Genomic DNA, 57,671 nt, shown 5'->3' on the forward strand with positions numbered 1-57,671 from the left:
TATTTTATTAGGCGGTCAATCCTCAGCTACAACCTACTTGAAAGAGAAAACATCCAAACAATTAGCGGGTAAATTTGCTCCTATTATTGAAGAATCTTTGTCTCAAGTTGGAGCGACTAAAGTTTGGGAAGGCATTTTTACGAAATACAACAGTTTACCTTTAGTTTCTCCTGTGGATCCTAACTTAACGAACTATGTTACGGAAAAAACGATGGATGGTGTATTTACTATGATTGCCGTAGAAGAGAATAACATCCGTGGAAACAAAGACGATTCCCGTTCTACAACTTTACTCAAAGATGTATTCGGAAAACAAGACAATACAGCCACTACTTCTTCAAGTAAAAAATCAACAAAAGAGACAACAAAAGCAACAGAGAAGAAAACCGAAACAACTACAGAAAAAAAGAAAAGCATCTTGGACTTTTTCGGTAAGTAATCCACGTTTTTCTATAACCAAACCATAACCTTAGCTTAATATGCAATAGAAATGATTATTAGATATTTGCTTCATAAATATTTGATTTCATAAAAGAAATAGTTAAGGTTAGTTGATAAAAAAAGCCAGGAGAGTACTCTTCTGGCTTTTTTTATTATTTTCAATCTAGATTAGTTAGTGGCTATGACCACCCCCACCTTCATTTTTAATTAAATGACTTTGCAAATAATAGGCCCCTTGCACGACAATACTATATTGGGGTGGAACTTCTTCCAGAATATCCACTTGAGTATAGCCTAACTCTTGTACGCCTGTTTTCACTTCTACTCGTTGGTAATGAAAATGTTCGTCATGGGCTTCTGCAGCATCTGAAACAAAGATGAATGTTCGCCCATCTGCCTTAATAATAGCCTCATTAGGCAAGGCTTTAACCGTTTTAGCTCCTACATCAATTAAAGCATTTACATATAACCCAGGGATTAAATTATCGGGTACTTGATCAATATTGGCATGAGCAATCACCGTTTTGGTTCCTGGTTCAAACGCTTTACCAATGCTGAAAATAGTGGCTGTTACTTCTTCCTTATTGATATTAGTCAAATTAAAAAACACCCTTTGCCCTTGGTGTACATAGGGTAAATCCTTCTCATAAATCTTTAAATCCAAGTGAATTTTTGAATTATCAACCAAAGAAAATAGCGTTTGTCCATTGACCATATTGGTTCCTATGCGAATGGGTATAGCAGATACGTTGCCACTAATCGGTGCAACGATTTTCAAGGTTCTTGCCATTGTATTGGGATTCGTCGACAACAAAGACAACTGATTGGTCAACGATTGATAACGAGATTTCTCAATATTCAATTCTGAATAAGTCTTTTGATAGGTCTTTTCCGAATTCACCTGTTCTGCACGAAGGGTTTGTTGGCGCTTATATTCTAACTCCAGGTACTCCAAGTTGTTTTTGGAGATCTGATACTCCTCTTGCAACCTAATAAACTCTGGACTATCCGCCACGGCCAATACCTGACCTTTTGTTACGCGATCGCCAATATTAACGAGAATTTGCGTGATTGTTCCACTGAGTAAAGTGGTCACATCAGCTTGATTTTGGGGTGGCAATTCTGTTTGTCCATTAACCTTAATGACATCGGATAAATTCTTATCCGCTAAGTGCCCCATTACAATTCCTGCAGCTTTGTGTTGTGCGCTGTTTAACTCTACTTCTTTCCCTGTATTTTCCTCCTGTTCTTCGTCTGGGGTAACCGTCATTTCTTGTGGAGCTGTTTTATTCTGACAACTGGTGAAGAAAATCGCACCAAAGACAAACAAAGCGATGTATATTCTTTTCATTTTACTTCAAATTATTGGTTCACTAAATAATGAAGGGCGTTATGACCCAAATTGTATTGCAATACGGCATCCAAATAATTAATTTGGATATTGAGTGCCGTTTCCATCGATTGAATGTATTCTACATAGGAAATATCCCCATTGTTGTAAGATTTATTCGCATGATCCTGAATAATGGAGGCATTCAACAAGGCACTTTCTTGGTAATAATCAATCACCGATTGTTGGGCGCGAATAATTTCCAACTGCTGTTGAACGGATTCACTCAACTGTTTGTGTAAGTAACTTTTTTCCAATTCAGCTTGTTCTATGCTGTACTTCATTGCTTTTATCTTCTTGGATTGACTACCAAAGAACAGTGGAATACTCACCCCAACCGAATAACTAGGCATACGCAATTCTTTGCCGTACTTTGTTCCATTAGCGCGTAATCCCATTTCCGATTCGGTTGTAAATCCTACGGTTACATCAGGTAAGAGTAGTGATTTCTCCATTTTTCGGGTTGCTGTCACCTTTTCTATTTCCTTGGCTGCTAATTGCAAGCTATTATTTTCATCTAAGTTTAAATCCGCCCATGGATCATGTTCATCATAAACCAGTTCACGTTCACTCAGCTCAAAGTCCGTGTCTAAATTGAGGTAGGTTTTTACTTTCGACTTTTCATTTTGTAAAAATGTCGTATTCTGGGTCAATACTACACTTATTTCCTGTTCTTTGGCCTTTGCTACATTACTTTCCATCAGGGTTGTCTCTCCCGTTTCATAGCGCAATTTTGCCGATTTTGAAAAGGCTTTCAACAAGGTTAACTGTTGTTCTAACAGCTTTTTCTTTGATTGTGCATATAGGATATTCTCCCATGTTTGCTTAATCTCAAATTCAATGGCAATTGTTTTCCCTTGAAGCTGAATTTCAGCACTTTCATATTCTCGTTGTAAGATTGCCTTCTTTTTCCCATAGGTAAAAGGGCTAAATGACTGGCTAACATTGAGATTCACGTCTTTCTGTTCTCTCCCATTGAGGTAACCAACCCCCATTGAAACTTCCGTTTTAGGAATATCATAAGCCGTTTTTACGAGCTGTTCCTGACTCAAGACATTGGCTCGAGAGGCTTGTAAGCTTTGATTATTTTCACGGGCTAAGACTAGCGCCTCCTCTAGTGAGAGCCGTTTCACTTCTTGTGCCTGTAAGTTACCTACAGTTAGCAAAGTGAGTAACGTTAAACTAAGCGCTTGACCTCCAACTTTTTTTCGGAATCCTCGTTCTTCATAGTAGTAGATAATCGGCAAGACGATTAGGGTCAATAAAGTGGCACTAATCAATCCTCCAATTACTACCGTTGCCAACGGTTTTTGGACTTCAGCTCCCGCACTTGTACTCAAGGCCATCGGTAGAAACCCTAAAGAAGCCACAGCTGCTGTTAACAATACGGGGCGTAAGCGTATTTTGGTTCCTTCTATAATGCGTTCATATAACTCCATTCCTTGTTCTTTTAGTTGATTAAATTGACCTATCAGTACAATACCATTCAATACAGCCACTCCAAATAAAGCAATGAACCCTACTCCAGCTGAAATGCTAAACGGCATATCTCGAATCCATAAGGCCGCTACACCTCCAATAGCTGAAAGCGGAATAGCTGTAAAAATCATCAGGGATTGCTTGACTGATTTGAAAGTAAAATACAGCAAGACAAAAATTAACGCTAAGGCAATGGGAACTGCAACCATTAAGCGATTGGTTGCTTCTACTAGGTTTTCAAACTGTCCACCATAGGTGAGGTAATACCCATCAGGTAATTTCAATTGAGCTTCTAATTTTTCTTGTATATCGTGTACAACACTCTTTACATCGCGTCCTTTTACATTGAATCCTAAAACAATGCGTCTTCTTCCGTCCTCACGACTAATTTGCTGTGGACCATCTTCATAATCTACATCGGCCAATTGGCTCAACGGAATTTGTTGTCCATCGGCTAAAGGAACGAAAAAGTTCTTTAAATTATCAATATCCGATCGAGAAGCCTGATCCAAACGCACGACCAAATCAAATCGCTTCTCTCCTTCATATACAACACCAGTAGTTTCTCCGGCAAATCCAGCGCGAATAATTTGACTGATATCGGCAATTTTTAATCCATATAGGGCTAATTTATCTTTGTCATATTTAATGGAGATTTGCGGTAACCCAGTTACGCGTTCTAGTTTTGGGCTTGATACCCCAGGAACATTGGCAATCATACTGTTAATCTCATCTCCAATACTTGCCAAACGATCCAAATCCTCTCCAAATACTTTGATTGCCACATCACTTCGCACCCCCGTCATTAGCTCGTTAAAACGCATTTGAATGGGTTGAGAAAATTCAGTGGTCACCCCAGGAATTTCCTCTAAAGCAACTTCCATCAAATCAATCAATTCTTCTTTGGTACGAGCTGACGTCCATTCCTTTTTATCTTTGAGGACAATAATCATATCTGCGGCTTCCATGGGCATGGGATCCGTTGGAATTTCCGCACTCCCAATTTTAGAGATGACCATTTTCACCTCGGGAAACTGATCCATCAAAATCTTTTCGGCTTTGGTGGTGGTTTCAATTTCTTGCGACAGCGAACTACCAGAAGAGATAATAATATGCGTCGCTAAATCCCCTTCATCCAAGGTTGGGATAAACTCCCCTCCCATCTTGCTAAACACCACTAAGGCTAAAGCAAAAAGACCAAACGCAAGTACCAAGACGAATTGTTTAATTTTAAAGGCTTTTTCCAACAAGGGTTTATACCCACTATATAGTTTATCAATTAATTTATCACTAAAATTAGGTTTGGTTTTACCCGCCTCTTTCTTCAAAAACAAAGAAGACGCCATTGGTACATACGTCAGGGAAAGAACAAAAGCCCCTAGAATAGCAAAGGACACCGTCATAGCCATTGGGCCAAACATTTTACCTTCAATTCCCGTTAAAGCGAGGATCGGCAAGTACACAATCAAGATAATGATTTCACCAAATGATGCACTGGTTCTAATTTTGGAGGCCGCGTGATACACTTCCTCATTCATCTCCTGTTGAGTGAGCTTTCGATTCTTTCCGATATGCAGGCGATGGACAATAGCCTCTACAATAATAACCGCGCCATCAACAATTAATCCAAAATCGATAGCTCCTAAACTCATGAGGTTTCCACTGACACCAAAGAGTTTCATCATACTAATGGCAAAAAGCAAAGACAAGGGAATAACGGAGGCAACAATCAGTCCTGCACGCCAATTTCCCAAGAGTAAAACCAAAACAAATACCACGATTAAAGCCCCTTCAATGAGATTGGTTTGTATGGTACTTACAGTTTTATCAATGAGTTTGGTTCGATCAATAAAGGACTCCATCGCCACACCTTCGGGTAGTATTTTTTCAATTTGGGCGATTTTCTCTTTGACCAATTTTACCACTTCTTGGGTATTGGCATCCTTCAACATCATCACCATCCCACTTACATCTTCTCCTTTTCCGTCCTTGGTTACTGCTCCATAGCGAATACTACTACCTATTCTTACTTCCGCTACATCGCGGATCAAGATAGGGGTTCCATTAACCGTTTTGACGACTATTTTCTCAATATCTTCCATGGATTGTACCATTCCGATACTGCGAATAAAATAGGCATAGGGTTTTTTGTCGATATACGCTCCTCCCGTATTTTCATTATTTTGTTCCAAAGCATCGAAAATCTCAATGATAGACGTATTCATACTCTTTAGGCGATCGGGTTGAACAGATACTTCATATTGTTTCAAATGTCCGCCCAAGGTATTAACTTCAGCAACCCCCTTTACACCAATCAATTGAGGTTTAATTATCCAATCTTGAATCGTACGTAAATCCATACTGTTGTACTGATCCTCATACCCTTCTTTGGCGTACACGACATATTGATAAATCTCCCCCAACCCTGTACTAACAGGTGCTAATTCTGGAGTACCCACATTTTTAGGGATAACTTCTTCTGCGGCTTTTAGATTTTCATTAATCTGATTTCTAGCCCAATAGATATCGGTATCTTCGGTAAACACCACGGTAACCACGCTTAAGCCAAAACGGCTAATCGAGCGCAATTCGGTAATATTGGGAATAGGCTTTACCGCCTGTTCAATGGGATAGGTTATAAATTGCTCTACTTCTTGGGTTGCTAAGGTTGGAGAACTTGTAATAATTTGTACCTGATTATTGGTAATATCAGGTTGGGTATCCATCGGCAAATTTACGAGCGAATAACTTCCTACTGAGATGAGTCCGAGTACGAAAAGTCCAACAATAAATTTGTTTCGGATACTAAACTGAATGATTTTATCTAGCATCTTTGTATAATTATAAACGTGAAAAAAGCGTGTGTTTAAGAATACACACGACAAGAAAACGAAAAAATTACACGAGCTTTGGTGGCTGCCAGATACTGTAAACTACAGGTTCCACAAAGGGATAAGGAAGGATTGTTTTTTCTTTAATTTGTAGTTGCACTACTTGAGGTACTGCATAATTCGGTAGGTTTAGACTCACAGAAACCGCACAACATACGCACGCACAAAAAGGCGAACAAGCGTCAGTCTTGTGATCGGCGTGTTGCGTTTCCACTAAAACAGTTGTCACTGTATCTGCGGCTGCTACAGGAGCTACATAGCGATCCGCACAAGGATAGAACGAAATAACCGCAATGGTTATCGCTAACAAGAAGGATAGTATGTAGTTGTAGCTTTTCATCTAGACAAAAATAGTAAGACTTTTTGAATTTCCATACGTTGGAATTGTATTTGCAACGGGATTGCATGCTTTTTTAGGGGCATTTTTTTTGTTCTTTGGCTTTTGTTCTTTGTTCTTTGCTTTTTTGCGAGTTGCTTTTTTGTGGATTCAATCTAAATAGAAAAACTCACCCCAACCCCTCAACAAATCCTCACCCAAAAACAAAAAACATCCACCAAAAACTGGCACGAATTTTGAATTAAACAAAATACGATAGTCGCAAACAATAAACAATTACCCAAAAGTAGCCCGCATGTCGCATGCAAAAACAACAAACCTCAAGTAACCTTTTCTTGGGAAAGAAAAGGTTACTTTTTAATTTCCCGCACAAACTGTATCCTAGATTTATCTTCTGATCTACCTACTCTCTTAATTTCTACGCATCCCCCTCATTCTATCAATCAAAAAACGTATCTTTGATAGATCATACTACCTCTTTGGGAGATTTCTACACGGTGTGTCTTACACTATTTTTTTATTTTCGCTCCCTCTTTTCCCCATGCTCAACACAACACAAGGTTTTTACCTGAAATCGAAACATTATTCATTAATTCTGTACCTATGTATCCATACTATATTTTGACAGGTGGGCCTGGTAGTGGAAAATCTACCGTTTTAGAAGCCCTAGCCCAGCTTGGTTATGCCGTAGTCCCTGAAGTGGGACGCGCTATTATTCAACAGCAAATGAAAATCCAAGGAGCAGCATTGCCTTGGGAAGATAAGCAACAGTTCTTTGAGCATATGTTTGATGCTTCACTGATCGATTATCGACAACAGTCCAAACAACTTACCTTTTTTGATCGAGGATTACTCGACAGCGTTGGTTATGCTACTTTAGAGCATTTACGTATCAGTGCAAAGCAATATGAAATTGCCCAGCACACACCTTATGCCAAAACAGTATTAATTTTTCCGCCTTGGCAAACCATCTATCAAAAGGATACAGAAAGAAAACAAGATTTTGCACTTGCAGTACGAACCTATGAAACCATGCGAACCACTTATGAGTCCTTCGGCTATCAGCTTGTGGTAGTCCCTTGCACCACGGTTGAAAAACGTGTAGAATTTATACTAAATTATCTCCGTTTACTTCCCTAGATGATTTACCTTTGCACCTGTATTCCCAAGGGGTATTTTTTAACTATTTTATGGAACTAGATCTAATTTTTTACCTGTGCATTATCGCTTTTTGTGCGGGTTTTATTGATGCTATTGCCGGAGGTGGTGGACTAATTCAAACACCATTAGGATTGGCCTTACTGCCAAATATTCCTGTTTCATCCGTGATTGGAACACTCAAAATTCCAGCATTTTCAGGAACAGCCATTGCCGTCATTCAATACCTGAAACAAACGCGTATCCAATGGACGTATTTCCTATTTTTAGCCTGTATTTCTTTTGGTAGCGCCTTTCTCGGCTCTTATACCTTAACCATCGTCAACAACGATTTCATGAAACCGCTACTTCTGGTGATCCTCATTGCGCTATGGATATTTACCTACTTTAAGAAAGACTTTACCAAAAAACACCTCACGGAAATCACCACGCAAAAACGCTATATTTATGGGATATTAATTGCACTAATCGTTGGTTTTTACGATGGTTTTATTGGCCCTGCCACAGGAACCTTCTTTATTATGGGGTTTATCTTCCTGATTGGATTCGATTTCTATAAGGCCTCTGCCTATGCTAAATTAATTAATCTGTTTACTAATTTGGGAAGTATTGGCCTCTTCTTGCTCAAAGGACAGATTATCTGGTCCGTTGCGCTTCCTATGGCCGTATGCAATGGCCTTGGAGGCTATTGCGGCGCAAAAATGGCCATCCTCAAAGGACAACAATGGGTGCGCTATGTCTTCTTGTTTATTATGCTAATTGCTATTTTTAGGTTTGGCTATGAGGTAATTGGTTAATTTTTTTTGAGGGGGTTGGGGTTTGGCTTTTGGGGTTTGGTGTTTGATTTTTGATTAGATTAATTTTTTACAAAACAAGATATTCATAAAGTTGAAAAAATAAAATTTCTACTAAGCTTTTATATTTTCACCTAATTTTTTAAGTTGATTGGTAATAAGCTCTAATTTGTTTCGTAGATCAAGGTACTCTTCGTTTGATATGAAGTCTAAATCCAAACTAAGTATTAAAAAATTAATTACTTCAATAGCAGACGAAAATGCAATGTTTAACATATGTTTTCTATCCTTACTTGTTCTTCTTGACATTCCTTCCGCAATATTTACTGTAACACTCGATATAGCTCTTCTTAATTGAGAAACTAAACCAAATTTTTCTTCCGTAGGAAATCTTTTTGTGAGCCAATAAATATCTTTTGTTACATTTCTAGCATTTTGCCAAACATCTAATTTTTCAAAGTAGTAGATATACATATAAGTTGGATATTAAGATTATTACCTTATCCTAAAGCAAAACGTATTCCATTCGATTACTTTAACTGTTAAATAGTAAAAAAAAGTAAAATATAATTCTTTCCCTTATGCGTACATCAAGGAAAGAAGCAAAACATAAGTTTGAGTTATTCAATTTTCAACTTGCGAAAAAATGTTTCATCGTTTCTCATCAAAGGATGTTTTTCCATTACAAATGAGGAGTTAACCAACCTCCAAACAACAAAAGCCGAACAACAAATAACAAAAGCCAAATAACAAAAGCCGAATAACCAAACTATCTCCCCAGTTCTTCGTCAATTTTTTCTTTGTCTTTGTTACTGATCCAAAGCTGTCCAATTTTAGATAATCGAATACGCGTCAATACATCTTTCGTTCGACCATAATGGTGAAATAAAGCATAGAGTAATACTCCGATGCCAAGGATATTCAAAAACCCAAAGATAATTTTGTTTGCGGCTAAGATAGCGTTGAGTTGTACACTACTAAAATTAACGGCTCCATTAGCTTGAATCAACCACACATCGTCTAAATAGACCGCCAAATTACTCAAACTTTGCAGCTGTAATTTGTACTGTAACCAGGTAAATAGAGCACTAAAAATCCCTAGAGAAATAAAGGTTCTCCACAGCAAAACAAAGCCAATGAGACTTAATAAGCTCGGAATATCCAACTTATCCAAGGTATAGTACCAAATTACAATAAACAAGATACTCATTCCCATCCCTTTAAAGAATTGAGGCAATAACCACAAGGAGTAATTTAGTTCAGGTACCATAAAAAAGTACATCATCACCGTGTAGAGCATAAAAGAAGCAAATCCTAAAAAGGTCAACATGCGAATCGGAACCAAACGGTTGAACCATCGGTAGGAAATAACGGCTCCAACAACTAAACCTGGAATCATCATAATATTCAGAGAAGCGTTAGTTAAAGCATTATATCCCAATACTCCCATGGCAAAGGTATTTTGCAGATTAGTGGTTGCGAGATACATACCCAACAACAAGAGCATCACAATTCCGTGGCGTACATTGTTTTTATTAAATGCTTTTAGCGACAAAAAAGGACGAGTGAGCAGTTGTTGTCGTAAGAAAAAGGCGAAGGTCAACCCGAGAAACGTCAACGAGGCATACTTAATTTGATTGGATTCAAACCAGTTTTGTTGTTTTCCAAAGGCTAAAATATAGCCTAAAATCATAAAGGAGCTAATGTAGAAAAGCACACTCAACCAATCAATATAGTAGAGCGGCACTTTGCGCATAAAACGTTGATTGTGTTGAAAGACAATACAAATCATTGCAGCCACTAGGCAAATAGAAGCATAGACTAAATAGCCAAATTGCCAATTAGCATAGTACGATATTTTGGTGATGTAATAAGCAGACACTTGTGTTACGATGAGTACTGCCGTATAGAAAACACTGTAGAAACGCCCGCGGTTTCCGTCTTTAGAGAGAATAAACATGAGGGGTAAAACGACCTCCATCATTCCTAGCATCTTAAAGACACCAATTAAAAAAGAGGCGCCAATAATGACTTGAGGCTGGTGGGTGGTTCCCATGACCACAAACAACAAAGCCACTCCTATCAAACTTCCTACCAGAATTTCTTTAGTCCTGAAACGCGCTTTAATACGAACAATCAAAGGCATAACCGTTCCCATGCCCACCACGCTTGCATAGTTGGCCCATAAAAAGTATTCACTCATGGCACCTGTACTCCCTACCAAATAGGTAATATTGGGTGTATAGATGGCACTTACTCCAAAAAAAATCAGTGCCACTATCACGATGAGCAAGAGCATGACGGACTTGGGAACCCAAGAGTGAAATAAACCTTGATTATACATAATTTGTTATGCTACCCTTATTTTTTCAGTTGTACATTCATATTCATTCCTGCTTTTAGGCGATGAATAGCTTCTTGTGGGTTATCGGCTGTAAATTCAATGCGTACGGGAATACGCTGTTGCACTTTGACAAAGTTCCCTGTTGAATTATCCGTAGGCATACTCGAATAGCGATTTCCCGTTGCAGCCGAAATAGCTGTTACCACACCTTCAAACTGCTGTCCTTTTACAGCATCTGCCGTCATGGTTAGTACCGTTCCTACCTGTACATCCGGCATTTGAGACTCCAAAAAGTTTGCCGTTACCCATTTTTCATTATCGCGAACAATGGTTGTAATTTGTTGACTAGGATTGAGCAATTGCCCAGGGTTAATGAGTCTTCTACCCATCGTACCATCATAAGGCGCTCGAATAATCGTGTAAGAACCATTGAGTTCTGCCATGTCCAACATGGCTTTGGTGCGTTTAATATCTGCTTCGTTTAACGCCAAACGCGTCTGAATTTCCGAAACGGATAAACGCGTTGTTGTCTGTTGTTTTTTTAATGCATCATAGGCCGATTTAGCGGCTTGGTATTCGGTATTGACCTGATCAAACTGTTGCTGGGTTACGGCTTCCACTTGTAATAAATTCTGAAAGCGCTTTTGATTCTGTTCGGCATTCCACAAACGCGCTTGAGCACCTTGTATATTCGAATCAAAAACTCCAATATTATTACTTGCCGTTTGCATACTAGACAAGGTCACCTCTTTGGCCGCCAATGCACTTAAGTAGGCCGCCTCGGCTTGTTCAATTTGGGTGCGAATCTCCCGATCGTCCAATACCACTAACGTATCTCCAGCTTTCACCTGCTGATGTTCTATAAACTTAATTTCCTTGATATAGGCCGAAACACGCGTATTGATTGGATTAATGTATTCTTCTACTTGAGCGGATTCAGTATAATCTTTATCTCCAATGTGAAAATATTTCGTCAACAACCAATAAAAGGCAAAAGCTACTACCACAAAGGTCAAGGTATTGAGGAAAATAATTTTTCTCTTTTTCTTCACTTCTTGCTTGTGGTTAATTGTTATAGGAGCTGCCTTTTTTTCTTGTGTTTGTTCTGTTGGAGTTGTATTGTCTTTTTGTTCCATGTTTATACGAGCCATTTTACAACGTTCCCGTTGCTTTTAATAAACTATAATATTGATAAAGTACATTGATTTGCGCATTAGCATACTGTAATTCTGCTTCCAATTTGGCATTAGTTGCATCAGTCATCTCGGCCTGGATAGCCAATTGATTTAAGTACTTCGCTTCTATAATGCGGTAATTTTCCTGGGCCAGTTGTTGGCTTTTTTCTAAGAGATGTGCTTGTTGAATGGATTCGTCATATTTCGCATAAGCGGCGTGGACACTCATTTCTACTTGTTGCCTAGCTAAGACTTGTGTATCCATAGCTTTAGTTTTCTCTAGCTGTTCTAACTTAATTTTCTTGGGTGTCTTGTAGAGATTGTCTAAGCTATAACTCAAGGATACCCCTACTTGCCACGCATTGGAATACATATCTAATACGGGGGTAGTTGTGGTAATCGGACGACTCATAGTATATCCCCCCATCGCTACCAAAGCGGGGTATTGATCTGATTTTGCTAAGTCAATTTTCTTCTCTGCAGCCTCTATGGCTTTTTGCGTTTTTTGCAAGGCAGGATGATGCTCATAGGCTAAGGCTAGGTAACTATCATATAAACCAAGTAACTCTTTTTGAGCAATAGCTTCTGAAGGAATAATCTGAAGATTGCTGGGTAAACCCAATGCAATCGTTAAGTTATAATTGACAATGGTACTATTGTTTTTGACCACCAACAAAGCTTGATCAATATTCTGAAGCGCTAATTCTCCTCGAATGACCTCATTACGCGTTAACATACCTTGGCTGTAGAATTGTTTCACATTGTCCAAGCGCAACTGACCCAATTCTTTATTGTTTTGATACACTTCTTGTTGATTCAACAATTTATATAAATCTAAATAGTTAGAAATTACTAAAAATTTAATACTTTGTTGATCATTTACCCAATCTAATTCGGCCAATTGTTGACCAATTTCTGCTAATTCAATCGACTTTCGAATGGCGCCTCCTTTGTAGAGTAATTCGGACGCTTGAATGGCATAGGAATTACCAAAATGGGGCATATCCTTTGTCATCACTTTGGAGAAATCACGATCGTAGATATCTACATCTCCTAGGTAAGCAGCGGTTGCGGATACTCCTATAGACGGTAATTGTTGCTGTTTTAGAATTTGAGTTTGTTGGGTTGCAATTTCTTTTTGTTGGGCACTTATTTTGAGTTGTTGGTGATTGGCTAACGCTAATTCAATGAGTTCTTCTACGGATAGCTGTTGCGTTTTTTCTTGCGCATAACCTCCTATAGATGAAAACAATAAAGCACCTAAACCACCAAGGATTGTGCGCAATTTTCTTTTCATTCTTTCTTTGTTTGTGGCAACAAAGTTAAGGTTGACCGCAAAAACTCACAATGCTCGAAATGACCAATAAGATGTTCAAAAGTACTATTTTTTCCTATTCATTGACGCTCTATATTGCGTTGGACTCACTCCTAGATGTTTTTTAAAGAAGTGCGTAAAAGCATATTGATCGCTAAAATGAAGTTTCATTGCAATTTCTTTAAGGGATAAAGAGGGATTACTTAGCTGTGTTTTGGCCTCATTGACAATAAACTCATTGATAATTTGATTGGGTGTGCGTTGCGCTACTTTCTTAACGACAGCACTTAAATAACGAATAGAAATGGACAATGCATCGGCGTAAAACTGTACATTCTTAGCTTCTAAATAATGGTCAGATACTAAATTAACGAAGTTATAGGTTAGTTTTTGTGATCGATTCAATTGAGACAATTGCTCTTCATGCAAAGGAGCCACAATGCCGACCAAATGATACAGTAAAATATTGAAATAGCTCTGAATAATTTGCTCTGCATAGGTGGTAGATTGAACCTGTTGGGTATAATAGTCCAACAGTTTGATATTCTCCCAACAGATGGCAAATTCTGAAGGTGAAATAGTAAAGATACGCTTCAACTGATTCTTTAAGTCCTTATACACTTTTACTTTGTTTAGCTGAAAGGTACTATTTTCTACGAAAGCTCGATCGTATCCCAACAAACGCAATACGGTATGAGGTTCAATTTCCAAGATTTCATAAACAAACTTGGTATTAATCAACAGAAAAGAACAACCGACTATTTCAATTTCATTAATTTGCTCCTTCATGCGAATACGGCCCTGTAACACAAACAAAATAGAGGAACGCTTCGGTCGATAGGGTCTGCCCGAAGTTGCTGTTTCAAAAATGGTATCTTCGTTGTAAATGCGAAGTGCTTCGTAATTTTGAGGGTCTTGAGTAGAAGGTTCAAAAGGTTCTGCCATATATTCAATCTTATGTGGGGACAAAGTACGAAATGCTGTGCGATGTTTAGTCCAGTTGCTATAAATTTTAGCTGTTTATACAAAAAAATGAGCGTGTTCCATTGCTATTTTATCTTATTCTAAATTAGTAGGCTACCTTGTCTTCTATAGAAAAACAGAAGGAATAATGACCTATCTTTGCCTGCCTTTGTTTGGAACTTTTCGTTCAAAAGTAAAAGTACAAAACAAACTCAACCTTTAGCTCCAGTTATTATGCAAGCAACTGCCACAGTGCCTTTTTCAAGGTATGAGAAATTTGTCATCTTTATACTCGCGATTACTCAGTTTACGGTTATTTTAGACTTTATGGTTATGGCTCCTTTGGGGGATTTGCTACTCAAAAGTTTAGCCATGGATACGCAAGACTTCGGTATTGCGGTATCGGCTTATGCGTTTAGTGCGGGGGCTTCTGGCTTGCTAACAGCGGGATTTGCTGATAAGTTTGACCGCAAGCGATTGCTGCTCTTTTTCTACATTGGTTTTATTATTGGAACGTTGTTCTGTGGCTTGGCGTATTCGTATGAAACGCTGGTAGCTGCTCGAATTTTTACGGGTTTATTTGGTGGAGTTATTGGTTCCATCTCCATGGCGATTATTACGGATATTTTCAGCCTCCAACAACGCGGACGCGTGATGGGGTTTATCCAAATGGGCTTTGGTGCGAGTCAGGTATTGGGGATTCCCATCGGACTATACATCGCCAATAAATGGGCTTGGGAAGCGCCTTTCTTCTTGATTGTTATACTCTCCATGGTTATTGCAGTTCTAATTCGTCTATACTTACACCCAGTCAACAAACACTTGGCCTTGCAACAAGACCACAAAGCAATAACCCACCTGTGGAATACGCTAAAAAACAAGGATTATCGCGTTGGTTTTATCGCTACCACCTTCTTATCGGTTGGGGGCTTTATGATGATGCCTTTCGGAACGATATTCGCCGTAAATAATTTAGGGGTTCATCCAGATCAACTACCCCTCCTATTCATGGTATCTGGCGTAACTTCGCTTATTTTTATGCCGTTTATTGGAAAACTGAGCGACCGCATGAATAAATACCTTTTATTTAGCCTAGCCTCTTTCTGGTTGATGCTCGTTTGTGTGGTATACACCAATATGGCACAAATTCCACTATGGTTGGTTATGGTGATTAATATTTTGATGATGTTTGGTATCATGAGTCGTATGGTGCCCTCATCTGCTCTGACAAGTGCGGTTCCAGAAGGAAAAGATCGCGGAGCCTTCATGAGTATCAATGCGTCTATTCAACAAATTGCGGGGGGAATCGCCGCCGCTATTGCTGGACTCATCGTTTACCAAGAGCATAAAAACAGCCCTTTAATGAATTATGATATCGTTGGATACGTGGTTGTAGGGGTTTCTTGTTTGAGTATCTTGTTAATGTACAAAGTCGATCGATTGATTAAAACGAAACGGTAGGCTGTTTGGCTTTTGGGGGTTGGTGTTTGGTTTTTGGCATGATAAGTTTTAAAAATCAAAAAAAGAACTGCTGACAACTACTGTAAAACGATAACTGTCAAAAGCTAAACACCAAATGAACATTATTCCTCAATCCTTTCTTTTTTCTAATTATCCATTTCACTATAATCGTGATAGCCAAATGTATTTACTTCAGGATGTGCTTTGACAAACGCCATTAATCGAGTTAGTGTTTGGATACGTTGTTCATTATCCGCAGCTCTAGCCTTTGTTAGCTCGTGAATTGGATGTGTGGAATCAGTTAATTCTACCCGAAGATAATAAGCATCCCCAATGTAGAAATAGGCCTTATCATTGACTTCGAAAGCTATCCCACAATGACCAAGAGTATGACCGAATAATGGAATCAAAGCGATTTTTAGTGCGGGATGTAAAGATAACCTACGGGCTTCAAGACCCCACCAAGTAGTTTGAGACGTTGTATACTGTCTAACCTTTGGTTGATGTTGTAAAACGAAAGGTAAATAACGAGGTTCTTCTTGCGTAAAGCTCGTCCACTCTTCCATTCCTACGTGAACCGTAGCTTGTGGGAAATCAAGTAAACCACTGCTGTGATCACAATCGAGATGAGTCAATACAATATCTGTTACCCGTGTGGGATCTAGCCCCAGATTGTTTATTTGCTCTTTAGCAGAGCGAGTTATTTCAAAATTAAAGCCCACTTCTTTCAACAGTGTTTCACTAAAATGCAGGGTCGGTTGAGCTAAATCAATACTGCTAATTCCTGCATCCAACAAGATTAACTTTTCAGGTGTCTCGAGTAAGACACAATGTCCAATGGCTCGATCACCTGTTGGCGATTGAATTTCTACACAATTGAGATGATGTACTTTCATAGGCCTACTATTTTAAGATTAAAAAGCAAACTACGCTCATCTCCACATAAAAAAATAGAACAAAAACGACAAGAATTACTCTGCAACAATACGCAAACGCTGGGTACGCATAATATCTACCTCATTATAACACCATTGTTTTTGTACAAATGCTTTTGGGGTATATCCCGAATACAATTTAAATAATCGCCCAAAGTGTGCCTGATCTGCATAAGCTAAGTCATAAGCTAATTCAACCAACTTACCGTCTCCCATTTGCTGTAGTTTCTGCATGGCCAGATGAAACTTGGTCAATTGCTTATAGGCTTCAAAACTCACTCCAATATACGCCTTAAACTCTCGTTGAAAAGTTCGAGTAGAAACCCGACATGCTACGGCTAGTTGGGTACTCGTACAGCTTAAATAAGATTCAAATTCGCCAGCTAGTGGAACAATATAAGAAAGCGAAGTTGTAGCGGAAGACATTAATCGTCCCAAATACGCATTAAAATAGGAAATAAACTGTTCCACTTTTGTAAAGGTCAATAATTGATCAACTTGTATGTTTAATAACTCGCGCGCATCCACACAAAGATCCGTTAATTGAGCCGCATCAATTCCCCAAAAATGTTTCAACGTATAAGGTTGAAGTTGAATACCAAAAAACATCGTGCCTTTCCGACACGTATTTAAACAAAACCCTTTAGTCTTTTGACCGTAGAGAAAACACAAAGGCAATGCCTCATTGCCTCTAAACAAACCCGACTGCCCTTGTTCATGCTGTAAAATTACTCCAGGATATCCATCTGAGAATATACGATAAGATTCATGTTTGAAACAAGTTGCCTCAACATACCAATATCCTTTGATTATCAAGCGTAAAGCCTCTGGTGGTTCAAAAAATTGAATATTCATTTGGTTGACAATTTAGTTTACAAAAGAGATGATTCACGATGGATTTGTTTAATTAATTGCACAAAAGTTAACCATTAAAAAACACGAAACAAGTCCCCTATCCTATTTTTACCGTTCGAGGGAGTATAAAGTCCTAGAATAGATTTATTTCCCCATCAACACAACACTAAACCACACACTTACAACCTATTAGCTGTATCTTGTTTTAGTTTTGTTTGGTAGTTGTTCGGTAAACCCTCAATAAAACCTAGGTTTTACTAGGATAAAAGCCACTTTTATCGAAGGAAACTAAAACAAAACCCAAACAAAACCCAAAGGAAACTGGTTGACAGTTCAAAAATCATCACCTACACAACAAACATTCGTTATGTCACCCTGAGGAACGAAGGTTCGCCTCCTATTTTTCTACTCTAAAGTATAATGTTTATGAAACTTATACTTTCCATCTGATTCTTTTCTATATACTTTAAACTGATTCGTCTGTAATCCCTTTACTATAGAATCACCAACTTTTAAATCAATACGATCTAAAACTGTAATATTTATTGATAAACCATTTTCCAAATAATATTCGATGGTTCGTGTTTGCCAACTACTACTATCTATTACTTTTTCATTTATACTACGTTCATAAAACTTTGTTCTATTGTATGTACCTGTAAAATGAAAGTAGAAAAAAAGACCTAGAAGTAGCCATAAAGGATATAATCGCCAACTATTTCGAATTTTCATTGTATGTATTCCAAAGGTTGAATAAGATGATACCTTGTTTATCATCTATCAATACAACAGTCGAAAAACAAAAAACAAATACCGAAAGCCAAATACCCAAAAAACCTATTTCTCTTTCATCGTTACTTCCATCACCACCTCTTTATTTCCTTGTGGATCTACTCGGTAAACCACTATTTCTTTCGAGTTGGCCTTTCTGGCAATGATATCTCCTGGTTTAATTTCTTTGGCTAATGAGAAGGTATAGTCCGTAAAGGGTTTTCCTTCTACATCGTGAAAAGAATACGTTGCCTCTGGGGTGATTTCCACTTGATCAATGACAAAATGAATTTCTTCGCTCGAATCTCCTGTGGCATACTGCGTATTCATCATATAGCTAATTTGAATAATAGCTACAAGCACCACCACTAAAAAAATAATCATTCCTTTTTTCACAACATCTATATTTAGTTGGATAAAACTACAATTTAAATTCCTGATTTAGAAGATTGGATTGGTTTTTGTTTCTCTGGGGTGGTGGTGAATGGTATGTAGTACGTGGAACCTTTTGATTGTCTTTGTATGGAAGAATACCTCCTAAACTGTTAACGGTACACTGTCATGTGCGTCTGTATATGTGATAACTTTTTGGTGTTTTGCTGTTTATTCAACAACTACTTCACTTCCTTTTTTGTTTAGTATATTAAGTTAACTGCAAAGTAAATATCGCAATTCCTTTGATTACTTCATACGGTAATCTTTCTTTTTATTGGGTAGTTGACGCTTTTTTTAACAGCGTTTGTTTATGTGCTGATTGATATTGTCTCTTTGCTGTTTTTAGTCTGCTATGGTGTCAAAATAAATACATACAATCTTTTTATTTTCATTTGTCTATTTTTCTTCATTGTGGTAGTAGTCTTTAGTTCAAAGCAAAAAAGTAGTCTTTGTAAAACTACATTGTTTATCGGCACTATCGTAGCCTTCGACTCACTGCGTTCCTCTTTACTACTCCACTGACGATAAATATAGTTTACTGTGGACAGTTTATAGCGAACAGTTTCGATTCTCTTTTTATTGTAAATAGTTGTCCAAAACCCAACTACTTTTTGGTTTACGGTGGACGGTTTACAGCAAACAGTTTTACTTCTCTTTATATTGAATAATCTTCCGTAAACCGTGAACCGTAAACTGTTAACTAAATTCACTGTTGCTTTTTTGTAGTCTTCGGCTGTACTTTATGTTTTGAAACACTCTTACCATTGTCGTTGGATAGTCGAAGCCTTTTTTAATAGTGTAACGGTGGTGGGGTGTTTTTATTTGGTTTACAGTGGACGGTTTACTGTTTACAGTTTTAATTCTCTTTGTATTGAATATTCTTCTGTCAACCGTTAACAGTAAACTGTTAACTAAAACAAACCCCTTTGATCCGTTTTGGAAGGTTGGGGTGATGTTTTATTCTAACTGTAGTATATTACTCAATTACTACTACTTCTTTTTTTATTTCTTCAAATATTCTATCAAAATGAACAGAGTCATTTTTTCCTACATCATTATAATGATAATTCATAATTTGATCTTCAATTAATACTAAAAAAACATATTTTCCTTTTTCCTCTATTTTAAAATTTTCTAAAGTAAATTGTTTATTAGGTATATAAATGGAATCTTTTATTACAAAATCACTCCCCTTATTTCTAACTCCAACTTTTATAGGTTTATAATAGAACATAGTTATAGCCCTAAATTTAAGACTATCAGAGACCATTGGGTCTACTATTGTATCAAAAGGGCTGTCAAATTTAAAAACAATATCATAAGGTTGATTTACTCTCAAGGTATCGGGCAAATCGAATGTATAGCCAATATTTCCATTTATTGATTTAGTACGCGATTCCGTTAATTGCATATCCTTATATTTTGCAAAATTATCTTCTTTCTTTTGTTTTTTTTCACAAGAAGAAAGTACCAATACTAATAATAACAAACTTATTAATCTCATTGTATTTTATATTTATTATTCCACATTTTTGCTTCTTTATTTTTATTTATAGAATCCAATTTTCTAAAATTAGTCCAATTAGTGTTTTTTATTCTACTTTCTGGTAAAAAAGTATCTCTCTGTTGTGTACAATATAAAAAGGCACATTATCTTCAGAATAACTATATTCATTAGGATTATGAACCCTAAACCCATCGTATGTATGTTTTATCATTCTATCCTTTTTTCTACCAAACCAATTTTCTGTCGTATTACTTCCATCGGGAGCAACTCCAGGTAATATTGTTTCAGGTCCAAAAACATCCATTGCAAAAATCATAAATTTTGTCACATCAACCCATAGAGTAAATCTACTTCCTTTCGGTGCTTCCCAAGGAGATGATTTACCGCCTTCCATTGTAAAACTCATTCCTTCCAATTTCCAATTTTTAATACCTCTTCTAAAATGATTATACCCTGATTTTTCTTTATTCTTTTCCCAATCCGAAGCTAATTTATCGGCACCTTTTTGTACATTAATAACAATCTCATCTAATACAGTTCCCATTTCGGATAATGCACTGTTTACTATATTACCAAGTTGGGGTTGTTTCACAGGATCTCCTTCTCCAGGATTTTGCGCACTCATCCTCGTAGGATCAACCAAATTAATCGGGTTGTTGTGTACATACTGGTATGGTGTTAATTAAAGCAGCTGTTCCGTTAATGATTCCACAAAGTTATACGCTTCTCTGAATTTAAAATCGAAATCATATAAAAAACAAAACCCACAACATCGTGTAGGTTCATCGCTATAATTTTTATTCTCTTTCTACGTTTACAGCATAATATAGATTACCTGAATTTCTTCTTTCTTTAATTTGAATCTCCATTACGAAGACAAAACAGCAACTGTCACATATTTCTCAAAAATCTTCTTTGCTTTTTTCTTGGTCACTTCTTTTTTGTAGGTATCATGTTCCGAAAGATAGACCACGGGGGCCTTTTTACACATGCCTTGGCACTTCATTTTACAAAGGTTGTAATCTGATTCAAGTCCGCTTTCTGTTAAGAGGTCTTGAAAGCAAGCTTTGGCCTCCTCATTGTAGCGGCAACATTTTTTTCCGTCGCAAACGAAGATTGTTCGCTCACCTTTCTTAACTTTACTCATTTGAACCAAGATTTGCTGCAAATATATGGTTATATTTATCTATTCTAAATAAATTTTTAGTTAAAATGCGCCTAATCAAAACAAGATACTACCTGGTGGGATTTGTGCTATTCCTCCTGCTTAAATATGCCTTAACTACTAATCCTCAATGGGTAGAGCGATTCTATACCCACGGTTTTTACGCGTTTTATTTGCGAATCCTGACCGCTGTTACGAATCTATTCCCCTTTTCTTTAGGCGACATACTCTACTTTTTGGTGGGGTTATTTTTGTTGTGGAAAATCCGTCAAATCTGGAAAGGACATCCAAAAACAAGACAGCGCCTGCGCGCCTATATAGGCTTACTGCTTAAAAGTTGTATTCTTTTCTACGTCGCCTTTAACCTTTTTTGGGGGTTTAACAACTATAGAATTCCTTTAGCCACGCAATTGGAGCTACAACAGGGGTATTCCAAGCAAGAGCTCTTGGATATCACCCAAGTGATGATTCAACAAACCAATGCCTTGCAACTTGCTATTACACAGGATTCTTTACAAGCGGTTGTTCTCCCTGCAGATAAGGCCCTAATCCAACAAGACGCCCAATTGGGTATTCAAACCTTAAGTGAAACCACCACTTGGTTTACCTATGCCCATCAAAAAGCCAAAGGCTCCCTCTATAGTTTACCCTTAACCTATATGGGTTTTTCGGGCTATATCAACCCCTTTACCTTAGAAGCACAAGTAAATACTAAAATCCCCACGTCTACGCTTATCGTCACTGCTTCACATGAAATTGCACATCAAGTAGGATATGCCAAAGAAAGTGAAGCAAATTTTATTGGATTCCTTGCCGCCAAGAAACAAGCGGATATACGCTATCAATATTCAGCCAATATCTTTGCCTTGCGCTACTGCCTAAAAGCAATAGAAGGGGAAGAAACGGAAGCTGATTTCAAAGCTTTATTGGACCAGATTTACCCAGGGGTACACGCGAACTTAATTGAAAATACGCTCTTCTGGCGTTCCTACAAATCCGTTACGGATACAATATTTAAGTTCATTTACAGCAATTTTCTCAAAATCAACAACCAAAAAGAGGGCATTCGTTCTTATAACAAATTCATCGACCTCTTGATTCACTACAATAAAAAAGAGCCTGTATTTACAGACTCTTTCTAATTTATTCGTTATTCTTTTTAAAGCTTTCTTCGTTCTTCTTTTTGTATGGTCGGACGATTAAACGCGCTTGGCGATCAAACATTAGGTAATTGTATACCCAGTTCCAAAACACTAAGAATTTATTTCTAAATCCGATTAACGACATCAAGTGAACGAACATCCAAACGAACCACGCAAAGAATCCACTAAAGTGGAACTTAGGTAAGTCAACCACAGCTTTATTTCGTCCAATGGTTGCCATCGATCCTTTATCGTTATAAGCAAACTTCTTCAACGGTTTACCTTCTCTCAATTGAATTAAGTTCTTTGCCAACAACTCCCCTTGTTGAATAGCGGGTTGTGCCATCATTGGGTGCCCCATCGGCAAGTTTTCGGTTACCATCGCCGCCACATCACCAATGGCAAAAATATCGGTAAATCCATCCACTTGGTTAAACTCATTCACTTTTAAGCGATTTCCTCGTTGAATCACCGAAGCTTCAAAACCATCTATCACAGCTCCCATTACCCCTGCGGTCCAGATCACTGTTTCGGTTTCAAAGGTTAATCCTGACTTGGTATGTACAGTTTTACCATCAAAGTCTGTTACAATTTCATTGACCCAAACATTGACGCCTAATTTTTCTAAGAATTCTTGTGCACGTCGTGATGATTTCTCCGACATGGCATCCAATACTTTAGTTCCCCCTTGAATCACGTTGATTTCCATTTGTCGAATATCCAAATCGGGATAATCTTTAGGCAACACGTGTTTCTTCATTTCAGCTAAAGCTCCTGCTAGTTCAACTCCAGTTGGTCCTGCCCCCACAATAACGAAATTCATCAGCGCACGCTTTTCTTTTTCATCATTGGTCAACAATGCTTCTTCAAAATTTTCTAATACTAAACTGCGGATGTTTAACGATTGTGGAATCGTCTTCATCGCCATACTATGTTGTTGGATAGCGGTATTGCCAAAAAAGTTTGTTTTTGATCCTGTAGCGATTACCAAGTAGTCAAAAAAGATAGTTCCAATATCGGCGATTACTTTTTTATTTTCGGTATCGATGCGTTGAACTTGAGCGACGCGAAAGAAAATTCCCTCATAATTCTGAACCACCTTGCGTATTGGGAAGGCAATAGAACCTGACTCAAGGCCACCAGTAGCGACTTGATACAGCAACGGTTGGAATGTATGATAATTATGCTTATCTAATAATACAACTTGAAAATTTTTATTTTTCAATTTCTTAGCTAGTGCTAATCCACCGAATCCTCCTCCAATAATTACTACTCTGGGACGATTAGATGTAGGAATATTCATCATAACTACGCTATTTTTATCTCACAAATTTACGACTATTTATCAAGTTTTGCGTTTCCAGTTTAAATCAAGAAATAAAAAGCAAAACACCTCTTTAGTATCTGCCTAAAAAATAAAGGTTTTTTTTATCCGATTGATAAAAAAAGAGATCTAAACTGATAATTTACAAAAAATAAATAACATACACTTCCCTTTTTTTATTTAACTACCTTTTTTACCAAAAGAAAGAATTAACACTTTTTACTGTATTTACGAGTATTATCCCCTGTTTTTAGCTACTGAACCAAACAAAAAAACGGACGCTGAAGTCCGTTTATCGTTTAAAAATTATTTCGAATATTTCGAATTAAGGGTTCTAACCCATTTAATTTTAATTCGTATACCAACGCTAATTGTTGACCTAATTTTCCTTTGGGAAAGCCTTTATTGTGATACCACACCACATAATACTCAGGTAGGTCAATTAAATACTTGCCTTCGTACTTACCAAAAGGCATTTTAGCCTTCGCTAATTCAATAAGTTCTTTTTGATTGTTCAGCATTATTTTTGGGTCCAACTAAAGGTTACTTCCTTCTCAATTTCTGGGTGTAAACTCAACAATACGGGGCAATGCATCGCTACGCGTTCTAAAATCACACGTTCTTTGTCGTTGGCTGTACTCACCATAGTAGCATGTAAGGTAATTTTCTTAATTCTCCTTGGGTCGGCTTGCATTTCCTTGTATACTTCTATAGTTGACCCCACTAAATCAACACCTAATTCATTAGCTTTGATTCCCATAATTGTCATGGCACAAGACCCTGCGGCATTGGTCACCATATCCGTTGGGGAAAATGCTTGTCCTTTTCCGTGATTATCTACGGGAGCATCGGTAAGAATGTGCTCTCCTGACTGAATGTGTACGGATTCTGTTCTTAAATCCCCTAAATACGTTATTTTTGACAACATTATTCTACTACTTTTACGGTTAAATCATCATTGTACTGTAGGATATACACCCCTCTATTGCGCACCGTTCCCTCTGGGTTCTTACTGTAAACGAACTTATTCTCAATTTCGTTCGATTTTAATCCCATCGCACCGGTAAATCCGTCTTTTTGGAACATGCGCAAAATAACATCTAAGGTAACATCGTATCCGCGAATGGCAAAACGGTTGGGCAACGCATTATTTTGTGCTTTATACTCGCGTGCAAAGGCTGTATCCAAGCTCGATTCGCTATCTCGGGTTACCGACGGAAACGTATAGTGTAACGCCACTAAAGTTTCAATCTTAATTTCTCCATAGTCAAAAACTTCGCTCTTGTCAAAGGAAGCTACTTGAATGTCGAATTGACTAGTTTTATTTTTTAATTTATCTGTCAACAACAAAGCAGACTCAATGCTGTTTGAATCTAAAATAAACGCATTGTTCTTTCCTGCGACTAAGGTTTTATCAATATCTTTTATATCTTTCGTTTCCAATAGTTTGATATTCGGATAAAAGCGTTGCATGAAACGCTTGGTCGACGCTTTCTTTTCGTCTACAATCACGGTAATTTTACTCTCTTTTTGAATGAAGTACTCCAATAACGATTGTTTCAACACATCGCCATACGGCATGGTTTGCACCAATTGAGAAGAGGGATTTGCTTTTTCATTCGACAAGGGAGAAACCAATATGATATCACTATTCGGGAGTGCTTTTACTGCATCATCTACATTGCTTTGGAAGAAAGGTCCGATAACTACTTCTGTTTTACTTAAGTTCTCTCCTGTTAAAATGCGCTTCACATCCGAACTGTTTTTTGTTTCGTTGGAATCAAACACTTTAACGGTAAGAGGCAATCCCATTCCTACTGCTTTGTCAACAGCTAATTTAGCACCTAAATAGAAATCCATCGTCATATTCAGGAAACCATCTGTTTTCATACGCTCCGTTGCTGCATCTCCAATACGAGAGGCATTAAACGGCAAAAGTAAAACTAGTTCTTTAGCCGTATAGCGGTCCAATGATTGGGTTAAATCAACAAAAGAACCAGAAGACTCCATATTCCACTTAGGTTGGGTTGTAGTAGATTCTATTGTACCTTCCCCTGCTGTATTTGGCAATTTCACTTCCATCCCGATTTGCAAGCCTTTTCTCAACTCTGGATTCAATTCCACTAATTCTTCAATAGTCGTATTGTTTTCCTTCGCCAAGCTAAACAACGTTTGTTTGGGTTCAATCCTAACCGTACGGTATGCTCCACTCTGCTTTGCTATCGTTTCTGTTGTTGTGGGTTTCACTTCTGTCATACCCGTTGAAACCGTTCCCTTTTGCCCGACAATAGGCACTTTTATTTTTTGTCCACTTTTTAACCCCTCGTTCAATTCTGGATTAAGTTCCATAATTTTCTGTACACTCGTTTGGTATTCAACGGCTAAACTATACAGCGTTTGTTTGGGTTCTATTTCGATTTCCTTATAGCTCACTTTTGCTTTATCCAAAGGCGTATCTGCTTTTGTAGCTGCTAGTACAACATTGACCTGAACGGATTGATCTGTCGGTGCAGTAGTTGCGGATGGGGCAATATACAAATAGCTATTCGCCTTTAATCCCTTGCGTTCCAATTCAGGGTTCCATTGGTATAAATCCTGCACACTAACGTTATACTGACGGCTAATACCAAAAACGGTTTCTTTGGCCTGGACGAGATGCGTTTTGCGCTTCGTATCAGTAGGTGGTGTAATTTGGGTTGTATTTTTACTCGTTACAGCTGCTGTTGCTGGCGTGTTACCTGTGGGAACTTGGATTACATCACCTTCTTTGATTCCCGTTTTAGCGTCTGGATTTAATCGCAAAATCTCACTGACTGAAATTTTGTGTTCTCTTGCTATTTTACTAATCGTCTCGCCTTTACTCACGCGATACGTAGTATAATTTTGTTCTTGGGCGTAAGTTAATCCACTGGTAAATATAAATGCTGCTACAGCTATAACAATTCTCTTTTTCATCTTGATTCTTTTATAAAAACGAATAAGTCGCTCTACAAATATACAGCGACTTATTTATTTTTTTACTTTTTATTCCCATTCAATTGTTGCAGGTGGTTTAGAACTGATATCGTATACCACTCTATTTACTCCTTTAACTTTATTGATGATCTTATTCGAAATCTCCATTAAGAACTCGTACGGTAAGTGTACCCAGTCTGCCGTCATTCCATCTGTTGAAGCAACTGCACGTAGGGCTACTACTTTTTCATACGTTCTTTCGTCTCCCATTACCCCTACTGAATTCACTGGTAATAAGATTGCTCCTGCTTGCCAAACCGAATTGTATAATCCGTGTTCTTTTAATCCGTTGATGAAGATAGCATCTACCTCTTGTAATAAACTTACTTTCTCTGGTGTAATGTCTCCTAAGATACGAATCGCTAATCCTGGTCCTGGGAAAGGGTGACGTCCTAATAGTTCAGGATCAATTCCCAAAGAAGCACCTACACGACGTACTTCATCTTTGAACAACATACGCAAAGGCTCGACAACTTTCAACTTCATGAAGTCAGGAAGTCCTCCTACGTTGTGGTGAGATTTGATTGTCGCTGAAGGTCCTTTAACAGAAATAGACTCAATTACATCTGGATAAATGGTTCCTTGTCCTAAGAACGTAGCGTCTTGAATTAGTTTTGATTCGTCGTCAAATACTTCGATGAACACACGTCCAATCGTTTTACGCTTAGTTTCTGGATCTTCTTGACCTGCCAAAGCGTCCATAAAACGTTGAGAAGCATCTACTCCTTTCACGTTTAATCCCATTCCTTCATATTGCTTTAATACGTTAGCAAATTCATTTTTGCGCAATAATCCGTTATTTACAAAGATACAGTGTAAGTTATCTCCAATTGCCTTGCTCAATAAGACAGCTGCAACTGTTGAATCAACTCCTCCTGAAAGGGCTAAAACAACTTTTTCGTTTCCAACTTTTGCACGTAAATCAGCAATCGTTTCATCAACGAATGAAGCAGGTGTAAAATCTTGTTTTACGCCAGCAATATCAACTAAGAAGTTTTTCAATAATTGAGCACCATCCGTTGAGTGGTACACTTCTGGGTGGAATTGAATAGCATATGTTTGCTCACCCTCAATTTTATAAGCCGCATTGCTTACATCTGCTGTACTTGCTAATAAAACAGCATTCGTAGGTAACGCTTTGATGGTATCACTGTGACTCATCCACACTTGACTATTTTGTGGGATATCTTTTAAGAAAGGATCATTAGCAATGAAAGCAAGATTCGCTCTTCCGTATTCACGTGTATCAGATGGCGCGACTTCACCTCCGAAGAAATGAGCTAAATATTGCGCTCCATAACACACCGCTAACAAAGGTAATTTACCTTTAATTTGCGCTAAATCTGGATGTAAAGCTTCTTCTGAACGAACAGAATAAGGGCTTCCGGATAAAATTACCGCATTATACGCTGATAAATCCTCGGGTAAACCATTATAAGGCAGGATTTCGCAGAATATATTTAATTCTCGAACCCTTCTCGCAATTAACTGGGTGTATTGCGAACCAAAATCTAAAATAAGTACATTGTGTTGCATATGCAAAAATAGATATTTCACACAGACTACAAAACAGTTTTACAGCATTTTTTTTATTGCTAAATTCACAAGGGTCTTTGCTAAAAAGATAAAAGATTCAAATATTTTCACATTCTCATAAATAAAATACTTAAAATACACGCAAAAAACATTTCTTGTAGTGCTAACTGACTTGATCTTTACTTATATTTGTGGCTCAAGTAGGCCTGTTTCCCTTACAAACAGGAGGAAAAAACTTAAAAACACACCCTATGGATTTTGGAATCTACGAAACCTTAATGTTAGCTTGTTTAGTCTTATTATTAGGACATTTTATTGTATCCAAAATCAATTGGCTACAAAAGTACAATATTCCTGAACCGGTAGTTGGCGGTTTCTTAATTGCCTTGTTTACTTGGGGAGCGCATTCCTTTTTAGGGACGGATTTTACGTTTAACGAAGCCATTCAGCAGAGTATGATGTTGGTATTCTTTTCCTCTATTGGTTTGAATGCTGATTTTTCAAAACTGATTCAAGGGGGAAAATCCTTAGTTATATTCCTCGTTATTGCGGCTATATTTATTGTCTGCCAAAACTCCTTAGGAGTAATTTTAACGAAAATACTCAACCTAGATTTGCGCTTTGGGCTAATTGCTGGATCCATCACCCTAACAGGAGGACACGGAACAGCAGGCGCTTGGGCAGATGATTTTGCCGTTAGTGGGAATCCACTGTTGGGAGCAAAAGAAATTGGTATGGCCTGTGCTACCTTTGGATTGATTTTCGGTGGCTCTATTGGCGGGCCTTTAGCGTATCGCTTACTGAAAAAAAACAACTACAAGGAGGTAGATCCTGCAACAACCGAAAAACAAGAGGAGGAACAAGATATTACTAAATCTAAAAACTTCTCACCAATCAGCTATACGACCATGATGCACACAGTAACCATGATGGCCATTTGCTTGGTATTAGGGCAATGGTTGGCGGATTGGAACGCTCAATACTCCTTTAAACTTCCCACTTTTGTTTGGTGTTTGTTCGTTGGATTGCTGATTCGAAATAGTTTAACGTATATTTTTAAATACAAAGTACACAGCCGCAATATTGATGTGGTCGGAAATACAGGACTCTCTATCTTTTTAGCTTGTGCCTTAATGTCTCTCAAGCTCTGGCTTATCGTTGATTTAGCCTTACCTATTTTGCTGATCTTACTCATTCAAGTGGTGTTGATGCTCGTATTTGCAGCATATGTTACCTACCGCTGGATGGGGAAAGATTACGACGCCATTGTACTGAGTGCTGGGCATTGTGGTTTTGGTCTAGGAGCAACGGCAACGGCAGTAGCCAATATTCAAGCCGTAACCAATCGATTTGGTCCTTCTTATAAGGCCTTCTTGATTATTCCACTCGTAGGCGCTTTCTTTATTGATATTATAAATGCCTTGATTTTGAATGTGTTTTTGACGTTTATATCTTAGGTAGTGATGCGTAATGGGAAAATTCTCTTATGAAGAGAAAATCGAACAAAGAACAAAGAACAACCAAAAAAGTGGTGAGGTTTGGTGAGGGTTTGGTGAGATTCGGTGAGGATTGAATCAGTAGGGGCTGATGGTAATCTGCCTGTATATACCGAAAAGCAATCCCATAAACAGAAAATTCTCTTATAAAGAGAAAATCGAACAAACACCAAAGAACAAAGAGCAACCAACAAAAAACTGTTTTTCGGCTTTTGGCTTTTGGTTTATTACATCTAATTGAAAAAGGAAAATTCTCTTATGAAGACAAAATCGAACAAAGAACAACGAACAAAGAACAACCAAAAAAGTGGTGAGGTTTGGTGAGGGTTTGGTGAGATTCGGTGAGGATTGAATCAGTAGGGGCTGATGGTAATCTGCCTGTATATACCGAAAAGCAATCCCATAAACAGAAAATTCTCTTATAAAGAGAAAATCGAACAAACACCAAAAAAGCAACCAACAAAAAAACCAACCTTTTTCAAGATTGGTTTTTTCTAGTTTGTATGTTTGTAAATAAGTTTTGTATTGTAACGATTATTGATTTCCTTTCGCGTAATCCGCTAAGAATTGAGCTAATCCGTTATCTGTTAAAGGGTGTTTCAATAATCCTAAGATAGCAGATAAAGGACCTGTCATGACATCTGCTCCTATTTTTGCACAATTCACAATATGCATGGTATGACGAACGGAAGCTGCTAAAATTTGCGTTTCGTATCCATAGTTGTCATAAATCTGGCGAATTTCTTCGATTAGTACTAAACCATCGGTTGAAATATCATCCAAACGTCCAATAAAAGGAGAAACATAGGTTGCTCCTGCTTTTGCAGCTAATAAAGCTTGTCCTGCAGAGAACACTAGAGTAACGTTTGTTTTAATACCTTTTGTTGAAAAGTATTTACACGCTTTTACTCCTTCTTTCGTCATTGGTAGTTTTACCACAATCTGTGGGTGTAAAGCAGCAAGCTCTTCCCCTTCTTTAATCATTCCTTCGTAATCTACTGAAATTACCTCCGCACTCACATCTCCTTCTACAATAGTACAAATTGCTTTGTAGTGGTTTAAAATGTTTGCTGCACCAGTAATTCCCTCTTTAGCCATTAGAGAAGGATTTGTCGTCACTCCATCTAATACCCCCAGCGCTTCTGCTTCCTTAATTTGATCTAAGTTAGCCGTGTCAATAAAAAACTTCATAATTTTAAACTTAAAATTCCTGTTATGTTGTGTGTCAAAAATACAATATTAATTCGCGTTTCTGTTATTCTCTTGCTTCTTTTTTACCCTTTAATTTTATAGTGATTCATCAAGAGTTTTTCGTAGGTTTTTCCAGGGAGAATCTTCTTCAAAAACAAGGAAAATTTCTGCATAGGTGCTCCAACCACATAGCGCACTTTGGGTTTAGGTGTTTGAATGATTTTATAGATAGCCTGTGCCATTTCGATGGGATCTCCCCCATCATCCACATGTTCATTCATCATATCCAAGGACATTTTATACACCTCCTCATACGGTGATTTTTCCTTTACTGGGGCGTGATAACGTCCTGCTGCAATATTCGTTGCAAAATCTCCAGGAGCGACATTCGTTACCTCAACGCCAAAGGGTTTTAATTCCATGCGTAAGGATTCTGTAATCAACTCCAAAGCACCTTTGGAAGAGGAATAATAGCCACGGAATGGCAATCCCATATAGCCTGCAATAGAGGTAACATTGATAATTAGTCCGCTCTTCTGATTGCGCATGGTTGGTAAGGCGGCTTTTATTACGGCAATGGGACCAAACACATTGGTTTCGAAGTTGTTGAGGATTTCAGCTGTAGGCACTTCTTCAATAGCTCCTGTGATACCCACTCCTGCATTGTTAATTAGAATATCCAAACGTCCTTCTTTTTCTACCACGGTTTGAATGGCACGAGCAATACTCTCTTCATCTCGAACATCTAATTGAACTAAGGGAAAAACGGAATCCGTGACGCGTTCTGGGTTTCTACTCGTTCCATATACCTTATACCCTTTTTCATGTAAAAATGTACCCATTGATTTACCAATACCCGAGGATCCTCCTGTAATAAAAACTACTTTCGCCATGTTTTTTACTTTGTTTTCAACAAATATAGCACAACTAATAAAAACGAGCAGTGTTCCCAAGCTTTTAAAAACAAAAGGAAAACAAAACATATGTCACTAACGCAAAATAAATTGTATTTTTGGACTGGTCCTGTGAAATACCACTCTATTTGATATCCTATGAGAAAATATAGTTTTTTAATCTTTCTTAGTTCTTTAGCGTTGACTGTCGTTCAATGTCAATCTCCACAAACTGTAATACAAACCGCGCCTACAGAAATAAAAACGAAGTATTTTACACGCATTTCGTCTGATTCTCTGATGAAAAGCTTGCTTGTTTTAACTGCAGATAGCTTAGAAGGGAGACGCACAGGAGAACCTGGACAGAAGAAAGCGGCGCATTATTTGGCAAATTACTATAAACGCCTAGGTATTGAAACGCCTCCTCATACGACAAGTTACTTTCAACCCATTCCCGCTGCCTTTATGAACAATTGGCAGATGAAACTAAAAGACAGTGAAAACGTATGGGCGTATATTGAAGGAAGTGAAAAACCAGAAGAGGTGCTCGTAATTTCGGCTCATTTTGATCATATGGGCATTTTATTAAATAAAATATACTATGGCGCGGATGACAATGGTTCAGGAACCTCAGCGGTGATGGAAATCGCTCGTGTATTCCAAACGCTTGTCAACGAAGGCATCCGACCAAAACGCTCGGTTCTTTTTCTCCATCTCACGGGAGAGGAATTTGGCTTATTTGGCTCCCAATTCTATACAGAAAATCCACCCATTCCCTTAGCACAAACCATTGCTAACTTAAACATTGACATGATTGGTAGACGCAGTTCTGAATACCCTACTACGGATGATTATATTTTCTTAGTAGGATCCGATAAACTTAGCCAGGATTTACACGATACGGCGGAACAAGCCAATGCAGAATCAGTACAACTGGTCTTAGACTATACTTTTAATGACGACAATGAACCCCAGCGGATTTACTATCGCTCGGACCACTATAACTTTGCGAAAAATAATATCCCCGCGATATTTTTTTACAACGGAACGCATGCGGACTATCACTTGCCCTCCGATACGTTTGATAAGATAAATTTTCCTATTCTAACCAAAAGAACCCAATTTATATTCGAAACTGCCTGGAAATTAGCCAATGGAGCACAACGACCTCAACTCAACTAAAACTAGAATAAAATGGGCAAAAATTGTAGATATTGTCCTTTTTACCCTGTGTTTTATTCATTTAATCTTGTGGATCATGAGAGCATCGTATCTCACAGGGTCCTATACGGGAAATTGGACCACTTGGGTCTATCATCACTTGTACACTCCTATGTATTATGCTTTGTATGGACTACCTATTGCATTGGGATTTAGCGTCATCAACCGTAAATTATCCGTTGACTCATTTCCCTTTCTATCCCTTAAATCACTGGTTATTACCTATATATTGATATTTATTTTAAGATAAAACTGTAAACCGTTAACTAAATTACTTCGAGATATATTGAGGATCAATATAGTCTGTCAACCATACACCATTTGCTGAACAGTAGAAAAGTAAGCCATCCTCCTGCATTTTTCCTGCTAGAATAGTTAGCACTACTACTTTTCCATGACGGGAGCCAACGGCAATTGCAGTTTCTTTATCTGCACTAAGGTGTACGTGTTGTCGATTCATTTTCTTTATTCCTTCTCCCTTAATGGCGGGCAAAAAACGATCTGCTGTTCCATGATATAAATACACTGGAGGAACCTCGGGTGTAAATTCAAGATCTACAGCAATTGAATGCCCTTGATTGGCGCGTATTTTACAACCATCTTCACTTAGTGTATATCTTTTTTTATTATTTGTTTTCACAATTTCATCCAATTCATCTCGTGTAAAAACTACGCGATGTTTGGCGCATTTTTGTATCAATTCTTCAACATTTGCCCATCCATTTGCATCCAGTTGAATGCCAATTTTACTGGGTTCATGTCTCAAAATAAGAGATAAAAACTTCCCTATACTCTTTTTTCTTTCTTCTTTCATTTAATTTTTAAATCTTCAACTGTTAGATTTTTTTCTTTTAACCGATGATTGAGATTAATCATAATGTAATTGTCCTCATCACTGTCCTTATACTTATGATATACTGTTTGATAAGCCTGTATCAATCGGTCATCTTCTACCCCACCTAACGCTTGCAAGGCATACAGCACAACCTGATCTTCTTCATCTTTAAGGGCCGTCATAAAAGCAGTTGCGTATTGTTGTTTATCTGTTGCTTTACCCAAAGAATAAACCGCCTGACTGCGAATAGCACTCAACGGTGACAGGAGTCCAGGCAAGAGTAAATGAGCAAAATCTGTTGTTGCTTTTTGAGCAATATAGGTAAAGAAACGATACGTTTCTTCTTCTTCAATTTGATTTTTATAGACTTCTAACAGGGGAATCCAATCCGCTTCATTGCTTCCATACCAGTGAATTTGTTGCAAGACAAACAATAGATTCTCCTTTACTTCTTCTTCTAAAAACGATAGCGATTTGCTGTAATCAACCTTCGCTAAAATAGAAATTAGCTGTTGACGAACCGCGGTTGTCGCTTGGGGTATTGTTTCAATAAGCGCCTGGATAATTTCTTCCTGTATGTCTTTTTTACTAATCAATCCCTCCAAATATTCTACTTGTTCTTTTTCTTCGGTACTATTTTGGAAAGCACTCCATAGAAACGCAGCTGTTCCTCCTCTTTTATAACCAAACCATCCTGCATGTTCCGCTACTAATTCTCCAGAGATAATTTCATCTAACCAACGTTCATACCAATCCAAGAAATGAGTTTCATAGGCAAATACGGGTTTATAATCGTCATTGAGGTACACGATTCTCCCCCAATACGGGCCATTCAATACTAAACAAGTCGTAATGGCACAGCCCTGGGTACCCAAGGGTAATAATCCACCAAACAAAGGCCCAACAATTGCTTCATACGCCTCATCGGATAAATCTTCCTCATACATCCCACTCGTCAAGGCTTGCCAAGTTTCTTCTGTCATATCAGGATGCAAGAGACAAGGGTAACTCAAGTAGCGTTTTGCATCACCCGCTAGTAAATCTTCTATGCCATCCCCTAGGGGATAAATGCCGTAATAGGGTCCAGCTGCACTTCCCATATAGGCCTCTTCATCGGGATTTCCATTGCCTATTTGTGTGACAAAGGCAACATAGGCCTCCGGTAATTTGATGTTGTTTTTTTGTTCAAAGGCTTGTACGGCTTCTATCGTAGCACAGTCTCCTATTTCATACCCATGTGAATCTGCGCCAAAAACCGCAAATTCTCCATCCAGTATTTTACTCTGCGCTAATTTTTCCTTTATTCTCTTTAGTTGTATATCCACGTTGCTCCTCCTTTTTGTATTTCTCTTATTTCGATATCGACCAATACCCTACAATCGTGGGTTGATTCAAGGTCACCGCTACGCTTTCGCGTTCTTCATTTGTAATCAAGATACAATCCCATGGTTCCAGTGTTATGGGTTGATTATTCACACCAACTACTCCACTACCTAAAGCAAATAGCAGGATATAGGGTTGATTCGTTTGAAAGGATTGATTCATCACCTCAACAACCTCATCTACAATGTGATTGGCTAACATCAAATTAAAATCTGTACCTTGCGTATAAGACGTAATCAAATCCGTCGATTGAAAAACAAATAGCTGATGCTTCTCGTACTGTTGATTCGCTCCATTCAGTATTAGCTGTACGTGGTTATCTAACATGGCCAAATAACGGTGATAGCCTTCAAAATTTGTAAATTGAGACGGTACATCTTCAATGGTTGCACTGCTGATGCGAAAATCAAAATCGCGATTAGCATATACAGCATCTTTCGGGTAAATAGCATAGGCTCTGGTTTCTCCACCAGACCAGCGACTTACCGCAACGGTTTCTTTTCGGATTACTTCAACTTTCATCGGTATTCTATTCGTAGCATTAAACGCTAAAACTACTACATTTTTTTGGCTTAGGAACTCCCTAATTCTAGTTGATTCTTTACTAAATGATAGTAAGCCCCTTTTTGAGCCACCAGTGTTTGATGATTTCCTTGTTCGATGCATTGTCCTTGCTGTAATACGACAATGTGATCCGCCTGTTTGACAGTGGAAAGTCGATGGGCAATAATCAATACCGTCTTCCCCTTGAAAAAGGTTTGTAATTTGTTGTGAATTACGTTTTCATTTTCTGCATCTAAAGCGGAAGTAGCTTCATCAAAAAAGAGATACGGTGGATTCTTATAGACGGCTCGCGCAATTAGAATCCGTTGTTTTTGTCCACCTGAAATACCATTCCCCGCTGCGCCAATTTTAGTCTGATACCCTAAAGGTAAATCAGCGATGAACGATTCAATATTGGCAATACGAGCCGCAGATGCTAATTTGGACTCATCGATCACGCGGTCATTGGTCGCAATATTCCGCGCAATGGTATCCGAAAAAATGTAACCATCCTGCATGACTACCCCACAGTGCTCTCGTATACTCTTAGGTGATAAGGTTGTGCTCGCCTGATCATTGTAATACAAGCTGCCTTCACTGGGGTCATAAAATCGCAAGAGGAGTTTCATCAGTGTTGTTTTACCACTTCCGCTCGCCCCTACGATGGCCGTTACTTATCCTTGAGGAAAAAACAACGTAATATCCTTCAACACAAAAGGAGATTGGGGACCTTCATATTGAAAGGACAGGTTTTGTAAGTAAATTCCACATTTCCCTTCTTCCTCGTCTTTTGAAACAAGGAGCGGTTTTAATTTTTCTTGTTCTTCTATGGGGTGCTGTTGCACTTCATTTAGCCGAGTTAAACTCAATTTCGCATCTTGAAGCGATCGAAAAAAGGAAATCAATTGATTGATGGGGCTATTCAGTTGACCGATGATGTAGGATACACTTAACAAGGCTCCCAACGTCATCTTTTGGTGTACAACTAAATACGCAGCTAGAAAGGTAACTAGGATATTTTTAATTTGATTGATGCATTCAAATCCAGCGAGTTGAACTTGATCTAGCTTCAAAATTCTTCTATTAACAATAAACAGTTTTTGTTGTATTTCCTTCCACTCCTCTCGTTTAAAATCCTCCAATTGGTTTAATTTCATTTCTGTAACGCCTTGAATGATTTCATAAATTGCTTCTTGATTTTCACTGCGTTGTTGAAAGCGAAAATAATCAAGGATTTTTCTCTTTTTCATCCAATACAGAGACCAACCAATCGAAACGACTGTAAGTGTCATATACAAGAATACGATTTGAACATCATAATACCACAATACCCCGAAGAACACCAGGAAAGTCAACATGGAAAAAACAGTCAATAAACTATCTGACGTCAAAAATTGTTCAATTCTCTCGTGATCTTGAATGCGCTGATTAAAATCCCCCATTAGTTTGGTATCAAAAAAATTGAGCGGTAACTGTAGTAATTTCTTGAGGAAATCAGAAATAATTTGAATATTAATTTGAGTTCCCATCACCAACATAATCCAATTTCTACAAACGCTGAATACGATATTACCTAAGAAAAAAGCTAGTTGAGCCATCAATACATAGGCAATAACAGATAAATTGGATTTGTTGACTCCCTCATCAATGAGTTTTTGGGTCAGTATAGGAAAAACTAAGGTAGTGAATGTACCCAAAAAAAGTAAGGTAAATAACTGTAGCACTTGCTTGCGATAAGGGTTCAAATACCGCCAAATATAGGCAAGTGTTTGTCTCCCTTGTTTTGACTAAAAAACAATAAGACTTATTGAATTACGATGTAATTCAATAAGTCTTAGATATACTATTTATTTGGCTCTAGCACATGATAAGCTCCACATGCAAATCCAGAACAATCAGCTGCTTTATTTCTCAAACTCTGATTTCCTCCTTTCAATTTAATGATTTCTAAATCTTTTAAAATTGATTTTTTGTCGATATTTTTAAAAAAACTTCTTAATTTTTCATTTTTCATTTTTGATAGAATTACGAATTTACCTAAACTTAAATAGGCTTTAGGTTTCTCCTTTATTTATATATAAATATTGTTATACATTAATTGGGCAGGATGATAGATTATAGAGTAAATATTACATTAAGAACTAAACAAATCATCATCATTAATTCAATCTCCCCCTCTCCTCTTCATTACTTGTTTGTTGTTGGTTTAGCTTTATATTTTTATTCCCAAACGAATAGGACACTGACAATCTAACATATTGTGTATCATAGTATTGCTTAAAGGTTTGGGTGATATTTTGGGTGATACTCGATAATTTCATTCGATCTGTACCCAAAATATTATTGGCATTTACTACACACTGTAGTTTTTTATCGAATAGTAAAAGCTTAATCCCTGCTGATACATTCGCATTCGCACTCATACTATTTCCAGCATATTCGGAGGCAAAATCTTGATCATAACTAATTTCAGCGGTTAGTGTTTTGGCTGTATTAAGGGTAAAACTACTAGTACTCATAAAATACGCCCCCCAACCGCTATATTTCGGTTTTAGGTATATGGTGTGCATCGCTGTTTCTGTGTAAAAAGTATTGAATTCCAATATGTTGGTCCACCACGGAGCTACATCTATACTGGTATAGAGGTTTAGATTGGCAATATGAGCGGAATAGTAGTTTAGCCGAACAAATTTTTGAAAATTGTGTTCCTCATTATGAATGGTTAATTGACCGAATCCATTGGTTGTATGGGTATAGGACAAAGTCGTCGTGAATTGTTTCTTATAGGAATGAGACAATTCGACATTCGTATTGAAAGCGGGCTGTAAAAATGGGTTTCCCTCTTCATAAGACGTTGTATTGAGATACCATCGAGCGGGATTCAAATTTCCATAAGGTGGACGTGCTATTCGCTTGCTATATTTAATCGTAAGATCATGATTACTACTTAGTTGATAGGAAATATATAAGGTGGGGAATAATTTACTATATTTATTCCTGTGGGTCTGATCCATACTAAATGAATCGCCTTTATTTTGAGTCGCCTCAGCGCGTAACCCCATCTTTACTTGCCATTTTTCGCCCCATGATTTAGCACCTGAAAAATATAGGGCTTGTGTATTTTCTCGATACGTAAATTGGTCTTCTTGCTGATTGAGAGACTGTAAATCTTCAGCCATGGTAATAGCAAGAGCGCTATTGGTTTTGGTCATACTCAGTTTTGCACCAAATTCTAAGGTTGCCCAAGTATAGGGAAGTTCAAAATCAAGTTGCGTCGCCCAATTTTCAATCCGTTGGGTACCGTTATTGTTTAACAAAGTTGTACTAACTAACTCATCATTCCCCTTTCGTTTTTCAGCTGTTTGTTTACTCTCTTTATCAACGGAATACACAAAATAATCGGCATCTAGGGTATACTTTTTACCCAACGTATCTAATTGAGTAACCAAAGATACCGAAAAAGCATGGTTGTAATTCTTATTTGTTGTTTGACTAACGGAAGGCAATCTGTTTAGTAAACACCCATTTTCTGGTTGGTAAATCAGCGTATTTCCCTCTCCATCGATCTTCGGTGTTGCGCTATTCCCCATATATTGTACACTTATTTTTCGCTTATCACTGATAGCATAGCCCATATTAACTATACTTGAAAAACCATTGTAGTGTACTCGATTATAAACTGTATTCTTCCAATAGGCTGTTGGATAGTAATACTGCATATCATTGGTATAAATTGTCTTATTTTGTAGCTTGGAAACATCGATTAAAAAACTCCATTTTCCTTGTTGATAGTTGAAATTATTTCCAAAAGAAAACAAAGGATAAGTTCCTTGGGTATAGGAGGTTCTACTTGTGTTACTCCAGCTGTGTAAAGCTGACTTTTTCAACTTTATATTAATCAATCCTCCTTCCCCTTCTGCACGGTATTTCGCAGGAGGAACTGTTATTACTTCAATACTTTTAATATTGTCACTAGCAATTCCCTTTAAAAATTGAATTAACTCCTCTCCAGAAAGAGCGATAGTCCTATCATCCACCAATATCGTAACATTGGATTTACCAGCTAAAGCAATATTGTCGTTTTTTATACGTACACTCGGAGTTACCTTCAACGCATCTAAAGCATCACCACCACTCGCAGAAATCGAATTTTCTACGTTAAACACCAAGCGATCCACCTTGCGCTCGATTAATTTTTTCTTGGCTTGAATCGTAATACTATCCAGCAGAACCGTCTGATTTACAGTAATAACCCCTAGATCTACATCCTGAGTGAGTAGCAGATCACGGCTGTACTTTTGCGTACCAAATTCAGCTAGCGCTAAAACATAAGCACCTCGAGGTGCTTCTAAACTAAAATGCCCTAAACTATCCGTATACGTATGAGGGGTAGTTGAAGGGGTGTCGCTCGTTAGATAAACATCCATAAATTCAACGGGCTGTTTTTGTGCATTGAGCACTTGGCCTTGCACCCGAAACGATTGGCCTCGACTTGCAGTACAAAAAAGCGAAAAAGCAACAAACAAGTAAGCGTAGAAATTATACATAATAGAACTATTTTTGTTATATATTTATAATAATCAAACATTAATGCATTGATTATCAATAAATTAAATTGTAATTCTAAATTAAAAAAGAGATTTTACATAGCCGCTACACGCAAGGGTAGTTTTTAGGATACAAAGCAAAAACTACCTCCAGGGGTAGTACTTTAATTTCATTATTCAAATAGTAATTACCTATTGCATACAATAAAGAAATATCAATACAGAAGCTATCCTTCTTTCGCTTACATTTAAGTCGTAAACCTCTTTATTATGGCACAGCACAGCACAAATGAAACAGAAGAAGCACTAAACGACGCTACAGTAAAAGCGATACAAGCTTTCGCGCGAATGACATACAAAAGCATCTATGTATTAAATCATGAAAAAAAGGAATTTGATTATATCGCTGACAACCCTTTATTTTTGTGTGGACATACTGTTCAAAAAGTACGAACGATGGGGTTTAATTTTTACGCTCATTGTGTTCCAGAAGAAGAACAGGGATTAATACGACAACTAACCCAAGCTGGCTTTTCTTTTTTTAATGCGTTGCCCATGGAGTATAAAAAAGACTATACGCTTTCGTGTGATTTTCATCTCAAACATCCCCACATTCCCAACCTCTTAATCCGTCAAGAGGTAACACCGTTGCAACTAACGTCTAGGGGGAGATTATCTAAGTCCATTTGTATGGTTTCTCTTTCTACTGCGCGACAAGCGGGAAATATAACTGTTTATACAAGTAATCCTACACATTGTTGGATGTATGATTTAATGCAGAAAAATTGGCGCAGACAGGTAAACCCCACCTTCACCACTAAAGAATTGACCGTTTTATATGCTACCATTCAAGGATTTACGGTAAAAGAAATAGCAGATTTACTTTATCTTGCCCCTGATACAATTAAGTTTCACCGCAAGAAGATTATGGAGAAATGTCATGTGCATACCCTAACAGAAGCAATTCGCTATGTGATTGTACACAAATTACTGTAAACCTTCTATACAACAGTCTTTCACTAAAGGGTTTCTGATCTTTTTCTCCGCTCTTGCCCACCTACAAAACACAAACGAGGTTTGTGCTTTGTATGACAGCAAGTTACACTTAAAAGAAGCGTTTAATAACGTGAAAAATTTGATATACATCAGCTATGGGATATTCCATTATAGCATAACTCAGGTTGCGGCTTGAGAGGCTCAGCATCCCTGTTTCTACATTATAATCGGCAATATCTTTATGCAGAATATGATCTTTGGTCACTAAGACAAAGCCATATCGCGTAGTTTTAAAACCACCTTCCCATAAATCGCGATTAATTTCCTTCGTTAAAATTTCAGCTCCATTTGGCGTATCTTCAATATTTCCACTATTCATGGTGTCTCCTACCACTTCAAAGGCCTGATAATAGCCTAACTCAAAATAATCGACACTGAATTCAACTCGATTAAAATGCTCCTGAATACCTGGAATATCTCGGTACCGTTCAATATAAGCCGTATGGGCAGTAAACGGAATCTTAAATACCTCAATATCCATTTTACCTCCTGGAAAAAAAGTAAAGGTATTCCCCCGAGCGTTGTAAAAGATATCGGGAATATGACTCTTAGTTAAGTAGGTAGCTTCACTTTCAAATAAGAGATGAACCCCACTCTTTTGACCTTTCATTGCCTCTTCATGAATCGTTTTGGGTTGGGAAATAAATAAACTCCCTTCTCCATTAACCAACCACTTTCGATTTAGTATCGGAGCAAATGTCACTAATCGATTAAGAAAACTCGTACTGATATTCACCTTGCCATTAACGATTTGTGAAAAAGACGATTTCTTATACCCTAATTTTTGAGCAAGATCCGTGTGATTTTTGGCCAGACCCTCAAAAATAATCCATTTAATAGCCTCATTGAGGCGCTGAATTTTATTCATATCTAAAAATTTTACAAAAAATACACGAACGTTATACGTAATTTTTCATGGTTACTTCAAACTTTGTCCGTACATTTGATTTTATACCTTAATAGCAAAAATAAAGAAAATTTAGCAAAGAATAACTAAATATATTTATAATAATTCAAATATAAATAACAATTATTACATAAATCAAATACACAATATCCTTAAAAAATGATAGATATGACGACAAATTGGCAAGGCGTATCCCAACAAGATTTTTCGCAAGACCTGCTTCAAAAACTAGGAACTTGCATGACGGACAACAACATCTATACCCTTTGGTTGGGCATTATTTGGGAGTCTTCAACACTACGAGGACTTTGGATGCATGTAAAAGACAAAAGCAAAACGGAAAGCGTATTTTCTTCGATTTATAAAAAAACAGTAGTAAACGAAGAGCGAATTCTTCTTGTTATACTAGATAATGCTGATATTGCTCAGCAGATCAAAATGGGTAATATACTTTTTAAAACGAGTTTAATTGCCAGCCACATTATCTATCAAACGAATGCTACTCATCAAGTTAAACCAATTTACAAACCACTTGGGCCTTATATCGCGCTCTACCAAGACAAACAAGCTTTCCTAACTTCATACTGTAATGACTTTGTCGCGCAAAAATATCGCGGTAGTAGTTTGGCCTTTTTAAAATCGTTTACTTACAACCTTGATGTTCTAGAAACAGTGTTATTGGGAATCACAAACACAACGGAGACCTTGACACATCGCTTATTAATACTAGAACAAATTGTACCGAAAATGAAAACGCTATTTGTCAAGCGCGAAGCTGAAGTATACTATATGTTGGATGACTTAGCGCAAGATATTGAAGATGTAGATTATACGATATGGAACGAAGCCTTACTGCGGGTTCAAAAAAAACTGTATCATCTTGTTTTAGGTATACTCGAACAAATAAATGGACAAACAGCTTTCGTTCAACCTAAACGTCAAATAAGAAAGAAGAAAGGCAATCGCTTTACATACAGTGAACAACTCTTGCCTTTATTGAAAACGAATCAAGTGGAGGAAATTTATCAATTTCACGAAATACTGTATTTGCAGCAAAATCAACAGCAAAAACAAGTATTTCTCTTAGTTCTAACCAAAGAAAATCCCAGCAAAACGCTCAAAAAAATTATTGCCACTATTGAGGAAAAACAGGACGATGTTCGCTTTACGCTATTGGCTCATACTCGTCTCTATATTCAAGACTACGTATATGAGTTTTCCGCTTTCTTTAAAAAAATACTTCAACCGAAGAATAGAATTTTTGCCAGTGATTACTACCCCCAAATTCATTGGTATAAAAGCTATATGCAGGATTATAGCGATTTTGTACAACCCTACCGAGATCACTTAGATCAAGTAAATCAAACAATACGGCAAGATTTTAAAACTCACTCTGCTCAAACATTCATTACAACCCAGCAGTTGCATCTGTGTTTAACCACGAAGTTACACCTTTATCTTTTACATCATTTGCACTACCTGCCGCATACCAAAAACCTCAATACGTTGGTCAACCTAACGTTATATGCTAAAAATAAAGAAGCTTCATCCTTTAAAGCACGCTTTGATCAGTTACACCCTCTTGTATTTGCTTATACGGTACAACACAAAAGAAAGAAAAAATATAATCTCGTATTAGACCCAACTATCGTCCAACATTTACAATCCTTCTTCTCTACGATTGAGGTCTAGTCTAAGCACATGCAAAGAAAAGAGAGGATACTACTAGTTGTCAAACCTGTGTAATAGGCTCTTTTACACAGGTTTTTATTTTTTGTATTTTTCTTCAATTGGAAGGTATATTTTCTGTAAAATTTCTTCGTATTCTTTCTCCGCTTGACTTGCAAAGGTAATTCCGCCTCCACTTTTATATACCCATTGTTCGCCTTGTTGTTCGATAAAGCGAATCATGACGGCTGTATCTAAGGTTTCTCCATCAAAAATTCCACAAACACCTGTATAATAGTTACGTTCATACGCTTCAACGGCATCGATAATGGCTACCGTTTTTTGCTTGGGTGATCCAGTAATGGATCCTGCTGGCAACAATTGTCCTAGGAGAGTACCTACTTCCTCTTGCCAGTTTTCTTGTAAATCTCCACTAATCTGCGAGCTCATCTGCAACAAATCTCCCTTAGTAGTTTGCAACCGATCCAAGTAACGAAAGCGATCAACACGTACATTTTTAGCTACAATATTTAAATCATTTCGAATTAAATCCACAATAGTATAATGCTCTGCTGTTTCTTTTTCATCCGATAAAATCAACCGAGAAGCGTGGGGAAGGGAAGCATCAATCGTTCCTTTCATGGGATAGGAATAAATTCGATTCGCTTTAATTTGTACAAATATTTCAGGCGAGAAGCAAACGAATTGGTCTTTCACTGCTAATTTATACTTGGCTTTACTCGCGTGGAATACATCAAATAAACTCCCTTCTAATACAATGGGGGTGGCTAATGTTAAGTTGATTAAATACGTATTGCCTTTTTGGATATGCTGCATTACTTGATTAAACCTAGCCTGATAGGTCTCAAAATCAATAGGATTTACATGGAGATGTGGTTGTTGGAGAGAGGAAGGAATTCGTTGGTTTGTTTTTCCATTAACATAATACGCGATGGTCTCCTGATCCACTTCATCTAAGGGAATAACCTGTCCATTTTCTCCTTTGTAATCTATAAAAAATAAAAAGGGTTTTCTCTCCTTTCCCCATGTATTCATACTTGAGATAATCGTATCTTTGACAGTCATAATCTAATCCAAATTGAAGGTCAAAAATACAAATTGTTTATGAGTCAAAAGAAGGAAATTATAATTATCGACAATCGAGATTCGTTTACCTACAATTTGTATCAAATTTTTGATGAACATCCCCTTTGTAGAATTCACGTGGTGCAAAGTGATCAAGTGCAACTAGAAGATTTAGATGCGTATGACCAATTGGTACTATCTCCAGGTCCAGATGTACCTCGTGCCTATCCTATTCTATTTGACATTCTTACGCGCTATGAGAACAGTAAACCGATTTTGGGCGTTTGCCTCGGTCATCAAGCCATTGGAGAATACTATGGCGCACAGCTATATAATCTGCAGCACGTTTTTCATGGACAAACACGACTTTTATCGCAAACGACAGCCGATTTGCTATTTAATGGCATTCCAGATCCAACACCGATTGGGCTGTATCACTCTTGGGCTTTGGCTTCCCAATCTTTTCCTGATGCACTAGAAGTGACAGCTTTGAGCAATGATCAAATTATCATGGCTTTTCGCCATAGAACAAAAAACATAAGAGGTATTCAATTTCATCCTGAATCGTATATGACGCCTTTAGGTAAACAGATGTTATCCAATTGGATTGAACAAGATAATTAGTAGATACACTACTAATTACTAGTATCTTATACCTTTGCCAATACCGTTATAAAATTCCAAAATCAGGTTTGCAAATTGCAATTAAATCATAAATCTTCTGCAAAATATTGCCTGACTGAATGTAAAATGGTAAATTCAATGTTTTATTGGCAAAAAAACAAGTAGATGAAAGCTGGAATTATACAAGATCCTAAGGTTCAGAAATACCTTCCCTATTTAGGTGCTTTAGCAATTTTTATGCAAGCTTTAGATGGTACAATTCTAAATACAGGGCTTCCTTCTATTGCTAAGAGTTTAGGTGAATCGCCTTTGGAAATGCAGAGCATTATTGTTTCGTACACCTTAACTGTAGCTTTACTAATTCCCTTAAGCGGATGGTTAGCCGATCGCTTCGGGACCAAGCGTATTTTTATTTTGGCGGTGGCGTTATTTACCCTAGGATCGCTTTTTTGTGCGTTATCGAATACATTAAACGAACTCATCTTTGCTCGTATCTTTCAGGCTATTGGAGGTTCTATGATGGTACCTGTTGCACGACTTACCCTGCTCTATGCTTATCCTAAAGACCAGCTTTTAAAAATCATCAACTTCATTACGATTCCCGCTTTAATTGGTCCAATGTTAGGCCCAACCGCTGGAGGCTTTTTAGTTGAAAAGCTTTCCTGGCATTGGATTTTCTTAATTAATCTACCAGTAGGCATTATCGTCATACTACTCGCGCGTTCTATTATCCCCAATTTCACCAACAAAGTGGAGCGCTTTGACTTGATGGGTTGGATTTTCTTTAGTGGGGGATTAACCGTCCTAACTTTGGTTATTGAACGTTGGAATTCTCCAACGCTAACGGTATTTCAATTGGTAGGACTACTCCTCTTGGCTATATTACTCATTGTTACTTATATTGTCTACGCTAAGCGAACCACTCGCCCTTTGATTAAGCTCGATTTATTTAAAATAAAAACGTTAAATATTGGCTTAATCGGTAATTTAGTTACGCGATTTGGAATTGGAGGAATGCCTTTAATGATTCCGCTTTTATTGCAATTGGGGTTTGGATATTCAGCTTTTTACGCGGGTCTGATGATGATTCCTCAAGCTCTTTCCAACTTAATTTCCAGAAACTTTGTCATCCCTATTGTTAAGCGATTTGGCTATAAGAAAACCTTAGTTTTTAATACTATTGCTACGGGTGTACTCATTAGTCTGTTTTTCTTTGTTAACCAGAATACGCCTTTCTTTGTTATCATTTTACTTATGGTGTGCAACGGTGCTTTTAATGCCGTACAATTTACCTCTATGAATACCATTTCTCTTGCAGATTTAGATCACACGACCTCAAGTGATGGGAATAGCTTATTATCCGTCACGCAGCAGTTGGCTATTAGCTTGGGAATCTCTATTTCAGCCATGTTTTTACAACTCTTCAGAGGCAGTACCATTGACGCTCCTGATCATCCTACGGCAGTTTTTAACTACACCTTTTTAGTTATGGGTATTTTAACCATCTTATCTAGTGTGGTTTTTATGAAGCTCGATAAAAATGACGGGGCAAGTTTAGCAGGTAGACAAGATTATGATTCATCTAAAAAATAAACCTCAAACTTTTCAGTCTGAGGTCCTGCAAATTAATATAAAACAACATAACTAACTAGTTATAACGACTGCATTAAAAGCATAGAAGGCGCATGATTCAACCAGATACTTCTCGTTTCAATCAACTTCTTCCAACTATCTAAGGTAATAAGCATCAGGTCAAATTCTTCAATAAAATCTTTTGATACGACCTTGTTACTTACAATGCGTATATGATTGGGCTTATACTGTTCGATAAGTCTGATATTTTCTTTAAATTCCGTATGATTCTCCAATTCTCCTGTCGCGTCTAAAATCGATACTTGTACCTCGTTATTGCGAATCATCTTTTGTGCATATGGCAACAATTTAAGGTCAGCCTTGCTAAAAATAGGCAAGAACACCTGCTCTAATTTTTCAAAATCTTTATTAATTAATATCCCTAGTGGTATTTTAGTGCGATTCATAATTTGTTGGGTACGTGCATTAAACCATGAATTCTCAAATAACTTCTCCCTTCCTGTCACTTTATTTAATAAGACATCGGGGTTGATGATTCGCGTGGTAAAACCAAGGATATTTCCAAGCACAGAACCACGATAGATGGAATATCCCATTTCAATCAGCAATAAATCACAGGTTTCTTGATGTACCATACCTACAACATCACTTTCAATATCATTGGACACTTTGTAATAGGTTTGCACTTCTTGATCCATTTCTGTTGCTTGTTCTTGTACAGCTTCGAATATTTCCTCTTCATAATCTTGGGTATTAAAGGAATTTAGCTCCTGGCTATCAATCATGTGCATAGCCGTAATACGAGTATCCACACTAGATTTTCCCGTAAAGGCATTGGCCAACTTCATTAAGGGAGCTAGGCTCAGCTTATTTTCAAAGAACAAGAACACTTGATATTTTCCGATGATGACGCCTTTGTGTTGAGGTTCGTCCCCTAAAGGACCAAAAATCTTAGCAATTAAATCGAGTAAAGGCCCCGTCATAAAGGTTGTTGCTAAGGCCATAATCACCATCATAGCAAATACTTCTCCTGTCATTACACCTAAGTCAAAACCGATATTTAAGACAATAAGTTCCATAAGCCCCCGAGTATTCATCAATGCTCCAATGGTCAAGCTATCCCGCCAATTGATACCGACGAATTTGGCGGTAATTGCACTTCCGACAAACTTTCCAACCGTCGCCACAAGGATAATGAGTCCAGTGATTTTCCATAAATACGGTTCATTTAACAAACCTATTTCTGTGCGCAATCCCGTATATACAAAGAATAAAGGCAGAAATAAAACAACAGCCACATCTTCCACTTTTTCGATAAATATGGTTCTAAACTTCATATTATCCGGCATAATAGCACCTGTCATAAACGCACCAAACAAGGCGTGAATACCAATGACCTCGGTGCAATAAGCGGAGATAATTAACGTCAACAAGAAGATAGCTACCGTTCCTTTCGTCAACAATTTGCTATTCCCTTGGTATTTGGCGATACGTGCCAGAAAGGGGCGCACGAGCTTAAGCATAACAATAACGTAGAGAAAGGCTAGTGCAATGATATAAAGCGAGCTAACAAAGCTTCCTGCTTGTACGATAGCAATAACAGCTGCTAGTAAACACCAAGCGGTAATATCATCTGCTGCTGCACAAGTGATAACAATGGTTCCTATTCGCGTTTTTTGCAATCCTCTTTCTTGGACAATCCGCGCTAATACAGGGAAAGCTGTAATACTCATCGAAATTCCCAAGAACAGTCCAAAGGAGAGAAAATCCACTCCATCGGGCGCAAATGATTCAAAGATATAGTAAGCCAAAGCCATTCCCAAGGCAAAGGGAATCACAATACTCGCATGACTAATTAAAACGGCATCATGCGCTTTATTTTTTAGAATTTTAAGGTCGAGTTCCATTCCAATCACAAACATGAAAAGAATCAATCCAATTTGACTCAAAAAGCTCAGATTACCTAGGGACTGAGTGGGAAACATCACTGCAGAGAACTCGGGAAAATAGGTTCCTACTAAAGAAGGTCCTAAAGCAATCCCAGCAATAATTTCACCAATAACCGAAGGTTGTCCAATTTTTTTACATATCCAACCAAATACACGAGCCACCAATACGATGGTTACAATTTGCGCTAAGAGTAGAGCTAACGGACTTTCGAGATTGTGTATTAACGTTTGAAGAAAATTCTCCCAAGCTGTGTTTTCTGACACCACTGCTTTTGTATTAACTTCTAATTTTGATCCTTGGGTAACCACCCAGTAAATTAGCGCTGTACATCCACCAATAATAGAAACATAAAGTAGGGAATTTCTGTATTTAGACATAGTAATTGAGGTTTTTATTTCAGAGACAAAACTCTGAAATATATAGATTCCTCCCCTCTTACCTGAGTTCAAACGAAGCTTTCTTGTAATGAAACGCTAAATTCTTGTAATGAAAAAACAACACCTTCACTTGAAAGGCCGTTTTGTTCTCACAAAAACAAGCTCTCCCTTCTAGGATGAACTTAAATCTTGTCTAAGAAATCAGTCTTAAATGTTACGCCAAGTGTCAATTCTAAGGGTTTTCCTTGTTCTGTTATCAATTGAGTCGTAATCAAATCATGACCAAAAAAGCGCACAATTTTTAAGGCAATAATTTCTCGTTTATTGATGCGACAAAACTTACTTGCAGGCAATACTTCTACCAATTTGTCCAGTGCAATATTCTTGGCGATGAGCTGTTGATTTCCTTCTAGAGTAATTTCTTTATCTCTACCGTCACTATCACAGGTCTTGATGTAGAGTATATCATCAAACTGTAAGATAGCTTTCCCTTTATTAGAATTAATAGTCAAAGACATATTTTGCTCTAAGGGTTTTAGCTGACGCATAGCCTTGTGGATAGCCCGTTGCAATCGCTCTTTTTTAATGGGTTTCGCGATGTAATCAATCGCATCCACTTCAAAGGCCTCCAACGCATATTCTTTATAGGCTGTTACGAATATCACTCCTTTGTTGTTGAGTAATTGAGCAACACTAAGTCCATCCATTCCCGGCATATTAATATCGAGAATAGCCAATTCAAAGTCCAAAGAAGGAGCTTCTTCCAGAAATTGAGTAGGATTATCAAATACTTTAACCACTTCAATCTCGGGAATCTGTTCACAGAGCATTTTTAGGTATTTTAATCCCAGTAACTCATCATCTAAGAGTATACATTTTAGCTTTGAAATCATACAAATTAATTTTTAAGTGCATGGAGTGTACTTGTTCGTCTTCCGATTTTTCCAACTTATAATAGGGACCATAAATGAGATGAAGTCGCTCGCGTAAGGCGGATAATCCATAACCTCCCTTTTCTTTTCTCAAGGACCCTTTGGATGACTTTTTATTCGAAACAACCAGGTCAAACTGTCCTTTCTTTACTTTAAACAGAATGGTAATAAAAGCGTCATTCCCTGTTAAATCAGCATGTTTAAATGCATTTTCAATTAGCTCTACGCAGATTAACGGAGCCACCAAATCTTCCGTGTACAAAGCCTCTACTTCACCAATATTCGAACGAACATCCAGGCGAAAAAGGGGGTTCAACTTTATTTTATTGATATCAATCAAGCGCAAGGCAAATTCGTGTTCCTCTTTTAAGGTCACCAATTTTCGTTGACTATCGTATAAAATATAATCTAAAACCCCTGCCATTTTATCTAAGGCATAATAGGTTTGATAAGCATGTGATTGAATAGAGTTTAAAATATTCTTAAACAAATGAGGATCCAATCTCGATTCCAAATTTTCCAGCTGTAAATATTTGATTTTAGTATCAAACAAGTCCTTTTCTTTTTCAAAAGCCACTCGTTGCTTATTGTACTGAAATAAAAAGTACAATAAAATCCCCACGATAACTAGCAATAAAAAGATGATAAAAAGATATAAGTACTCCATGTTTCTCTTTTAGCTTGTCCTTTTTGAATCTTTGTTTTCCTTACTTCTTTTATTGCGATAAACGACAAGTTTCGGGAATTTCATTTCATCATTGAGAACAAATGTACAGTTTTTATCCTTGGGTTGGATGAGATGTGGTGAGGTTGGGTGAGATTTGTAAGCTAATTATTCTAGGTATATGCTATTAATCAAAAGCCAAACACCAAAAGACGAAAAAACGAAATCAAAAAAAGAGAAGCTTTTGAGCTTCTCTCTCTTCCCCCTAGGGTGTATGTTCTATAGTGCTAAACTTAAAATTCGATTTTAGCAATTTTGAATTCATCTCCTCTTTTAATCAAGTGAAACTTTTCAACGGTTGCACTTTTTTCATACTGTACATCATATTCGAATTCGAATTCTTTAATTTTATCTTTCTTGTTTTCTTCGGTCATATCGCCCTCTTTAAAAACGGCTTTAATAATATGTCCTAGTTCTGCTTCTCTCGCTTTCAATTTAGCATAAAACTCCGCTTCTGTGGTTGTTTTAAAAAAATCCTCATCGAGATATTGTTTCAAATCGTTATACTTTTCTTCTCCTAAATTATAATAATACCAACCTATTAAAGTTTTTCCTGCATTTTCATCTCCCAACGCTCTACTGTTTTTTGTTTCTTTACAACTAACGAGTAGGAAAACGCTACAAATAATCACAAATAAGTTTCTCATAAAAAATATGGTTTATAGTTAATCAATGCTTTTCTGCCTCTATGCTTTATGCTGGAAGCACTTTAAAGTTAAGAAAAATTTATGATTTTAACAAAATAAAAAACAACATTTATTAGAAACTTTTCTTCTGAAAATAATAGGTATAAACCCAAGTGAGGGTAAAAGTTGGAATAATATCCAGTCCAGGAGACAATTCTTCAATAAAATTGACCAATGCGCCGACTTTTCCTACTTTACCTGGATACATTTTAGCTAGTATAAATGCAGATATAGGAGCCCAAATCACATCGCTAAATTCACCTAGTCCAGGAATCAAATAACTGGCCATCCCAATTAGATCGAGAAACAAACCAATAAACAATTGTCTTGTTTTTAGGGGATTTTGCTGATTTTGTTGCTGTTGCATGAGAACTCTATTTCAATTTAGAAGCGTAATGCTGTTTAAATTTATCTACTTTGGGTTTTACGACTAGTTGACAATACGGGTTTTCTGTTCCTTTGCGCTCAAAGTAATTTTTATGGTAATCTTCTGCCTCATAAAAAGTTGGTGCAGGGCTTACTTGAGTAACAATGGGCTGGTCAAATACTTTCTCATCGCGTAAAATTCCGATATATTCTAGCGCCATTTCTTTTTGCCCTTCGTCCACATAAAAGATTTCACTTCTGTATTGGGTACCGATATCTTCACCTTGTCGATTTAAGGTAGTTGGATTATGGGTAGCAAAAAAGATTTCCAATAGTTCCATAAAACTCACTTCCTGTTCGTTATACGTAATTTCAATGGCCTCTGCGTGTCCTGTTGTCCCTGTACAGATATCTTCGTACGTTGGATGTGCTTTTGCTCCTCCGATGTAACCAGGAACGGCATCAATTACCCCTTTTAAATGCTTAAATACCGCTTCTGTACACCAGAAACATCCTCCTGCTAGTATTGCTTTTTTCATGTATCTTTTACTTTACTACTTCTTTTTACTAGGTCTAAGTTATTAATAATCGGTGGAAGTCAATCGTCATTTGAAATATTTTTCCCTTTTTAATTTTTAGTTGAGGTAAAACATTGTTATTTTGTATTCAATCAAAGAAAGTATTATGATACGAGCAACGAATATTAGAAAATCATATGACCAATTAGAAGTTTTAAAGGGGGTTGATATTCACATTAAGGAGAGAGAAATCATATCTATTGTGGGGGCATCAGGCGCTGGAAAAACGACCTTACTCCATATTTTAGGTACATTGGACAAGCCTAGTATTCAGCCCAACAGTTCACTATTTATCAACGATACGGATGTGTTAAAACTCAACGACAAAGAAATTTCTAAATTTCGGAACCTCAATTTAGGTTTCATCTTTCAATTTCATCAGCTTCTGCCCGAGTTTAATGCCTTAGAGAACGTGTGTATTCCTGCTTTTATTGCTGGAAAAGACAAAAGAGAAACAGAACAGGAAGCTAAAAGATTATTGGATTATTTAGGTCTATCTCATCGCTCTCACCATTTTCCGTCTGAATTATCAGGAGGAGAACAACAACGCGTGGCTGTAGCTCGAGCGCTGATCAATAAACCGAAAGTGATCTTTGCGGATGAACCATCGGGTAATTTAGATACTAAAACCGCCGAAAATCTTCATAATCTCTTCTTTCAGTTGCGAGACGAGTTTAATCAAACCTTTGTAATTGTTACCCATAACGAAGAATTAGCCGATATGGCGGATCGCAAATTAATCATGACCGATGGACTAATGCATCACGCTTAGTTGAAAAAAACAATATAAAAAAAGGGTAGCACTCTTTTGAGACACTACCCTTTTTAGCCAAAGAAAACTGCTTATTTCTTTCTTAAAGTCAATTTCACTGCATTGCCTGGAATCATACTATCTAAGTATAATGTTCCTACAATTTCTCTACTTGTATAGCTTGATACTTTAAAGTAGTATACAAGTCCTGAACGCTTTCCTGTCATCACTAACGTACTTGAATTGTGTAACTCATAGTAACGCAAATCATCAACGAGGTATAAAACAGGGTTATATTTTCCCATATTTTTAGCCTCAGCCTCCATTTTATCCGATTTAAACTTCATTTTGATCGAATAATCCTGTTGTCCATCTTCATATCCTCTCCATTCACCGTAGAAAATATCCAAGCTAATGTTTACATTCGTATCATCATCGTCATCGTCGTCTCCGCCACCAGTACCTGGATCTGCATCAACTACACGCTCTAATTGCCCAGTTTTACCTGTTTTGAAACCATCTTTGGCAATAATCTCTACATCCAATAAATTGGCTGTAAATTTTGAAATAGTGATAACGCCGTAATCTTCATCTCTTGTGCTTCCATCTACTAAAGTTAGCTGTACTCGATTTCCTTTTACATTATACGTCCCACTTTTTGTTTCTCCTCCTTGCGTAAAAGTAAAGTTCATGTCTTTTTTAAATTCAAAAACTGCATCTACATTAGCAGGAATAAACTTCCATTTCCCAGTTACCACTGCATCAACATCATCCTCTTCCATAAAGCGAATTTCTACTGTATTACTGGTTTTAAATCCAGCTTTTTGTGCATAAACTTTAAAACTCGCTGGAGTTTTAGAAGTAAAACTAGTTGTATTTAATGCTTGTTCATTGATAAACAATTTTGCATCCGTTACAACGCTTCCTTTTTCGTCTACCACTTTAAAAGTAACCTCTTCGTTAATAAAGGCATCTTTCGTACTTGCCGTTAATTTCAATGTAGGCAATTTAGACGTTGGTGGTGGATTATTTGGATCAACAGTATTATCATCCCCTTTACTACAACTCGTTACCATAATGCATAGCAACAGAAGGACATTTAATAGTCCGGCTTTTTTTAAACTCATTGTGTGTGTTTTTAGTATAATTATAATTTTAATTTTTGCTGGGTATTATTGTTTTTTATACACCAAATAGCTGGTATATGTTTTTCCTGCCAAATAGGTTTCTACTTCTAAGTAAAGGGTCCTTTTATCCGCACTAAACGAAAAAGTATATTCTTTACTTTCTACGGTATTTGTTCCTTTTAATTGGTACTTGTCTCCTCCTACCTTCGTCCATGTTCCTACTGTAACCCCATTAGACGTACAATTAACTGTATTGTCCACTTCGGTATAGTAGTCATCATCACTGCCAAAAATCTGAATACCTGATGCGCTTTTTTTACTTGCAGTCGCTTTGTATTTTACGCGTTCTTGGCTATAGGTTTCATGAGTATATTGTTCTTTTCCAAACACGTACATCTCTTTGAGGTCACAGATTCCCAACGTAACTAAACGGTCATTTTCAATCTTTTCTCTCAATCTCCAAATGCCGATAACGTCATCTTTTGTTCCCACTGTAGTATCGTCATTTTTATTACAGCCCAGTAACAAAAGGGATAGGGTGATGATAGCGAAACTTCCTGCTCTTTTCATGTCTTCTAAGTTTATTGTACAAATTTTATTCCCACACTTACGATATTCGCACTTAAGCCATCATTACGATCATAGTAGTTGTATCTGATTTCCAAGTTTTTTAAAGCAAATCCACCAAGAGATGCTTTGCTAAAGGGGTTGTTGTACACAAGGCCTCCCCCATATTGATGGCTATCGAAAGCAGATAAATCATAATCCGAGGTGTAATACTTTTGTTTGGACGTATGTTGACCAAAAGGTGCAAAATACTTCGCTTCACTTTGGGTATAAAAGCGATACATCGGAAAGAGGGTTACGCGTTCAGATAGTTTCACTGGAAATTCGACACTTAGTGTATGTGAGCGCAATTCCCAATCATCCGTATAAAAGCGATAATAGCTTCGGATGCTCAACCAATTGTTGACATAGTAATTCAGGCGCATACCGATAGGCAATTTAAAACGCGTATCAGGCAAGCGTTCCACATCATCTGCCAGGCGATATACTTCTGTATTTTCTGGTGAATCATACACGGGGATATAATTGGGTGTTCCAATATAATGGGCGGTTTTATCCGCGAAGTAGATGCGGTGGTAAGGAGTTGAGAGCAATCCTTTTTGATACAATACATCCGCAAATACTGCCACTTGCATTTTTTCCGTTAGAATTTGAGCTGCAGATAAGGTAATAGCATAGGAGTTTCGATTTCGACTATCAAAAGCTTTAAATCGATCAGGAAGATATTTAGTAGAGACATTTCCATTTTGGTCATAGATTTCTACATTGGCAAAGTATCCTGCATTTTGAAAATTAGTTCCATACGTATGGAATTCATCCAATTCGGTTGGGTAAAACGGTTTCCACGTATCAAAATAAGCGCTGGCTTTAATACCCACTTCTGTATTTTTCTCGTTGAATAATTGCGTTACCCCTATACCAGCTCCAATAGATTCATAATCAAATTCACGTGCAACAGCGGCATTCACCGTTAAAATAGTATTTCGATCGGCGGAGCTATGGCTATAACTGGCCCCTAAATTGTATAAAACATCTTTGCGTGAAGGTCCTGTTGACGCATACCAAGGGCTACCATATTGTTGAGTTTTGGTACTTTCAACCGAAGTAGCACCCGTAGAGGCACCTGTTGCATTGACTTGCGTAATTTGCCTACTCATAAAAGGGTTGATATTACTCGAAGATGCTGAAGTATAGGCAGAGAACCCCACATCAAAGGATAGTACACCATTGAAACTAACAGGAATAGACAAGAGCATATTTCCGGCGTAATCATCTAATTCTTCCGTACCGATACCGCCGTTTACTGCCGAGTGTTTTCCTTTTTGATCATAGTAACTCCCCAAAAAGTCTAGCTCGATAGCCTCAAGCACTTTCTTTTTATAGGTTGGAGTAACTGGATTTTCTTGGGCCGATAACAATCCTGAGACACAAGTCAAGGACAGTAAGCTAATGAGTCGTTTTTTCATTGTTCCATCAATTAATTACATCCACAACCTCCACCTGTTTTTCCTCCATTAGCGCCAGAAGCTCCTTCCCTATACACCTGAAAATTAGTTTCATAGCGTTCACAGGGATGCGCACTTAATACCATATCTGGATCGTTAATGTATTGCTTCTCATATTCCTTAACCGTCTGGCAAGACGCGAGAAGCAAGACAAAACATCCGGTATAAAATAGTTTTCTCATTGTTAAATCGTATTGGTTTTAATATTGTTTGAAGTAAATACACGAGCTTGATGATCCACGATGACACAGCGTACACTGGGAATCTGATTAACAAAGTGCAAGCCACTTTCAATCCCCATAACTGCGACAGACGTTGAGATGCCGTTAGCCAATTCTGCCATAGGAGCAAAGACTGTAACACTGGCAATTTCCGTTGTAGGAACACCAGTACGCGGATCGATGATATGGGAATATTTTTTTGTCCCGATTTGGACGTATTTTTCATACGTTCCCGACGTTACCACAGCACCATCTTGAAGTGGAAAAGTGGCAAATACTTTGGTTTTATTCAGTGGATTTACAATTCCCACAGTCCAAGGTTTTCCATCGGGTTGTTTGCCCCAAACGGCCATATCTCCTGAAGCATTAACGATCCCCGCTTGTACCCCTTGCGCGAGTAGAAACGCTTTG

Annotated in this window: 52 protein-coding genes and 1 pseudogene (2 of these 53 cut by a window edge); 13 read left to right on the top strand and 40 right to left on the bottom strand. The window is 37.5% G+C overall.

The annotated features are described in order from the left end of the window. Positions 1 to 439 carry the 3' portion of a DUF4197 domain-containing protein gene (locus tag ACLJX0_RS10225; protein ID WP_410880179.1) on the top strand. Its footprint begins 389 nt before the window's first position, so only the last 439 of its 828 coding nucleotides appear in the window; its start codon lies off the left edge, out of view; the stop codon is at positions 437 to 439. Between the two features lie 174 nt (positions 440 to 613). Here ACLJX0_RS10225 and ACLJX0_RS10230 read toward each other — a convergent pair whose 3' ends face one another. From ACLJX0_RS10230 to ACLJX0_RS10240, 3 genes are all read right to left on the bottom strand, one after another. After that, positions 614 to 1,792: an efflux RND transporter periplasmic adaptor subunit gene (locus ACLJX0_RS10230; protein ID WP_410880181.1), complete on the bottom strand. Its 1,179-nt coding sequence runs from the start codon at positions 1,790 to 1,792 to the stop codon at positions 614 to 616. 11 nt (positions 1,793 to 1,803) lie between these two features. Then, a complete protein-coding gene (locus ACLJX0_RS10235; protein WP_410880183.1) occupies positions 1,804 to 6,141 on the bottom strand; it encodes a CusA/CzcA family heavy metal efflux RND transporter in 4,338 nt (1,445 codons plus the stop codon). Positions 6,142 to 6,208: 67 nt separating this feature from the next. Continuing rightward, positions 6,209 to 6,541, bottom strand: a complete 333-nt coding sequence (locus ACLJX0_RS10240; RefSeq protein WP_410880185.1) for a DUF6660 family protein — start codon at positions 6,539 to 6,541, stop codon at positions 6,209 to 6,211. 600 nt (positions 6,542 to 7,141) lie between these two features. On the opposite strand from ACLJX0_RS10240, the gene ACLJX0_RS10245 reads away from it, so the two are divergent. After that, positions 7,142 to 7,678 carry an AAA family ATPase gene (locus ACLJX0_RS10245; RefSeq protein ID WP_410880187.1) on the top strand — a complete coding sequence of 179 codons (537 nt, stop codon included), beginning with the start codon at positions 7,142 to 7,144 and terminating at the stop codon, positions 7,676 to 7,678. A 50-nt stretch (positions 7,679 to 7,728) separates the two neighbouring features. Beyond that, on the top strand, positions 7,729 to 8,493 hold the full coding sequence (locus tag ACLJX0_RS10250) for a sulfite exporter TauE/SafE family protein (protein ID WP_410880189.1): 765 nt from the start codon (positions 7,729 to 7,731) through the stop codon (positions 8,491 to 8,493). Between the two features lie 111 nt (positions 8,494 to 8,604). Here ACLJX0_RS10250 and ACLJX0_RS10255 read toward each other — a convergent pair whose 3' ends face one another. The 5 genes from ACLJX0_RS10255 to ACLJX0_RS10275 all read right to left on the bottom strand — a co-directional run bounded on the left by ACLJX0_RS10255 (position 8,605) and on the right by ACLJX0_RS10275 (position 14,269). Continuing rightward, a complete protein-coding gene (locus ACLJX0_RS10255; RefSeq protein WP_410880191.1) occupies positions 8,605 to 8,964 on the bottom strand; it encodes a four helix bundle protein in 360 nt (119 codons plus the stop codon). 295 nt (positions 8,965 to 9,259) lie between these two features. After that, entirely contained in the window at positions 9,260 to 10,834 is a 1,575-nt protein-coding gene (locus tag ACLJX0_RS10260) for an MFS transporter (protein WP_410880193.1), read from the bottom strand. 17 nt (positions 10,835 to 10,851) lie between these two features. Next, positions 10,852 to 11,970 (bottom strand): HlyD family secretion protein, encoded by a 1,119-nt coding sequence (locus ACLJX0_RS10265; protein WP_410880194.1) that lies wholly within the window; start codon positions 11,968 to 11,970, stop codon positions 10,852 to 10,854. 16 nt (positions 11,971 to 11,986) lie between these two features. Beyond that, complete coding sequence (locus tag ACLJX0_RS10270) at positions 11,987 to 13,306, bottom strand: TolC family protein (protein ID WP_410880196.1); 1,320 nt, start codon at positions 13,304 to 13,306, stop codon at positions 11,987 to 11,989. A gap of 84 nt (positions 13,307 to 13,390) precedes the next feature. Next, positions 13,391 to 14,269 carry a helix-turn-helix domain-containing protein gene (locus tag ACLJX0_RS10275; protein ID WP_410880198.1) on the bottom strand — a complete coding sequence of 293 codons (879 nt, stop codon included), beginning with the start codon at positions 14,267 to 14,269 and terminating at the stop codon, positions 13,391 to 13,393. A 177-nt stretch (positions 14,270 to 14,446) separates the two neighbouring features. On the opposite strand from ACLJX0_RS10275, the gene ACLJX0_RS10280 reads away from it, so the two are divergent. Next, positions 14,447 to 15,748: an MFS transporter gene (locus tag ACLJX0_RS10280; protein WP_410880200.1), complete on the top strand. Its 1,302-nt coding sequence runs from the start codon at positions 14,447 to 14,449 to the stop codon at positions 15,746 to 15,748. A gap of 146 nt (positions 15,749 to 15,894) precedes the next feature. On the opposite strand, the gene ACLJX0_RS10285 is transcribed toward ACLJX0_RS10280, so the two are convergent. The 6 genes from ACLJX0_RS10285 to ACLJX0_RS10310 form a co-directional block, all read right to left on the bottom strand. Continuing rightward, positions 15,895 to 16,644, bottom strand: a complete 750-nt coding sequence (locus tag ACLJX0_RS10285) for an MBL fold metallo-hydrolase (RefSeq protein WP_410880202.1) — start codon at positions 16,642 to 16,644, stop codon at positions 15,895 to 15,897. 75 nt (positions 16,645 to 16,719) lie between these two features. Then, on the bottom strand, positions 16,720 to 17,538 hold the full coding sequence (locus ACLJX0_RS10290; RefSeq protein WP_410880204.1) for a DUF6597 domain-containing transcriptional factor: 819 nt from the start codon (positions 17,536 to 17,538) through the stop codon (positions 16,720 to 16,722). Positions 17,539 to 18,375: 837 nt separating this feature from the next. Beyond that, positions 18,376 to 18,693: a hypothetical protein gene (locus ACLJX0_RS10295; protein WP_410880206.1), complete on the bottom strand. Its 318-nt coding sequence runs from the start codon at positions 18,691 to 18,693 to the stop codon at positions 18,376 to 18,378. A 1,027-nt stretch (positions 18,694 to 19,720) separates the two neighbouring features. Then, positions 19,721 to 20,248 (bottom strand): hypothetical protein, encoded by a 528-nt coding sequence (locus tag ACLJX0_RS10300; protein ID WP_410880207.1) that lies wholly within the window; start codon positions 20,246 to 20,248, stop codon positions 19,721 to 19,723. Between the two features lie 88 nt (positions 20,249 to 20,336). Next, positions 20,337 to 20,876, bottom strand: a complete 540-nt coding sequence (locus tag ACLJX0_RS10305; protein WP_410880209.1) for a hypothetical protein — start codon at positions 20,874 to 20,876, stop codon at positions 20,337 to 20,339. A gap of 243 nt (positions 20,877 to 21,119) precedes the next feature. Further along, complete coding sequence (locus ACLJX0_RS10310; protein WP_410880211.1) at positions 21,120 to 21,398, bottom strand: (2Fe-2S) ferredoxin domain-containing protein; 279 nt, start codon at positions 21,396 to 21,398, stop codon at positions 21,120 to 21,122. A gap of 65 nt (positions 21,399 to 21,463) precedes the next feature. Here ACLJX0_RS10310 and ACLJX0_RS10315 point away from each other — a divergent pair, with 65 nt between their 5' ends. After that, positions 21,464 to 22,558: a DUF3810 domain-containing protein gene (locus ACLJX0_RS10315; protein WP_410880213.1), complete on the top strand. Its 1,095-nt coding sequence runs from the start codon at positions 21,464 to 21,466 to the stop codon at positions 22,556 to 22,558. 1 nt (position 22,559) lies between these two features. Here ACLJX0_RS10315 and ACLJX0_RS10320 read toward each other — a convergent pair whose 3' ends face one another. The 5 genes from ACLJX0_RS10320 to guaA form a co-directional block, all read right to left on the bottom strand. After that, the gene (locus ACLJX0_RS10320; protein WP_410880215.1) at positions 22,560 to 23,864 is read right to left on the bottom strand and encodes an NAD(P)/FAD-dependent oxidoreductase; all 1,305 of its coding nucleotides are present in this window, start codon (positions 23,862 to 23,864) and stop codon (positions 22,560 to 22,562) included. A 317-nt stretch (positions 23,865 to 24,181) separates the two neighbouring features. Then, positions 24,182 to 24,403 (bottom strand): DUF3820 family protein, encoded by a 222-nt coding sequence (locus ACLJX0_RS10325; RefSeq protein ID WP_410880217.1) that lies wholly within the window; start codon positions 24,401 to 24,403, stop codon positions 24,182 to 24,184. Beyond that, on the bottom strand, positions 24,403 to 24,810 hold the full coding sequence (locus ACLJX0_RS10330) for an OsmC family protein (protein WP_410880219.1): 408 nt from the start codon (positions 24,808 to 24,810) through the stop codon (positions 24,403 to 24,405). The genes ACLJX0_RS10325 and ACLJX0_RS10330 overlap by 1 nt, the downstream gene beginning before the upstream one ends. Beyond that, positions 24,810 to 26,837 (bottom strand): LysM peptidoglycan-binding domain-containing protein, encoded by a 2,028-nt coding sequence (locus ACLJX0_RS10335; protein ID WP_410880221.1) that lies wholly within the window; start codon positions 26,835 to 26,837, stop codon positions 24,810 to 24,812. The genes ACLJX0_RS10330 and ACLJX0_RS10335 overlap by 1 nt, the downstream gene beginning before the upstream one ends. A 69-nt stretch (positions 26,838 to 26,906) precedes the next feature. Next, a complete protein-coding gene (guaA, locus tag ACLJX0_RS10340; RefSeq protein ID WP_410880222.1) occupies positions 26,907 to 28,433 on the bottom strand; it encodes a glutamine-hydrolyzing GMP synthase in 1,527 nt (508 codons plus the stop codon). 251 nt (positions 28,434 to 28,684) lie between these two features. Between guaA and gltS the strand changes: the two genes are divergently transcribed. Further along, a complete protein-coding gene (gene gltS / locus ACLJX0_RS10345) occupies positions 28,685 to 29,890 on the top strand; it encodes a sodium/glutamate symporter (RefSeq protein WP_410880224.1) in 1,206 nt (401 codons plus the stop codon). Positions 29,891 to 30,463: 573 nt separating this feature from the next. Here the strand turns inward: gltS and fsa are convergent. Beyond that, positions 30,464 to 31,120: a fructose-6-phosphate aldolase gene (fsa, locus tag ACLJX0_RS10350; protein WP_410880226.1), complete on the bottom strand. Its 657-nt coding sequence runs from the start codon at positions 31,118 to 31,120 to the stop codon at positions 30,464 to 30,466. A gap of 83 nt (positions 31,121 to 31,203) precedes the next feature. Next, the gene (locus ACLJX0_RS10355) at positions 31,204 to 32,013 is read right to left on the bottom strand and encodes an SDR family oxidoreductase (RefSeq protein WP_410880228.1); all 810 of its coding nucleotides are present in this window, start codon (positions 32,011 to 32,013) and stop codon (positions 31,204 to 31,206) included. A gap of 159 nt (positions 32,014 to 32,172) precedes the next feature. Between ACLJX0_RS10355 and ACLJX0_RS10360 the strand changes: the two genes are divergently transcribed. Further along, a complete protein-coding gene (locus tag ACLJX0_RS10360; RefSeq protein WP_410880230.1) occupies positions 32,173 to 33,195 on the top strand; it encodes a M28 family metallopeptidase in 1,023 nt (340 codons plus the stop codon). 76 nt (positions 33,196 to 33,271) lie between these two features. Next, complete coding sequence (locus tag ACLJX0_RS10365) at positions 33,272 to 33,484, top strand: hypothetical protein (RefSeq protein ID WP_410880232.1); 213 nt, start codon at positions 33,272 to 33,274, stop codon at positions 33,482 to 33,484. 21 nt (positions 33,485 to 33,505) lie between these two features. Here the strand turns inward: ACLJX0_RS10365 and ACLJX0_RS10370 are convergent, their stop codons facing one another. The 6 genes and pseudogenes from ACLJX0_RS10370 to ACLJX0_RS10395 form a co-directional block, all read right to left on the bottom strand. Continuing rightward, positions 33,506 to 34,048 (bottom strand): RNA 2'-phosphotransferase, encoded by a 543-nt coding sequence (locus ACLJX0_RS10370; RefSeq protein ID WP_410880233.1) that lies wholly within the window; start codon positions 34,046 to 34,048, stop codon positions 33,506 to 33,508. Further along, positions 34,045 to 35,394 carry an SMI1/KNR4 family protein gene (locus ACLJX0_RS10375; RefSeq protein ID WP_410880235.1) on the bottom strand — a complete coding sequence of 450 codons (1,350 nt, stop codon included), beginning with the start codon at positions 35,392 to 35,394 and terminating at the stop codon, positions 34,045 to 34,047. Before ACLJX0_RS10375 ends, ACLJX0_RS10370 begins: the two co-directional genes overlap by 4 nt. A 25-nt stretch (positions 35,395 to 35,419) precedes the next feature. Then, the gene (locus ACLJX0_RS10380; protein ID WP_410880237.1) at positions 35,420 to 35,974 is read right to left on the bottom strand and encodes a HutD family protein; all 555 of its coding nucleotides are present in this window, start codon (positions 35,972 to 35,974) and stop codon (positions 35,420 to 35,422) included. 50 nt (positions 35,975 to 36,024) lie between these two features. Continuing rightward, positions 36,025 to 37,779: pseudogene (locus tag ACLJX0_RS10385) on the bottom strand (peptidase domain-containing ABC transporter); the annotation flags it as partial. A 59-nt stretch (positions 37,780 to 37,838) separates the two neighbouring features. After that, the gene (locus ACLJX0_RS10390) at positions 37,839 to 38,009 is read right to left on the bottom strand and encodes a hypothetical protein (protein WP_410880239.1); all 171 of its coding nucleotides are present in this window, start codon (positions 38,007 to 38,009) and stop codon (positions 37,839 to 37,841) included. 145 nt (positions 38,010 to 38,154) lie between these two features. Continuing rightward, a complete protein-coding gene (locus ACLJX0_RS10395; protein ID WP_410880241.1) occupies positions 38,155 to 40,542 on the bottom strand; it encodes an outer membrane beta-barrel protein in 2,388 nt (795 codons plus the stop codon). Between the two features lie 270 nt (positions 40,543 to 40,812). Between ACLJX0_RS10395 and ACLJX0_RS10400 the strand changes: the two genes are divergently transcribed. Beyond that, entirely contained in the window at positions 40,813 to 41,538 is a 726-nt protein-coding gene (locus ACLJX0_RS10400) for a LuxR C-terminal-related transcriptional regulator (RefSeq protein ID WP_410880243.1), read from the top strand. A 109-nt stretch (positions 41,539 to 41,647) separates the two neighbouring features. Here the strand turns inward: ACLJX0_RS10400 and ACLJX0_RS10405 are convergent, their stop codons facing one another. Further along, the gene (locus tag ACLJX0_RS10405) at positions 41,648 to 42,466 is read right to left on the bottom strand and encodes a hypothetical protein (RefSeq protein WP_410880245.1); all 819 of its coding nucleotides are present in this window, start codon (positions 42,464 to 42,466) and stop codon (positions 41,648 to 41,650) included. Between the two features lie 207 nt (positions 42,467 to 42,673). Between ACLJX0_RS10405 and ACLJX0_RS10410 the strand changes: the two genes are divergently transcribed. After that, entirely contained in the window at positions 42,674 to 44,197 is a 1,524-nt protein-coding gene (locus ACLJX0_RS10410; RefSeq protein WP_410880247.1) for a hypothetical protein, read from the top strand. Positions 44,198 to 44,272: 75 nt separating this feature from the next. Here the strand turns inward: ACLJX0_RS10410 and ACLJX0_RS10415 are convergent, their stop codons facing one another. Then, positions 44,273 to 45,259, bottom strand: coding sequence for an aminodeoxychorismate synthase component I (locus ACLJX0_RS10415; protein WP_410880249.1), 987 nt, complete (start codon positions 45,257 to 45,259; stop codon positions 44,273 to 44,275). Between the two features lie 39 nt (positions 45,260 to 45,298). On the opposite strand from ACLJX0_RS10415, the gene ACLJX0_RS10420 reads away from it, so the two are divergent. Both ACLJX0_RS10420 and mdtD read left to right on the top strand, forming a co-directional pair. Then, a complete protein-coding gene (locus ACLJX0_RS10420) occupies positions 45,299 to 45,883 on the top strand; it encodes an anthranilate synthase component II (RefSeq protein ID WP_410880251.1) in 585 nt (194 codons plus the stop codon). A 165-nt stretch (positions 45,884 to 46,048) separates the two neighbouring features. Then, positions 46,049 to 47,476, top strand: a complete 1,428-nt coding sequence (gene mdtD, locus ACLJX0_RS10425) for a multidrug transporter subunit MdtD (protein WP_410880252.1) — start codon at positions 46,049 to 46,051, stop codon at positions 47,474 to 47,476. Positions 47,477 to 47,535: 59 nt separating this feature from the next. On the opposite strand, the gene ACLJX0_RS10430 is transcribed toward mdtD, so the two are convergent. The 6 genes from ACLJX0_RS10430 to msrA all read right to left on the bottom strand — a co-directional run bounded on the left by ACLJX0_RS10430 (position 47,536) and on the right by msrA (position 53,050). Further along, on the bottom strand, positions 47,536 to 49,803 hold the full coding sequence (locus tag ACLJX0_RS10430; protein WP_410880254.1) for a cation:proton antiporter: 2,268 nt from the start codon (positions 49,801 to 49,803) through the stop codon (positions 47,536 to 47,538). A 182-nt stretch (positions 49,804 to 49,985) separates the two neighbouring features. Then, complete coding sequence (locus ACLJX0_RS10435) at positions 49,986 to 50,696, bottom strand: LytR/AlgR family response regulator transcription factor (protein ID WP_410880255.1); 711 nt, start codon at positions 50,694 to 50,696, stop codon at positions 49,986 to 49,988. Next, on the bottom strand, positions 50,662 to 51,402 hold the full coding sequence (locus tag ACLJX0_RS10440) for a sensor histidine kinase (protein ID WP_410880257.1): 741 nt from the start codon (positions 51,400 to 51,402) through the stop codon (positions 50,662 to 50,664). Before ACLJX0_RS10440 ends, ACLJX0_RS10435 begins: the two co-directional genes overlap by 35 nt. Before the next feature lie 290 nt (positions 51,403 to 51,692). After that, on the bottom strand, positions 51,693 to 52,106 hold the full coding sequence (locus ACLJX0_RS10445; protein WP_410880259.1) for a hypothetical protein: 414 nt from the start codon (positions 52,104 to 52,106) through the stop codon (positions 51,693 to 51,695). 112 nt (positions 52,107 to 52,218) lie between these two features. Beyond that, entirely contained in the window at positions 52,219 to 52,512 is a 294-nt protein-coding gene (locus tag ACLJX0_RS10450) for a hypothetical protein (protein WP_410880261.1), read from the bottom strand. 7 nt (positions 52,513 to 52,519) lie between these two features. Next, positions 52,520 to 53,050 carry a peptide-methionine (S)-S-oxide reductase MsrA gene (msrA, locus tag ACLJX0_RS10455; RefSeq protein ID WP_410880263.1) on the bottom strand — a complete coding sequence of 177 codons (531 nt, stop codon included), beginning with the start codon at positions 53,048 to 53,050 and terminating at the stop codon, positions 52,520 to 52,522. A 145-nt stretch (positions 53,051 to 53,195) separates the two neighbouring features. On the opposite strand from msrA, the gene ACLJX0_RS10460 reads away from it, so the two are divergent. Beyond that, positions 53,196 to 53,861 (top strand): ABC transporter ATP-binding protein, encoded by a 666-nt coding sequence (locus ACLJX0_RS10460; RefSeq protein ID WP_410880265.1) that lies wholly within the window; start codon positions 53,196 to 53,198, stop codon positions 53,859 to 53,861. 71 nt (positions 53,862 to 53,932) lie between these two features. Here the strand turns inward: ACLJX0_RS10460 and ACLJX0_RS10465 are convergent, their stop codons facing one another. The 5 genes in view from ACLJX0_RS10465 to ACLJX0_RS10485 are tightly spaced (at most 45 nt apart) and all read right to left on the bottom strand, a layout consistent with a single transcriptional unit that may run on beyond the window. Beyond that, a complete protein-coding gene (locus ACLJX0_RS10465; protein WP_410880267.1) occupies positions 53,933 to 54,967 on the bottom strand; it encodes a hypothetical protein in 1,035 nt (344 codons plus the stop codon). A gap of 45 nt (positions 54,968 to 55,012) precedes the next feature. Beyond that, on the bottom strand, positions 55,013 to 55,537 hold the full coding sequence (locus tag ACLJX0_RS10470; protein WP_410880269.1) for a hypothetical protein: 525 nt from the start codon (positions 55,535 to 55,537) through the stop codon (positions 55,013 to 55,015). 11 nt (positions 55,538 to 55,548) lie between these two features. After that, positions 55,549 to 57,000, bottom strand: a complete 1,452-nt coding sequence (locus ACLJX0_RS10475) for a DUF3570 domain-containing protein (RefSeq protein ID WP_410880271.1) — start codon at positions 56,998 to 57,000, stop codon at positions 55,549 to 55,551. Positions 57,001 to 57,011: 11 nt separating this feature from the next. Beyond that, positions 57,012 to 57,221, bottom strand: a complete 210-nt coding sequence (locus ACLJX0_RS10480) for a DUF4266 domain-containing protein (RefSeq protein WP_410880273.1) — start codon at positions 57,219 to 57,221, stop codon at positions 57,012 to 57,014. Positions 57,222 to 57,223: 2 nt separating this feature from the next. Beyond that, a protein-coding gene (locus ACLJX0_RS10485; RefSeq protein ID WP_410880275.1) for an FAD:protein FMN transferase crosses the window boundary here: on the bottom strand, positions 57,224 to 57,671 show its 3' portion. It continues 482 nt past the right edge of the window; only the last 448 of its 930 coding nucleotides appear in the window; its start codon lies off the right edge, out of view; it ends in the stop codon at positions 57,224 to 57,226.

This window comes from Myroides sp. DW712 (assembly GCF_046557355.1).
Classification (GTDB): Bacteria; Bacteroidota; Bacteroidia; order Flavobacteriales; family Flavobacteriaceae; genus Flavobacterium.

What these genes read in the sequence shown, in the direction of transcription:
- ACLJX0_RS10265 (WP_410880194.1), bottom strand. Translation starts at nt 11,970, where the DNA reads ATGGAACAAAAAGACAATACAACTCCAACAGAACAAACACAAGAAAAA.
- ACLJX0_RS10310 (WP_410880211.1), bottom strand. Translation starts at nt 21,398, where the DNA reads ATGAGTAAAGTTAAGAAAGGTGAGCGAACAATCTTCGTTTGCGACGGA.
- ACLJX0_RS10320 (WP_410880215.1), bottom strand. Translation starts at nt 23,864, where the DNA reads ATGATGAATATTCCTACATCTAATCGTCCCAGAGTAGTAATTATTGGA.
- guaA (WP_410880222.1), bottom strand. Translation starts at nt 28,433, where the DNA reads ATGCAACACAATGTACTTATTTTAGATTTTGGTTCGCAATACACCCAG.
- ACLJX0_RS10370 (WP_410880233.1), bottom strand. Translation starts at nt 34,048, where the DNA reads ATGAAAGAAGAAAGAAAAAAGAGTATAGGGAAGTTTTTATCTCTTATT.
- ACLJX0_RS10390 (WP_410880239.1), bottom strand. Translation starts at nt 38,009, where the DNA reads ATGAAAAATGAAAAATTAAGAAGTTTTTTTAAAAATATCGACAAAAAA.
- fsa (WP_410880226.1), bottom strand. Translation starts at nt 31,120, where the DNA reads ATGAAGTTTTTTATTGACACGGCTAACTTAGATCAAATTAAGGAAGCA.
- ACLJX0_RS10255 (WP_410880191.1), bottom strand. Translation starts at nt 8,964, where the DNA reads ATGTATATCTACTACTTTGAAAAATTAGATGTTTGGCAAAATGCTAGA.
- ACLJX0_RS10250 (WP_410880189.1), top strand. Translation starts at nt 7,729, where the DNA reads ATGGAACTAGATCTAATTTTTTACCTGTGCATTATCGCTTTTTGTGCG.
- ACLJX0_RS10230 (WP_410880181.1), bottom strand. Translation starts at nt 1,792, where the DNA reads ATGAAAAGAATATACATCGCTTTGTTTGTCTTTGGTGCGATTTTCTTC.
- ACLJX0_RS10245 (WP_410880187.1), top strand. Translation starts at nt 7,142, where the DNA reads ATGTATCCATACTATATTTTGACAGGTGGGCCTGGTAGTGGAAAATCT.
- ACLJX0_RS10330 (WP_410880219.1), bottom strand. Translation starts at nt 24,810, where the DNA reads ATGTTGTCAAAAATAACGTATTTAGGGGATTTAAGAACAGAATCCGTA.
- ACLJX0_RS10270 (WP_410880196.1), bottom strand. Translation starts at nt 13,306, where the DNA reads ATGAAAAGAAAATTGCGCACAATCCTTGGTGGTTTAGGTGCTTTATTG.
- ACLJX0_RS10450 (WP_410880261.1), bottom strand. Translation starts at nt 52,512, where the DNA reads ATGCAACAGCAACAAAATCAGCAAAATCCCCTAAAAACAAGACAATTG.
- ACLJX0_RS10420 (WP_410880251.1), top strand. Translation starts at nt 45,299, where the DNA reads ATGAGTCAAAAGAAGGAAATTATAATTATCGACAATCGAGATTCGTTT.
- ACLJX0_RS10240 (WP_410880185.1), bottom strand. Translation starts at nt 6,541, where the DNA reads ATGAAAAGCTACAACTACATACTATCCTTCTTGTTAGCGATAACCATT.
- ACLJX0_RS10365 (WP_410880232.1), top strand. Translation starts at nt 33,272, where the DNA reads ATGAGAGCATCGTATCTCACAGGGTCCTATACGGGAAATTGGACCACT.
- ACLJX0_RS10300 (WP_410880207.1), bottom strand. Translation starts at nt 20,248, where the DNA reads ATGAGATTAATAAGTTTGTTATTATTAGTATTGGTACTTTCTTCTTGT.
- ACLJX0_RS10480 (WP_410880273.1), bottom strand. Translation starts at nt 57,221, where the DNA reads ATGAGAAAACTATTTTATACCGGATGTTTTGTCTTGCTTCTCGCGTCT.
- ACLJX0_RS10235 (WP_410880183.1), bottom strand. Translation starts at nt 6,141, where the DNA reads ATGCTAGATAAAATCATTCAGTTTAGTATCCGAAACAAATTTATTGTT.
- mdtD (WP_410880252.1), top strand. Translation starts at nt 46,049, where the DNA reads ATGAAAGCTGGAATTATACAAGATCCTAAGGTTCAGAAATACCTTCCC.
- ACLJX0_RS10295 (WP_410880206.1), bottom strand. Translation starts at nt 18,693, where the DNA reads ATGATTATTTTTTTAGTGGTGGTGCTTGTAGCTATTATTCAAATTAGC.
- ACLJX0_RS10400 (WP_410880243.1), top strand. Translation starts at nt 40,813, where the DNA reads ATGGCACAGCACAGCACAAATGAAACAGAAGAAGCACTAAACGACGCT.
- ACLJX0_RS10405 (WP_410880245.1), bottom strand. Translation starts at nt 42,466, where the DNA reads ATGAATAAAATTCAGCGCCTCAATGAGGCTATTAAATGGATTATTTTT.
- ACLJX0_RS10470 (WP_410880269.1), bottom strand. Translation starts at nt 55,537, where the DNA reads ATGAAAAGAGCAGGAAGTTTCGCTATCATCACCCTATCCCTTTTGTTA.
- ACLJX0_RS10355 (WP_410880228.1), bottom strand. Translation starts at nt 32,013, where the DNA reads ATGGCGAAAGTAGTTTTTATTACAGGAGGATCCTCGGGTATTGGTAAA.
- ACLJX0_RS10435 (WP_410880255.1), bottom strand. Translation starts at nt 50,696, where the DNA reads ATGATTTCAAAGCTAAAATGTATACTCTTAGATGATGAGTTACTGGGA.
- ACLJX0_RS10360 (WP_410880230.1), top strand. Translation starts at nt 32,173, where the DNA reads ATGAGAAAATATAGTTTTTTAATCTTTCTTAGTTCTTTAGCGTTGACT.
- ACLJX0_RS10315 (WP_410880213.1), top strand. Translation starts at nt 21,464, where the DNA reads ATGCGCCTAATCAAAACAAGATACTACCTGGTGGGATTTGTGCTATTC.
- ACLJX0_RS10430 (WP_410880254.1), bottom strand. Translation starts at nt 49,803, where the DNA reads ATGTCTAAATACAGAAATTCCCTACTTTATGTTTCTATTATTGGTGGA.
- ACLJX0_RS10440 (WP_410880257.1), bottom strand. Translation starts at nt 51,402, where the DNA reads ATGGAGTACTTATATCTTTTTATCATCTTTTTATTGCTAGTTATCGTG.
- ACLJX0_RS10410 (WP_410880247.1), top strand. Translation starts at nt 42,674, where the DNA reads ATGACGACAAATTGGCAAGGCGTATCCCAACAAGATTTTTCGCAAGAC.
- ACLJX0_RS10465 (WP_410880267.1), bottom strand. Translation starts at nt 54,967, where the DNA reads ATGAGTTTAAAAAAAGCCGGACTATTAAATGTCCTTCTGTTGCTATGC.
- ACLJX0_RS10275 (WP_410880198.1), bottom strand. Translation starts at nt 14,269, where the DNA reads ATGGCAGAACCTTTTGAACCTTCTACTCAAGACCCTCAAAATTACGAA.
- ACLJX0_RS10285 (WP_410880202.1), bottom strand. Translation starts at nt 16,644, where the DNA reads ATGAAAGTACATCATCTCAATTGTGTAGAAATTCAATCGCCAACAGGT.
- ACLJX0_RS10460 (WP_410880265.1), top strand. Translation starts at nt 53,196, where the DNA reads ATGATACGAGCAACGAATATTAGAAAATCATATGACCAATTAGAAGTT.
- ACLJX0_RS10335 (WP_410880221.1), bottom strand. Translation starts at nt 26,837, where the DNA reads ATGAAAAAGAGAATTGTTATAGCTGTAGCAGCATTTATATTTACCAGT.
- ACLJX0_RS10395 (WP_410880241.1), bottom strand. Translation starts at nt 40,542, where the DNA reads ATGTATAATTTCTACGCTTACTTGTTTGTTGCTTTTTCGCTTTTTTGT.
- ACLJX0_RS10325 (WP_410880217.1), bottom strand. Translation starts at nt 24,403, where the DNA reads ATGCTGAACAATCAAAAAGAACTTATTGAATTAGCGAAGGCTAAAATG.
- ACLJX0_RS10260 (WP_410880193.1), bottom strand. Translation starts at nt 10,834, where the DNA reads ATGTATAATCAAGGTTTATTTCACTCTTGGGTTCCCAAGTCCGTCATG.
- ACLJX0_RS10380 (WP_410880237.1), bottom strand. Translation starts at nt 35,974, where the DNA reads ATGAAAGTTGAAGTAATCCGAAAAGAAACCGTTGCGGTAAGTCGCTGG.
- ACLJX0_RS10475 (WP_410880271.1), bottom strand. Translation starts at nt 57,000, where the DNA reads ATGAAAAAACGACTCATTAGCTTACTGTCCTTGACTTGTGTCTCAGGA.
- ACLJX0_RS10305 (WP_410880209.1), bottom strand. Translation starts at nt 20,876, where the DNA reads ATGAGTGCGCAAAATCCTGGAGAAGGAGATCCTGTGAAACAACCCCAA.
- msrA (WP_410880263.1), bottom strand. Translation starts at nt 53,050, where the DNA reads ATGAAAAAAGCAATACTAGCAGGAGGATGTTTCTGGTGTACAGAAGCG.
- ACLJX0_RS10445 (WP_410880259.1), bottom strand. Translation starts at nt 52,106, where the DNA reads ATGAGAAACTTATTTGTGATTATTTGTAGCGTTTTCCTACTCGTTAGT.
- ACLJX0_RS10290 (WP_410880204.1), bottom strand. Translation starts at nt 17,538, where the DNA reads ATGAATATTCAATTTTTTGAACCACCAGAGGCTTTACGCTTGATAATC.
- ACLJX0_RS10415 (WP_410880249.1), bottom strand. Translation starts at nt 45,259, where the DNA reads ATGACTGTCAAAGATACGATTATCTCAAGTATGAATACATGGGGAAAG.
- gltS (WP_410880224.1), top strand. Translation starts at nt 28,685, where the DNA reads ATGGATTTTGGAATCTACGAAACCTTAATGTTAGCTTGTTTAGTCTTA.